The 57,671-nt window shown below is 71.8% G+C and carries 49 protein-coding genes (2 of these 49 running past the window's edge); 34 read left to right on the forward strand and 15 right to left on the reverse strand.

Annotated elements, in window-relative coordinates; translation table 11 throughout:
• The 3 genes from thiE to ACIQZN_RS12735 all read left to right on the forward strand — a co-directional run.
• A protein-coding gene (thiE, locus tag ACIQZN_RS12725; RefSeq protein ID WP_403991492.1) for a thiamine phosphate synthase crosses the window boundary here: on the forward strand, positions 1-485 show its 3' portion. 169 nt of this gene lie to the left of the window's left edge; the window shows 485 of its 654 coding nt (coding positions 170-654); its start codon lies off the left edge, out of view; the stop codon is at positions 483-485.
• 151 nt (positions 486-636) lie between these two features.
• A complete protein-coding gene (metF, locus tag ACIQZN_RS12730; protein WP_403991495.1) occupies positions 637-1,554 on the forward strand; it encodes a methylenetetrahydrofolate reductase [NAD(P)H] in 918 nt (305 codons plus the stop codon).
• A 50-nt stretch (positions 1,555-1,604) separates the two neighbouring features.
• Positions 1,605-2,474 (forward strand): hypothetical protein, encoded by an 870-nt coding sequence (locus ACIQZN_RS12735; protein WP_403991497.1) that lies wholly within the window; start codon positions 1,605-1,607, stop codon positions 2,472-2,474.
• A gap of 22 nt (positions 2,475-2,496) precedes the next feature.
• Here ACIQZN_RS12735 and ACIQZN_RS12740 read toward each other — a convergent pair whose 3' ends face one another.
• The 5 genes from ACIQZN_RS12740 to ACIQZN_RS12760 form a co-directional block, all read right to left on the reverse strand.
• Positions 2,497-4,005 carry a phytoene desaturase family protein gene (locus ACIQZN_RS12740; RefSeq protein WP_403991500.1) on the reverse strand — a complete coding sequence of 503 codons (1,509 nt, stop codon included), beginning with the start codon at positions 4,003-4,005 and terminating at the stop codon, positions 2,497-2,499.
• A 38-nt stretch (positions 4,006-4,043) separates the two neighbouring features.
• On the reverse strand, positions 4,044-4,673 hold the full coding sequence (locus ACIQZN_RS12745; protein ID WP_403991503.1) for a DUF4126 domain-containing protein: 630 nt from the start codon (positions 4,671-4,673) through the stop codon (positions 4,044-4,046).
• 346 nt (positions 4,674-5,019) lie between these two features.
• Positions 5,020-5,631: a TetR/AcrR family transcriptional regulator gene (locus ACIQZN_RS12750; protein WP_403991506.1), complete on the reverse strand. Its 612-nt coding sequence runs from the start codon at positions 5,629-5,631 to the stop codon at positions 5,020-5,022.
• A gap of 29 nt (positions 5,632-5,660) precedes the next feature.
• Positions 5,661-7,748 carry a YhgE/Pip family protein gene (locus ACIQZN_RS12755; RefSeq protein ID WP_403991508.1) on the reverse strand — a complete coding sequence of 696 codons (2,088 nt, stop codon included), beginning with the start codon at positions 7,746-7,748 and terminating at the stop codon, positions 5,661-5,663.
• Positions 7,720-8,484 (reverse strand): ATP-binding cassette domain-containing protein, encoded by a 765-nt coding sequence (locus tag ACIQZN_RS12760; RefSeq protein WP_403991510.1) that lies wholly within the window; start codon positions 8,482-8,484, stop codon positions 7,720-7,722. Before ACIQZN_RS12760 ends, ACIQZN_RS12755 begins: the two co-directional genes overlap by 29 nt.
• A 166-nt stretch (positions 8,485-8,650) precedes the next feature.
• Between ACIQZN_RS12760 and ACIQZN_RS12765 the strand changes: the two genes are divergently transcribed.
• The 3 genes from ACIQZN_RS12765 (at position 8,651) to ACIQZN_RS12775 (ending at position 10,714) form a co-directional block, all read left to right on the forward strand.
• The gene (locus ACIQZN_RS12765) at positions 8,651-9,178 is read left to right on the forward strand and encodes an SAV_6107 family HEPN domain-containing protein (protein WP_403991513.1); all 528 of its coding nucleotides are present in this window, start codon (positions 8,651-8,653) and stop codon (positions 9,176-9,178) included.
• 97 nt (positions 9,179-9,275) lie between these two features.
• Positions 9,276-10,034: a bifunctional 2-polyprenyl-6-hydroxyphenol methylase/3-demethylubiquinol 3-O-methyltransferase UbiG gene (locus tag ACIQZN_RS12770; RefSeq protein WP_265544812.1), complete on the forward strand. Its 759-nt coding sequence runs from the start codon at positions 9,276-9,278 to the stop codon at positions 10,032-10,034.
• A gap of 281 nt (positions 10,035-10,315) precedes the next feature.
• A complete protein-coding gene (locus ACIQZN_RS12775) occupies positions 10,316-10,714 on the forward strand; it encodes a DUF3040 domain-containing protein (RefSeq protein ID WP_018104441.1) in 399 nt (132 codons plus the stop codon).
• A gap of 138 nt (positions 10,715-10,852) precedes the next feature.
• On the opposite strand, the gene ACIQZN_RS12780 is transcribed toward ACIQZN_RS12775, so the two are convergent.
• From ACIQZN_RS12780 to ACIQZN_RS12795, 4 genes are all read right to left on the reverse strand, one after another.
• Positions 10,853-13,264 (reverse strand): DUF3488 and DUF4129 domain-containing transglutaminase family protein, encoded by a 2,412-nt coding sequence (locus tag ACIQZN_RS12780; RefSeq protein WP_403991516.1) that lies wholly within the window; start codon positions 13,262-13,264, stop codon positions 10,853-10,855.
• 10 nt (positions 13,265-13,274) lie between these two features.
• Positions 13,275-14,642, reverse strand: a complete 1,368-nt coding sequence (locus ACIQZN_RS12785; protein WP_403991519.1) for a DUF58 domain-containing protein — start codon at positions 14,640-14,642, stop codon at positions 13,275-13,277.
• Positions 14,642-15,691 (reverse strand): AAA family ATPase, encoded by a 1,050-nt coding sequence (locus ACIQZN_RS12790; RefSeq protein WP_403991521.1) that lies wholly within the window; start codon positions 15,689-15,691, stop codon positions 14,642-14,644. The genes ACIQZN_RS12785 and ACIQZN_RS12790 overlap by 1 nt, the downstream gene beginning before the upstream one ends.
• Positions 15,692-15,971: 280 nt before the next feature.
• Positions 15,972-16,502, reverse strand: coding sequence for a carbonic anhydrase (locus tag ACIQZN_RS12795; RefSeq protein ID WP_018104445.1), 531 nt, complete (start codon positions 16,500-16,502; stop codon positions 15,972-15,974).
• A gap of 392 nt (positions 16,503-16,894) precedes the next feature.
• Here ACIQZN_RS12795 and rsmH point away from each other — a divergent pair, with 392 nt between their 5' ends.
• From rsmH to ACIQZN_RS12875, 16 genes are all read left to right on the forward strand, one after another.
• A complete protein-coding gene (rsmH, locus tag ACIQZN_RS12800) occupies positions 16,895-17,860 on the forward strand; it encodes a 16S rRNA (cytosine(1402)-N(4))-methyltransferase RsmH (protein WP_403991524.1) in 966 nt (321 codons plus the stop codon).
• A 40-nt stretch (positions 17,861-17,900) separates the two neighbouring features.
• Entirely contained in the window at positions 17,901-18,428 is a 528-nt protein-coding gene (locus ACIQZN_RS12805) for a septum formation initiator family protein (RefSeq protein ID WP_403991527.1), read from the forward strand.
• 4 nt (positions 18,429-18,432) lie between these two features.
• The gene (locus ACIQZN_RS12810) at positions 18,433-20,406 is read left to right on the forward strand and encodes a peptidoglycan D,D-transpeptidase FtsI family protein (protein ID WP_403991530.1); all 1,974 of its coding nucleotides are present in this window, start codon (positions 18,433-18,435) and stop codon (positions 20,404-20,406) included.
• Positions 20,407-20,423: 17 nt separating this feature from the next.
• A complete protein-coding gene (locus ACIQZN_RS12815; protein ID WP_403991533.1) occupies positions 20,424-22,142 on the forward strand; it encodes a UDP-N-acetylmuramoyl-L-alanyl-D-glutamate--2,6-diaminopimelate ligase in 1,719 nt (572 codons plus the stop codon).
• A 4-nt stretch (positions 22,143-22,146) separates the two neighbouring features.
• A complete protein-coding gene (murF, locus tag ACIQZN_RS12820) occupies positions 22,147-23,553 on the forward strand; it encodes a UDP-N-acetylmuramoyl-tripeptide--D-alanyl-D-alanine ligase (protein WP_403991535.1) in 1,407 nt (468 codons plus the stop codon).
• Complete coding sequence (mraY, locus tag ACIQZN_RS12825) at positions 23,550-24,620, forward strand: phospho-N-acetylmuramoyl-pentapeptide-transferase (protein ID WP_403991538.1); 1,071 nt, start codon at positions 23,550-23,552, stop codon at positions 24,618-24,620. The genes murF and mraY overlap by 4 nt, the downstream gene beginning before the upstream one ends.
• Positions 24,617-26,044 (forward strand): UDP-N-acetylmuramoyl-L-alanine--D-glutamate ligase, encoded by a 1,428-nt coding sequence (gene murD / locus ACIQZN_RS12830; protein ID WP_403991645.1) that lies wholly within the window; start codon positions 24,617-24,619, stop codon positions 26,042-26,044. Before mraY ends, murD begins: the two co-directional genes overlap by 4 nt.
• A 49-nt stretch (positions 26,045-26,093) precedes the next feature.
• Positions 26,094-27,428, forward strand: coding sequence for a putative lipid II flippase FtsW (gene ftsW, locus ACIQZN_RS12835; protein ID WP_403991541.1), 1,335 nt, complete (start codon positions 26,094-26,096; stop codon positions 27,426-27,428).
• A 6-nt stretch (positions 27,429-27,434) separates the two neighbouring features.
• Positions 27,435-28,529: an undecaprenyldiphospho-muramoylpentapeptide beta-N-acetylglucosaminyltransferase gene (gene murG / locus ACIQZN_RS12840; RefSeq protein ID WP_403991543.1), complete on the forward strand. Its 1,095-nt coding sequence runs from the start codon at positions 27,435-27,437 to the stop codon at positions 28,527-28,529.
• Between the two features lie 51 nt (positions 28,530-28,580).
• Complete coding sequence (locus ACIQZN_RS12845) at positions 28,581-29,375, forward strand: cell division protein FtsQ/DivIB (RefSeq protein ID WP_403991546.1); 795 nt, start codon at positions 28,581-28,583, stop codon at positions 29,373-29,375.
• Positions 29,376-29,651: 276 nt separating this feature from the next.
• Positions 29,652-30,878 (forward strand): cell division protein FtsZ, encoded by a 1,227-nt coding sequence (gene ftsZ, locus ACIQZN_RS12850; protein WP_403991548.1) that lies wholly within the window; start codon positions 29,652-29,654, stop codon positions 30,876-30,878.
• Positions 30,875-31,633, forward strand: a complete 759-nt coding sequence (gene pgeF, locus ACIQZN_RS12855; RefSeq protein WP_403991549.1) for a peptidoglycan editing factor PgeF — start codon at positions 30,875-30,877, stop codon at positions 31,631-31,633. The genes ftsZ and pgeF overlap by 4 nt, the downstream gene beginning before the upstream one ends.
• Positions 31,634-31,639: 6 nt before the next feature.
• Positions 31,640-32,359, forward strand: coding sequence for a YggS family pyridoxal phosphate-dependent enzyme (locus ACIQZN_RS12860; RefSeq protein ID WP_403991551.1), 720 nt, complete (start codon positions 31,640-31,642; stop codon positions 32,357-32,359).
• Between the two features lie 124 nt (positions 32,360-32,483).
• Positions 32,484-33,101 (forward strand): cell division protein SepF, encoded by a 618-nt coding sequence (locus ACIQZN_RS12865; protein ID WP_018104459.1) that lies wholly within the window; start codon positions 32,484-32,486, stop codon positions 33,099-33,101.
• 72 nt (positions 33,102-33,173) lie between these two features.
• Positions 33,174-33,458 carry a YggT family protein gene (locus tag ACIQZN_RS12870; RefSeq protein WP_018104460.1) on the forward strand — a complete coding sequence of 95 codons (285 nt, stop codon included), beginning with the start codon at positions 33,174-33,176 and terminating at the stop codon, positions 33,456-33,458.
• Positions 33,459-33,507: 49 nt separating this feature from the next.
• Complete coding sequence (locus ACIQZN_RS12875) at positions 33,508-34,635, forward strand: DivIVA domain-containing protein (protein WP_132902200.1); 1,128 nt, start codon at positions 33,508-33,510, stop codon at positions 34,633-34,635.
• Positions 34,636-34,861: 226 nt separating this feature from the next.
• Here the strand turns inward: ACIQZN_RS12875 and ileS are convergent, their stop codons facing one another.
• A complete protein-coding gene (gene ileS / locus ACIQZN_RS12880) occupies positions 34,862-38,005 on the reverse strand; it encodes an isoleucine--tRNA ligase (RefSeq protein ID WP_403991554.1) in 3,144 nt (1,047 codons plus the stop codon).
• A 550-nt stretch (positions 38,006-38,555) separates the two neighbouring features.
• On the opposite strand from ileS, the gene ACIQZN_RS12885 reads away from it, so the two are divergent.
• The 5 genes from ACIQZN_RS12885 (at position 38,556) to ACIQZN_RS12905 (ending at position 43,097) form a co-directional block, all read left to right on the forward strand.
• Positions 38,556-39,212, forward strand: a complete 657-nt coding sequence (locus ACIQZN_RS12885; RefSeq protein ID WP_403991556.1) for a TraR/DksA family transcriptional regulator — start codon at positions 38,556-38,558, stop codon at positions 39,210-39,212.
• Between the two features lie 57 nt (positions 39,213-39,269).
• Entirely contained in the window at positions 39,270-39,923 is a 654-nt protein-coding gene (lspA, locus tag ACIQZN_RS12890) for a signal peptidase II (RefSeq protein WP_403991559.1), read from the forward strand.
• A gap of 64 nt (positions 39,924-39,987) precedes the next feature.
• A complete protein-coding gene (locus ACIQZN_RS12895) occupies positions 39,988-40,929 on the forward strand; it encodes an RluA family pseudouridine synthase (RefSeq protein WP_403991562.1) in 942 nt (313 codons plus the stop codon).
• The gene (locus ACIQZN_RS12900; RefSeq protein ID WP_403991565.1) at positions 40,929-41,402 is read left to right on the forward strand and encodes a GNAT family N-acetyltransferase; all 474 of its coding nucleotides are present in this window, start codon (positions 40,929-40,931) and stop codon (positions 41,400-41,402) included. Before ACIQZN_RS12895 ends, ACIQZN_RS12900 begins: the two co-directional genes overlap by 1 nt.
• A gap of 108 nt (positions 41,403-41,510) precedes the next feature.
• A complete protein-coding gene (locus ACIQZN_RS12905; protein WP_403991568.1) occupies positions 41,511-43,097 on the forward strand; it encodes a Na+/H+ antiporter in 1,587 nt (528 codons plus the stop codon).
• 2 nt (positions 43,098-43,099) lie between these two features.
• Here the strand turns inward: ACIQZN_RS12905 and ACIQZN_RS12910 are convergent, their stop codons facing one another.
• Positions 43,100-44,233 carry a mechanosensitive ion channel family protein gene (locus ACIQZN_RS12910; protein WP_403991571.1) on the reverse strand — a complete coding sequence of 378 codons (1,134 nt, stop codon included), beginning with the start codon at positions 44,231-44,233 and terminating at the stop codon, positions 43,100-43,102.
• 37 nt (positions 44,234-44,270) lie between these two features.
• On the opposite strand from ACIQZN_RS12910, the gene ACIQZN_RS12915 reads away from it, so the two are divergent.
• Positions 44,271-44,849: a dienelactone hydrolase family protein gene (locus ACIQZN_RS12915; protein WP_391260981.1), complete on the forward strand. Its 579-nt coding sequence runs from the start codon at positions 44,271-44,273 to the stop codon at positions 44,847-44,849.
• Positions 44,850-44,901: 52 nt separating this feature from the next.
• Here ACIQZN_RS12915 and ACIQZN_RS12920 read toward each other — a convergent pair whose 3' ends face one another.
• Genes ACIQZN_RS12920 through ACIQZN_RS12930 form a run of 3 tightly spaced genes read right to left on the reverse strand, consistent with a single transcriptional unit; the run spans position 44,902 to position 47,912 of the window.
• Entirely contained in the window at positions 44,902-45,753 is an 852-nt protein-coding gene (locus ACIQZN_RS12920; RefSeq protein ID WP_403991574.1) for a thioredoxin domain-containing protein, read from the reverse strand.
• A 50-nt stretch (positions 45,754-45,803) separates the two neighbouring features.
• Positions 45,804-46,523 (reverse strand): hypothetical protein, encoded by a 720-nt coding sequence (locus ACIQZN_RS12925; protein ID WP_403991577.1) that lies wholly within the window; start codon positions 46,521-46,523, stop codon positions 45,804-45,806.
• 60 nt (positions 46,524-46,583) lie between these two features.
• Positions 46,584-47,912, reverse strand: coding sequence for a DUF2252 domain-containing protein (locus ACIQZN_RS12930; protein ID WP_403991579.1), 1,329 nt, complete (start codon positions 47,910-47,912; stop codon positions 46,584-46,586).
• 197 nt (positions 47,913-48,109) lie between these two features.
• Between ACIQZN_RS12930 and ACIQZN_RS12935 the strand changes: the two genes are divergently transcribed.
• Both ACIQZN_RS12935 and dnaE read left to right on the forward strand, forming a co-directional pair.
• Positions 48,110-49,582, forward strand: a complete 1,473-nt coding sequence (locus tag ACIQZN_RS12935; protein ID WP_403991582.1) for a recombinase family protein — start codon at positions 48,110-48,112, stop codon at positions 49,580-49,582.
• Positions 49,583-49,661: 79 nt separating this feature from the next.
• Positions 49,662-53,201, forward strand: a complete 3,540-nt coding sequence (dnaE, locus tag ACIQZN_RS12940; RefSeq protein ID WP_403991585.1) for a DNA polymerase III subunit alpha — start codon at positions 49,662-49,664, stop codon at positions 53,199-53,201.
• A 72-nt stretch (positions 53,202-53,273) separates the two neighbouring features.
• Here the strand turns inward: dnaE and ACIQZN_RS12945 are convergent, their stop codons facing one another.
• Entirely contained in the window at positions 53,274-53,453 is a 180-nt protein-coding gene (locus tag ACIQZN_RS12945) for a hypothetical protein (RefSeq protein ID WP_403991588.1), read from the reverse strand.
• Positions 53,454-53,675: 222 nt separating this feature from the next.
• Between ACIQZN_RS12945 and ACIQZN_RS12950 the strand changes: the two genes are divergently transcribed.
• The 4 genes from ACIQZN_RS12950 to ACIQZN_RS12965 all read left to right on the forward strand — a co-directional run.
• Complete coding sequence (locus tag ACIQZN_RS12950) at positions 53,676-54,998, forward strand: NYN domain-containing protein (protein WP_403991591.1); 1,323 nt, start codon at positions 53,676-53,678, stop codon at positions 54,996-54,998.
• A gap of 154 nt (positions 54,999-55,152) precedes the next feature.
• Positions 55,153-56,127, forward strand: coding sequence for an ABC transporter ATP-binding protein (locus tag ACIQZN_RS12955; RefSeq protein WP_403991647.1), 975 nt, complete (start codon positions 55,153-55,155; stop codon positions 56,125-56,127).
• Entirely contained in the window at positions 56,124-56,909 is a 786-nt protein-coding gene (locus ACIQZN_RS12960) for an ABC transporter permease (RefSeq protein WP_073968213.1), read from the forward strand. The genes ACIQZN_RS12955 and ACIQZN_RS12960 overlap by 4 nt, the downstream gene beginning before the upstream one ends.
• A 34-nt stretch (positions 56,910-56,943) precedes the next feature.
• Positions 56,944-57,671 carry the 5' portion of an ABC transporter permease gene (locus ACIQZN_RS12965; protein ID WP_403991594.1) on the forward strand. It continues 4 nt past the right edge of the window, so 728 of the gene's 732 nt are visible here — the first part of the coding sequence; the start codon lies at positions 56,944-56,946; its stop codon lies off the right edge, out of view.

The raw sequence follows: 57,671 nt of genomic DNA on the forward strand, positions 1-57,671 counted from the left end.
TCGCCGTCCTCGCGGACGCCTGCAAGCGGCACGGCAAGCTCCTCGCCGTCAACGACCGGGCGGACGTGGCCCACGCCATCGGCTCCGACGTGCTGCACCTGGGCCAGGGCGACCTGCCGGTGCCGGCGGCCCGCGCGATCATCGGCGCCGAGCCGGTCATCGGCCGCTCCACGCACGCCGAGGCGGAGGTCGACGCCGCCGTCGCTGAGCCCGGCGTGGACTACTTCTGCACCGGCCCCTGCTGGCCCACCCCCACCAAGCCCGGCCGCCACGCGCCCGGCCTGGACCTCGTCCGCTACGCCGCCTCGCTCGCCCCCGCCCGCCCCTGGTTCGCCATCGGGGGCATCGACGCGGACAACCTCGACCAGGTGCTGGACGCCGGTGCCCGGCGGGTCGTGGTCGTACGGGCCCTCACCGAGGCGTCCGACCCGGGTGCCGCCGCCGCTGAGCTGGCACGACGGGTCCGCGAGCGCGCCGGAGCCTGAGGGGGGACGGCCGCTGCCGGTGAGGCGGTCGGGGACCCGTCCGGTACGGAGCTGGGACGAATCTGTCCGAAGGATGGACAAGAATCAGTCAATTCCGGCAAATGACTCCGGTTCGGTTGGGGCCCCGCCCCGCCCTGGTTAACCTGCCCGTATGGCCCTTGGCACACCTTCCACCAGGACAGATCACGCGCGCACCGTGCGTGAGATGCTCGCGACCGGCGCGACCTCGTACTCGTTCGAGTTCTGGGCGCCCAAGACCGAGAAGGGCGAGCGCAACCTGTGGAACGCGCTGCGCCGGGTCGAGGCCGTCGCCCCGAGCTTCGTCTCGGTGACGTACGGAGCCGGCGGCTCCACCCGCGCCGGCACGGTGAAGGCCACCCAGGACATCGCCGCCGAGTCCACGCTCACCCCGGTCGCGCACCTCACGGCGGTCAACCACTCGATCGCCGAACTGCGCAACATGGTCGGCCAGTACGCGGACGCCGGCATCCGGAACATCCTCGCCGTGCGCGGAGACCCGCCGGGCGACCCGATGGGCCCCTGGGTCGAGCACCCGCAGGGCGTGAAGTACGCGGCGGACCTGGTCCGGCTGATCAAGGAGGCCGGCGACTTCTGCGTGGGCGTCGCGGCGTTCCCCGAGCGGCACCCGCGCTCCGACGACTGGGACACCGACGTCCGCCACTTCGTGGACAAGTGCCGGGCCGGCGCCGACTACGCGATCACGCAGATGTTCTTCGATCCCGAGGCGTATCTCCGGATGCGTGACCGAGTGGTCGCCGCCGGTTGCGACACGCCGATCATCCCCGAGATCATGCCGGTCACCAATGTCCGCCAGTTGGAGCGGCTCTCCCAGCTCAGCGACGCAGTGCTGCCCGACGACCTGAAAGAGCGCATCCTCGCTGCCAAGGACGACGCCGCCGCTGTACGCTCCATTGGCATCGACTTCGCAACGCGGTTCAGCGCGAAGCTGCTCTCCGAGGGCGTGCCCGGACTGCACTTCATCACGCTGAACAACTCGACTGCGACGCTCGAGATCTACGAGAATCTCGGACTGCACAAGCAGTCGTGACCGGCCGTACCCGCCACCAACCGGGGCGGTGGCCGTAGAAGGGGGCGGGCATGGGCTGGACGGTCCTCTACATCGCGTTCGGTGTCGTCGCGCTGTGGCTGCTCGGCGAGGTGCTGCTGCAGTACAAGGCGCGGCTGCGCTGGCGCCTCCTCGCCTTCACCGGCTTCCTCGGTGTGGTGATCGGCGTCCTCATGCCGTCCGTGCCCGTCATCGCCCTCGGCGCGGTCGCGTTCGCCACCGGCCAGACCTATGTCACGCTCTCGTTCCGCAAGGGCTTCTCCACCGGCTGGGCGATAGGGGGCAAGCCCGGCGAGAGCCGCCGCCGGCGCGGCGCCGCCGAACGCAAGCCCACCCTGGAGGTCTCGGACCTGGAGGTGGAGTACGAGGGCGGCGCCCCCGACGCCCCGGCCGCCCCGCCGTCCGCCCCTGCGCCCGCCGCCGTCTACGCGACCGAACCGATGCCCGAGGACACCGGCCAGTACGGCATTTACACCGACCCGGTCCCGCCCCGCCCGGCCCAGGAGCCCCAGGCCGCGCAGAGCCACGAGGCGTTCGACCCCTACGGCTACCCGGCCCAGCAGCCCCAGGGCCAGGACACCTACGCCGGAGCCGGGCAGTACGACTACGGCACCGATCAGCAGAGCTACGCCGCCTACTCCGACCCGTACATCGGCACCACCGCGAGCACCCCGCAGTACGGCACGTACGACGGCTACGGCAACTACGACGGCTACGGCGGTCAGCAGCAGTACGCCGACCCGTACGCGCAGGGCGACGGCTACGGCTCGGAGACCCCGCCCGGCGGCGTCTGGGTGCCGCAGCAGCGCGAGGGCGAGCAGTATCCCCAGGAGCCCGCCGCCCAGCCGGCCCCGTACCCGAACGGCTACGACACCGGCTACAACGAGCAGTACCGCTACTGAGGCGTCCCGGCCCCCGCCCCGCTCACCGCGAGCCGCGGAAGTCCTCCCCCTCCACCACGGTCCCCGCGACCAGCGCCCCGGACATGCCCGCGTGCGCCAGTCCACCGCCCGGATGCGACCAGCCGCCGGCCAGCAACAGCCCCGGCAGCCGGGTCCGGTTGGCGGGGTGCAGGAACGCGCCCCCGGCACCGCCCAGCGCCGGCGGTGGCACCGCACCGCCCTCGGCACCCGTGTCCGCGGCGGTCTCGGCGGGCGTCCGCACCCTCGTCCGCAGCACCCGCTCCCGCAGCCCCGGCACCGCCGCGCCCGCCGCCCCGGTCAGCGTCTCCACGAACCGGGCCCGCAGCGCCTCGTCCGTCCAGTCCACCGGGCCGTGCGGGGCCACCGTCGCCACCAGCGTCACCGCCTCGTGCTCCGCGTCGGGGCGGGTCGACGGATCGTCGGGGCGCAGCACGGTCACCGTCGGGTGCGCGGCGAGCCGGCCCCCGAACACCGCCTCGCGCTCGGCCGCCCCGTCCGCCGGGTGCACCACGGTCCGGTGCACGGCGTCCGCGGGCCGCCCGCCGCGCAGCGACAGCATCACCACGAACCGGCCGGCCCCCGCCCCGTCCGCACGCACCGTCACATCCCCGTCCGCCCACAGCTCCTGACCCGGCACCAGACCGGGCCACGGCCGGACCCCCAGCACCACATGAGCGGCCTCCGCTACCGTCCCGTCAGCCAGCTCCACGCCCGCCGCCCGGCCGTCCTTCTCCACGACCCGGGCCACCTCGGCGCCGAAGACGAACTCCACCTTCCGGGCCAGGCACCGCTCGTACACCGCCCGGGCCAGCGCCCGCATGCCGCCGCTCACGTACCAGGTGCCGAACGTCTCCTCCATGTACGGCAGGAGGGCCGCGCCCGCCGGGGCGCGCGAGGGGTCCAGGCCGTACCCGAGGGCGTATCCGTCGAGGAGGGCCGCGAGCCGGGGGTCCGCCAGCTCCCAGGCGCCGACCTCCGCCACCGTCCCGGCCCGCCGCGCCGGGCGCAGCAGCCGCCGGCGCTCCTCGGCCGGATACGGATCACGGCCCAGGACCTGCCAGTCGGGGCGCAGGGGCTCCTCCAGGAGCGGCCGCCGCGAGCGGTCCCAGGCGTCCCTGGCCCGGTCGAGGAACGCCCCCCACGTCGCTCCGGCGCCACCGCCGAGCGCGGTGTCCAGGGCGGCGACGGTCCCGGCGCGCGAGGCGTTCGGCAGGGACACGGAGGTGCCGTCCGCGAAGAGGTGCCGGCTCGCCGGATCCACCTGCGTCAGCGTGACGCGCCGCTCCAGCGGCTCCTTGCCGGTCTTCACGAACAGGTCGCGGTAGACCGCGGGAAGGTGGAGGAGCCCGGGGCCGGTGTCGAACGTGAAGCCGTCCTCCGCGTACTGCCCGAGCGAGCCGCCGTACGTCCGGGACCGCTCGTACACCGTCACCCGGTGGCCTGCCACGGCCAGCCGGGCCGCCGCCGCCATCGCGCCCATCCCGGCGCCGATCACCGCAATTCGTGCCATGCAGGCGACCTTAACGGCCGCCACCGACAGCCCCGCCGTCAGCCCCAGGGAGGGTTGGGCGAGGGGAGGACGGGCTGCTGCCCGCGGCGCTTCTCCTCGCGGCGCTGAGCCCTGCGGCGCCAGAACCGGCGGATGCGGGAGGCCAGGAAGATCACGAGGGCGAGACCCACCACCAGGAGCGTCCCGGCGAGGGTGGCGGCGATCCACGGATGGAAGATCGCGAAGGTGACGACCCCCGCGACGCCCAGGTCCTCGGCGGCGCTCAGCGCGATGTTGCTGAACGGCTCGGGGGAGGTGTTGACCGCCATCCGCGTCCCGGCCTTCACCAGATGGCTCACCAGGGCGGTCGAGCCCCCGATGGCACCGGCCGCGATCTCCGGGAGCGAACCGCTCTCGCCGGCCAGCAGCGCCGCGACCACCGCGCCCGCCACCGGCCTGACGACCGTGTGCACCGCGTCCCACGCGGTATCGACATAGGGGACCTTGTCGGCGATTGCCTCGCAGAGGAAGAGGACCGCGACGACGACGAGCACGTCGGTGCGCTGCAACGAGGCGGGCACCTCGTCGCTGACACCGGTCGCGCCGAATATGCCGAGCAGGAGGACCACCGCGTACGCGTTGATCCCGCTCGCCCAGCCGCTTGTGAACACCAGAGGGAGTACCGACACGCAGGCGATCGTAGCCAGCGGGTCCGGCCCTCCGGCAGGGCGCGGGAAACCCGGCTCTGAGTACGCGTACTCAGAGCGCGGGATGAGTAGCCGCACGGATGGGCCGTGACCTGCCGGAACGGCAGAGTGGGTGACCACGGAAGGGGCGCCGCCCCGCCACCGCCGGCACGGGGCGGCGGGGCGGGGTGGCAGCTCCCTTCCGAACGGGGGTGCGCGGCGGAGGACTTCGGGACCACGGGGGACACGGGGTCACGGGGGACGGTCCTCCGGCAGCACGGAAGGCGCCGGTCGGGCGGGCTCGGGGGACGGGCCACGCGCGACCGGCGCCTTCGTGCGTACGGGGTGTTCAGTGCCCGCTGACGCGGCCGCGCAGCAGCAGGGACAGCGCCGAGTGCACATCGTCGATCGAGCGCTCCGGCTGGAACGCCTGCCAGTCCAGCGCCGCCACCAGCACCATTCCGACGAGCGCCGCCGCCGTCAGCGGCACGTCGATCTCCTCGCTCAGCTCGCCGCGCGCCACGCCCTCCGCGATGACGCCCTCCACCACGGCGACCGCCTCCTGGCGCACCACCAGCAGCGTGGACTGCCAGGCGCGGTTGGTGCGCCAGAGCTCGGCCACGTACAGCTGGGTGAAGGCCGGATAGCGGTCGATGAAGACCAGACCGGCCCGGATCATGGCGTCCAGCGCCTCGACCCGGCTGCCGCCTCGGGCGCCGGTCGCCTCGGCCGCCGCGCGCAGCGAGGAGGTGAGGAGCCCGACGCCGTGGCGCAGCAGCTCCTCGAAGAGCTCGGTCTTGCTCTTGAAGTTGTAGTAGACCGTGCCCTTGGCGACCCCGGCCCGGTCGGCGATCTCGTCCACCGTGGTCGCCGAGAAGCCCTTCTCGGCGATGAGGGTGACGGCTGCTTCGTAGAGCCTCTGCCGGGTGGCCTGGCGGCGCGCGCTGCTACTGCTTTCCATGGACCTGATTCTCACAGGTCCCGGCACGGTCACAGGCTCAGCTCCGGATGCAGCCGCTCCAGTGTCCACATCTGCTTGCGGCGGGCCGACAGGGCGGTCAGCGCGAGCGCCCCGGCGGTGAAGGCCACGAGCACCGCGCAGCCCTGCCAGACCGGGCCGAGCCCGCCGCCCGTGATGAGCCGGCGCAGCCCCTCCACGACGTAGCTCATCGGCAGGTACGGGTGGATGGCGTTGAAGAAGCCGGGACTGGTCTGTACGGGGTAGGTGCCGCCGGCCGAGGTCAGCTGGAGCATCAGCAGTGCGAGGACGAGGATGCGCCCGGCCGCGCCGAAGCAGGCGTTCAGCCACTGCACGATCGCCGCGAAGCAGCAGGTGACCAGTGCCAGGAAGCCGAGTGTCCCGGCGGTGTGCGCCATGTCCAGGCCGGGGCCCCAGTGCAGGACGGACATCAGCGCGGCCGTCTGGAGCAGCCCGATCCCGGCCACCGGCAGCCAGCCCGCGAGGGCGATCCGCCGGGCCGGTGCCCCGGCGGCCAGGGCACGCCGGCTGAGCGGCTGGATCAGCATGTACGCCACCATCGCGCCGACCCAGAGGGAGAGCGGGATGAAGTAGGGCGCGAAGCCCGTGCCGTAGTTCGGGGCGGCGTGCAGCGACTGCGAGGCCAGCCGTACGGGGTCGGCCATGACCTCCGTACGGGCGTCGCGGTCCTTCTTCCCGTAGTCGGGGATCTTGTCGACGCCGTCGCCGAGCCCCTGGGCGAGCGTGGTGGACCCGTCCTTCAGACGGACCAGCCCCTGGTCGAGACTGGTGGCGCCCTTCTTGAGCTTGCCGACGCCCGTGTCCAGGTCGGACGAGCCGGTCTTCGCGGTGCCCAGCCCGGTGTGCAGCCGGTCCGCGCCGGTGGCGACCTTGTGCGCGCCGGTGTTCAGCGCGTTGATCTTCTTGACCGCGGCTTCCAGGTCCTCGTCCAGGTGCGGGGAGCGCGCGGCGAGTTCCTTCGCCTGTTTCTCCAGCGTGGTCAGCTGGGTGCGGAGTTTCTTCAGGTCCCCGTTCTGGTTCTTGACCAGGGCGTTCACATCGTCGGCCACGGCGGCGACGTCGTCCGCCGCCGTCACGGCCCGCTTGAGCGGCGGGCAGACGGTGGGGTCGGGGACCGGCTGCTCGGTGCAGCGGGTGCGGTGGATCGCGGTGAGGTCGTCGGCGGCGGTGTGCGCGGCGGTGGCGGCGGTGGGCGCCGCCTTCACGAGCAGGTCCAGATTGTCCCGTACGGTCTTCGACGAGTCGGCGACCAGCCGGGCGGTGTCGCCGATGGTCCTGCCGTTGTCCTTCAGGAACGGGCGCACGTCGGCGGCGACCCCGTTGACCTTGTCGGCGAGGAGCTGGGTGCCGTCGGCGACCTGGCGCGAACCGGTCTCCAGGTCGCCCGCGCCCTTGTCGAGCTTCACGATCCCGCCGGCCAGCTTGCCGCTGCCCTTCTTGGCGTCCTTCAGCCCGTCCGCGAGGTCCTTCGAGCCCTTCTTCGCCTTGCCGGTCCCGTCCCTGAGGTCGGCCGCGCCCTTGGCCGCCTTCGCCGTCTCGTCGTGCAGATCGGAGAAGCTGATGAAGATCCGGTCGAGGAACCCGCGCGAGGCGTTGGCGGACGCGGCCGTGCGGACCTCGGAGAACACCGTCCGGGATATCTGCCCGACGATGTAGTTGTTCGCGTCGTTGGTACGCACCTGGAGCGCGCCGGTCTCGGGGGAGTCACCGGCGCTGGAGGCGATGCGCGCGCTGAAGTCGGCGGGCATGCGCAGCGAGAGGTAGTACCTGCCGTCCTCGACGCCCCGGTCCGCCTCCTCGGCGCTCACCTCGTGCCAGTCGAAGGTCTTCGAGTCGAGGAGCTTGCCGGTGATCTGGTCCCCGGCAGCCAGGCGCTTGCCGTCGGCGGTGGCGCCCTTGTCGTCGTTGACCAGGGCGACCGGGATGCGGTCCAGGCGTCCGTACGGGTCCCAGAAGGACCACAGGTACAGGGCGCCGTAGAGCAGGGGGAGCAGCAGGAGTGCGGCGAGGGCGGCGCGCGGCAGCCGGCCCCTTCCGAAGCGCCTCAGCTCAAGCGCGGCCAGTCTCGGCGAACGCATCGGCCGGTTCCTCCTCGTGCGTGGTGGCGTGGGTTTCCGGGGCGGTGCCCGTGCGTACGGTGACGGCGCCCTCGGGGGCCTCGCTGCAGACGGCCAGGACGGTGGTGCCGGCGGCGGCCACGGAGCGCAGCAGTTCCCAGACCTCGGCCCGCTCGTCGTCGGACAGCTTCAGATCGGTGTCGTCCACCGCGAGCAGCCGGGGCCGGCCCATGAGCGCGAGGGCCACGGACAGCCGCAGCGCCTCGGTCCGCTCCAGGTCCCGTACGGCGGTGCGCTCGGCCTTGGGCAGCGTGGCGGGGTCGAGCCCGGCGGCTTCCAGGGCGGCGTCGATCCGGGCGCGGGCGGCGGCGGCCCGCTCACGGGGCCGGCGCAGCAGGGCGCGCGGGGAGCCGTCGTAGCGGCGCAGGAGCAGGGCCCGTTCGCGCAGGTGCTCGGCGACCGTGAACGCCGGGTCCAGCTCGCTGACCCCGGGCACCGGGCCCAGGGCCGCGAGGCGGCGGACGGCGGCGGCCCGGCGCGGCAGGGCGAGACCGGCGGTCGCGGCCTCGCCCTCGGTGGGGCGCATGCGGCCGGTGAGAGCGAGCAGAAGGCAGGTGCGGCCGGAGCCGGACGGGCCCTCGACGGCGATCAGGGCGCCGGGCTCCGCGCGGAAGCTCACGCCCCTGAAGGCCCAGCCGCGCGGCCCTTCCAGGCCCAGGTCCTCGGCGGTGACGGCCGCCCCGTGCGGACTCTCCACGCACCCCACCCCTCATTTGAACTGACTGGTCAGTTCAAAAAGTAGCCCGAACTTGCGATCGAAGCAAAAGGCCAGGTCAGGGCGGCGCAGAGGTTAATTGTCAGTGGGGGCGGTCACGATGGATACAGACGGCCACAGAGTCGTCACCGAGACAGGAGGTTCTGTCATGGCCCACTCGTCCGCAGCCGCCGCCCCGCGACGCCGCGCAGACGGCCCTGCTCCCTCACCGACCGGCCCGGCCCGCGATGTCCACCCCGTCGTCCGGCGCACCACCGCACCGCCCGCCGCCCTCGATCTCCTCACCCAGGCCCGCGCCGGCCTGGACGAGGCAGCTGTCCTCTCCGTGCCCAACGAGCGGTACGCCACCGCCCACCTCGCCGCCCTGCGCACCGCGGCCGCCGTCCTCGCCGCCCGGGCCCGCCCCGAGCCCCCGCGCCGGCGCCGGGAGCCGATCCGCAGCGCCTGGGAGATCCTTCCGGAGCTGGCACCCGAACTCGCCGAGTGGAGCGCCCTCTTCGCCTCCGGCGCCGCCCGGCGGGCCCGCGCCGAGGCGGGCATACCCGGGGCGGCCAGCCGGCGGCAGGCCGACGATCTGCTGCGCGACGCCGCCATGTTCCTGCGCCTCGTGGAGCGGCTGCTCGCGCTCCATCCGGTGCTGCCGCAGCCGCGCGGGGAGCGGCCCGACGCGGGGTGACCGCGTGGGCGGCTCCAGGCAATAGGGTGGGCGGTACCTGTTACCTGCGCTGTTCACGCTCCGCCCCCGGGCGGCCCGTGCCGAGGAGTCAACTGCCGTGTCGGACCCGCTGCGCCCCCGTGCCTCCCTCCGTACCGCCGTGGTCTGGGAGGTCCTGAAGGACGCCCTCGACCGCCGGGTCAAGGCGACCGGCCGGGACGCCCTGGACGTGCTGGACACCGGCGGCGGCACGGGCAACTTCGCGGTGCCCGCCGCCCGGCTCGGCCACCGGGTCACCGTCGTCGACCCCAGCCCCAACGCGCTCTTCGCGCTGGAGCGCCGCGCCGCCGAGGCCGGGGTCGCCGACCGGGTGCACGGGGTGCAGGGCGACATCCTCGGCCTGTTCGACGTGGTCGAGCGCGGGGGCTACGACGCGGTGCTCTGCCACGGCGTCCTGGAGTACGTGGACGATCCCGCCGAGGGCGTCCGGCACGCGGTGGAGGCCCTCCGTCCGGCCGGGGCGCTGAGCCTCCTCGCCGCCGGTCTCGGCGGCGCCGTCCTGGCCCGCGCCCTGGCCGGCCACTTCAACGAGGCGCGGCACGCGCTGGGCGACCCGGAGGGCCGGTGGGGCGACGGGGACCCGATGCCCCGGCGGTACACCGCGGAGCAGCTGACCGAGCTGGTCACGGCCGCCGATGTCGAGGTGGGCGCCGTGCACGGGGTCCGGGTCTTCGCCGACCTCGTCCCCGGGGTCCTGGTGGACACCGAGCCGGGCGCGATGGAGGCCCTGCTCCGGCTGGAGGCCGCCGCCGCCGAACTGCCCGCCTTCCACTCCGTGGCCACCCAGCTGCACGTCCTCGGCACCAAGCGGGGCTGAACCCCCGGGGGGTTACCGGCGGGAGCGCGGCTGATCAGCGACGCAGCGGCAGACGGAGTACGCACCGACCGCCCCGTTCGGCGCTCCGGCCCCGTATGATCGGGGGACACCATCCGGCATGACGGATCGGAGGTTGGGGAATCAACTCAACAACCGAGCCGCCGTGGCGGCCCGGACTGGCTGTTTGGCAATGAGGGCGGGTTTCACCGGGGCGATTCCCTGCCTATCCTGGAAGGGCCGCATACCGGCCGCCCCCCGCGGCCGACGACGAGGAGGACTCCGTGCCGCTCTCGGAGCACGAGCAGCGAATGCTCGAGCAAATGGAGCGAGCGCTGTACGCCGAAGATCCCAAGTTCGCGACAGCGCTCGAGGGAAGTGGGCTGCGTACGTACACCCGGCGACGGGTCTACCAGGCGATCGCTGGCTTTCTGGTGGGTATCGCGCTCCTCATGGCCGGAATGGTCGCTCAGCAGATCTGGATCAGCGTGGTGGGCTTCCTCGTCATGCTGGGCTGCGCGGTGCTCGCGGTCACGGGATGGCGCAAGGCGCCCAAGCCGGGCGAACAGCAGTCGGTGCGCACGGGTGGCGCGGGTGACCGCAGGCAGTCCCGCCAGCGCCGGTCCGTGATGAACCGGATCGAACAGCGGTGGCAGCGCCGCCGCGACGAGCAGGGCCAGTAGACGACGAGCAGGGCCAGTAGACACAGAACGCTTCAGCTGAAGGGGCGGCCGCCAGGTGGGCGGCCGCCCCTTCACGCGTAGGAACGGGGCGCCCGCAGGCCCCGGGCCCCGAAAGACCCCACGCCGCCCGCGGCCCCCTCAGCTCTCCTGGCGGGACGGGCGGCGGGTCCACGCCGGGCGGGGTGGCAGGCGGAAGCGGGCGGACAGGGCCGCCCGGCGCCTGGACAGGGCCCAGGCCACCCGGACGGACGAGCGGGGGGCGAGGAGCGCGCGGAGGCGGACCGGGCGGCCGGCCGACAGGCCCAGACCGGTCCGTACCGCCCGCGCGTCCTCGGCGAGGCCCGACGCCGGGCGCGGCTCGGGGGCGTAGAGCACCTGCTCCACCGCTCCCGCGACCCGGTGCACCGCGTCCGCCGCCTCCGTGTCCAGCCGGCCCAGACGTACCAGCCGCTCGGCGGCCCGGCGCGGGGTCAGCGCCTCGTCCGGCGGAATGCCGTGGTCCCACGCCGTGTCGGTGACCTCCCGCCACACCGCCAGGGTCCGCGCGGTCGCGTCGGCGGGGGTGCGGCCGCCCGAGGAACCCAGGCGGCGGGCCCGCGCCCGCAGCCGCCAGAACATCGGCAGCAGGGGCAGCAACAGGACGAGCAGCACCGCGGCGGCCACGCCCAGCACGGTCCCCGTCGGCGTCCCCGGGTCCGTCGGCGCGGCGGCACCGGGCGCGGCCGACTGCCCGCACTCACCCTGCTTGCGCATCTGCGCGGGGCAGCTCTCCGACGCGGACGGCGTGGCCGCGACCGGCGCCGAGGCGTCCGCCTCCGGCCGGGCCGGGTCCGCCGTGTCACCGGTCGGCGCGTCGGGCAGGGTGTACGACGGGACGGAGCCCCGCGTCGGCGTCGGCTCGAAGCGCGTCCAGCCGATCCCCTCGAAGTACAGCTCGGGCCAGGCGTGCGCGTCGCGCAGACCCACCGAGTACGAACCGTCCGCCTGCGCGCTGCCCGGTGTGAAGCCCACCGCGACCCGGGCCGGGATGCCCAGCGTCCGGGCCATCGCCGCCATCGTGAACGAGAAGTGGACGCAGAAGCCCTGCTTGTCCTTCAGGAAACGGGCGATCGCCGCGCTGCCCGTACCGGAGTCGACCGAGGTGTCGTACCTGAACCCGCCGTCGGTGGAGAAGTAGTCCTGGAGCTTCACCGCCCGCTCGTACGAGTTGGCGGCCCCCTTCGTGACCTCGTCGGCCGTCCGCGCGACCACCTTCGGCAGCGAATCGGGCACCTGCGTGTACTCGCGCAGGAGGTCCGGCGGCACCGCGCCCGCGCGGGCGAGCTGATCGGACGTCGGCTGCACATCGAGGCTGGTCACCGTGTACTGCGCGCCGCCGGTGGTCTCCCCGTCGTCACCGACGAGGGTGCGTCCCTCCGGCTCGAAGCGCCACCGGCCGCCGACCCGCACCTCGGACGCCGGATAGGGCAGCGGCAGATACGTCTGCTTGTAGGAGGCCGACGCCGAGACGGTCGACCTGATCTCCGCGACCGCGACGGACGAGGAGAGACCGGCCGGGGTCGGCAGCCGCTTCGGCACGTCCTGGAGCCCGCGCGTCGAGGCACGCCACTCGTTCCCGTTGAACTGGTCCAGGGCCAGGATGCGCAGATAGAAGTCGCTCGGACTGCTCGCGTCGGTGCGGTACGACAGCACCTGCCGGTTCTCCGGCTGGTTCAGGTTGTCCTGGAGCGAGACCAGCGGGTTCACCGCGGAGATCGTGCCGCCCCCGCGCCCCTTGCCGCCCCCGCCGCCCGCACCGGCCAGCAGGCCGCCGTCGAGCGCCGGCAGCGCCGCGGGCACGACGAGCGCGATCCCGAGGGCCACCGCCCCGATCCGGCGCCCCGTGCGCACCGGGGCCAGCGCCCGGCCGCCGCCCGTGGTGTCGAGCCCGGCGGACGAACCCCGGGGCCGCGCGGCCCCCGCGAAGACCCGGCCCCACTGGGAGAGCCGGTCGCGCCCCTCGGCCAGCAGGAGCAGCAGATAGCCGCAGGCGGCCAGGAGGAACCACAGCCAGCCCGCGCCGCCCTCCGTCAGCCCGGCGGCCACCGAATACAGCGCCAGCAGCGGCAACCCGGCGGGCGCGGCGCTGCGGAACGTCACCGCCAGCGTGTCCACCAGAAGACCGACCAGCAGGACACCGCCCACCAGCATCAGCCGGATGCCCGGGGTCGCCGGCGCCGGGATCGCGTACCGCCCGACGTCCTCCCCGCCGACCGTCAGCAGGTCCACGAGCTGTCGCACGGCCTGCGGTCCGGGCAGCACGCCCGCCACCGCCTGCTCCCGGGCGAACGCCACGGTCAGCAGCACCACCATGACCAGCGCCTGCGCGGCGGCCGTCAGCAGCCGGGGCAACGGCACCCGGCGGCCCAGCACCCCCACCCCGCACTGCACGGCCAGCAGGAACGCCGCCTGCACGATCCAGCTCACCGGGTCCACCAGCGGCAGCATCGAACAGGACGCCATCAGCGTCGCCGCGAAGGCGGCCAGCGCCAGCCTCCCCCGACCGCTCATGTCCGCCCCCTCATGACCGACTCCCGAATCCCGCCGGACCGGCCGCGGCGCCGGAGCCGGCCACCGCACCCTGCCGGCCCGCCAGCCGCCACAGCTCGGCCAGCCGTGCGCCGGGCTCCACCGGCACCACCGTCCACCCCGACTCGCGCAGCTGCCGCAGCCGCCGCTCCGCCGCCTCCCGGCCGGCGGGCGTCTCGCCGTTCACCCAGGCGGCGCTGTCCAGGACGAAGGCCACGGCCCCGCCGCTGCGCTGCCGCATCCGGGCGGCCATACCCGTCTGCTCCTCGTCCAGATCGCCGAGGAAGGCGATCAGCAGGCCCTCGCCGCCCCCGCGCAGCACGTCGTGGGCGCGGGAGAGGCCCCCGCCGTCGGAGTGCCCGATCTCCGCGAGGGTGTCCATCATCAGCCCCGCCGCGTCCGCGGTGGCCTGCGTGGCACCGGCGAAACCGCCCTCGCCCTCGCCCGGCACCGCGTTCCCCGCGTCGGTCAGCAGCCGGACCGCGAAGCCGCGCTCCAGCATGTGCACCAGCGCGGACGCCGCCCCGGAGACGGCCCACTCGAACGCGGAGTCCGGCCCCGTCCCCCGGTAGGCGGTCCGGCGGGTGTCCAGCAGGACCGTGCACCGGGCGCGCTGCGGCTGCTCCTCGCGGCGCACCATCAGCTCCCCGTAGCGCGCGGTGGAACGCCAGTGGACCCGGCGCAGATCGTCCCCGTAGCGGTAACCGCGCGGGATCACGTCGTCGTCACCGGCCAGCGCCAGGGACCGCTGGCGACCCTCGCCGTATCCGGAGGACTCGCCGGCCAGCGGCACGGGGGGCAGCGGTTCGGTGCGGGGGACCACGACCAGGGTGTCGTAGGCGCTGAACGAGCGGGTCAGCTCGCACATGCCGAAGGGGTCGCTCAGCCGCAGTTGCAGCGGGCCGAGCGGATAGCGCCCGCGCAGGTCGGACCGGACCCGGTAGGACACCTCGCGGCGGCCGCCCGCCTCCACCCGGTCCAGCACGAAGCGGGGCCGCGGCCCGAGCACGTACGGCACCCGGTCCTGGAGCATCAGCAGCCCCGTGGGCAGCCGCGAGACGTTGTCCATGCGCAGGTGGACGCGGGCCTCGGAGCCGGCCGGGACGCGCGAGGGGGAGAGCCTGCGGGTGCCCGTGACCCGGTAGCGGGTCCGGTGGAGCACCGACACGGAGACCAGCGGCAGCACGGCGAGCAGCAGCCCGACCCGCAGCAGGTCGCCCTGGCCCAGCACATAGGCGCAGACCGCCGCCGCGATCCCGGCCGCGAGGAAGGACCGGCCACGGGTCGTCAGGCCGCTGAACGCGGCCCGCAGCCCGCCCTTCGCGTCGCCGTCCACCGCGACGGGCCCCGACGCGGCCATCACGGACGCCGCGCGCCGGGCTGCTGCGGGCCGCCGTACGCCGGGCCCGCCGGATACGCGGGAGCCTGGGGGCCGGAGCCGCCCGAGGCCGTGGGCACCGGGGTCTGCTGAAGGATCTCCAGCACCACCTGCTCGGCGGTGCGGCGGTTGAGCTGGGCCTGGGCGGTGGGCAGCAGCCGGTGGGCGAGCACCGCGACGGCCAGGGCCTGCACGTCGTCCGGCAGGCAGTAGTCGCGGCCGGCCAGCGCGGCGGACGCCTTGGCGGCGCGCAGCAGGTGCAGCGTGGCGCGCGGCGAGGCGCCGAGCCGGAGGTCGGGGTGGCCGCGGGTGGCCGAGACGAGCTGGACCGCGTATCTGCGGACGGCCTCGGCGACGTGGACCGCGCGCACCGTTTCGATCAGCTTCACGATCTCGTGCGCGTGCGCCACGGGCTGGAGGTCGTCGAGCGGCGAGAGCCCGCCGTGCACATCGAGCATCCGCAGCTCGGCCTCCGCGCTGGGATAGCCGATCGACACCCGGGCCATGAACCGGTCGCGCTGGGCCTCGGGCAGCGGATACGTGCCCTCCATCTCCACCGGGTTCTGCGTCGCCACGACCATGAAGGGGTCGGGCAGCTCGTAGGTGTGCCCGTCGATGGTGACCTGTCGCTCCTCCATCGACTCCAGCAGCGCGGACTGGGTCTTCGGGGAGGCGCGGTTGATCTCGTCGCCGATCACGACCTGCGCGAAGATCGCGCCGGGCTTGAACTCGAAGTCCCGGCGCTGCTGGTCGTATATGGACACACCGGTGATGTCCGAGGGCAGCAGGTCGGGCGTGAACTGGATGCGCCGCACCGAGCAGTCGACGGACCGGGCCAGCGCCTTGGCCAGCATGGTCTTGCCCACGCCCGGCACGTCCTCGATCAGGAGGTGCCCCTCCGCGAGCAGCACGGTCAGCGAGAGCCGCACGACCTCGGGCTTGCCCTCGATCACGGCCTCCATCGACCTGCGCACCCGATCAACGGTGGTGGTCAGATCTGTGAGGCTCGCTCGATCGTCATAGGTCGTCACCCCGGCCCTCCTCGGCCCCGCCCCACGCTCACCAGGAGCAGGGGATTCCCCAGTCACGGGCCGGCGCCCTCGTGCGGCCCGGCCCACCCCGAATTGCGGACACCGCGCCGGACGGCGTCCTGCGGGGTGTCACTCACGCATTCTTGTTGCCGTTACCGCTTCGTGTCACTCGCCTGTGGACAACAGGGGGCGATATGTCGGATTGGGTGATGATTTCGTCACCGGAACGTGGTGGTCCGGTGTCGGTCGGACCTTCGGTCAGGACCACTCGGACCTTCGGTCAGGAGGCGGGCAGGACCTCGCGCAGCTTGCCGGTGGTCACGTCGAAGACAAAACCGCGCACGTCGTCGGTGTGCTTGAGGAACGGCGAGGTGCGGGCCCGCTGCATCGACTGCCGCACATCCTGGTCGGCGTCGGTGTACGCCTCGACGGCCCAGGACGGCCGCTGCCCGACCTCGTGCTCCAGCTCCTGGCGGAAGTCCTCCGTGATCGACTCCATGCCGCAGCCCGTGTGGTGGATCAGGACGATGCTGCGGGTGCCGAGCGCCCGCTGACTGATCGCCAGCGACCGGATGACGTCGTCGGTGACCACACCGCCCGCGTTGCGGATGGTATGGCAGTCGCCCAGCGAGAGGCCGAGGGCCTTGTGCAGGTCGAGGCGGGCGTCCATGCAGGCGACCACGGCGACCTGGAGCACCGGCTTGGCGTCCATGCCGGGGTCCTTGAAGTCTGCTGCGTAACGGCCGTTCGCCTCGACCAGGCGGTCGGTGACGGTGGGGCTGGAGGCGGGGGAGTGCGCGGAAGTCGACATACTCAAGACGTTAGCCCGCACCACCCGCCCCCGGGCGAGAGGGAAGCGGACAAAAAACGTCAACAGTGCTTGTTGTGAGGTAATCCACAAGCCCGTCTCCACGAGCCCGCCTCCGGCCACCCGTGCGGGTGAACGCGCGACGGCCGACGCGCTGTCGGGTTGATTGATCGGGAATCGATCGAGTGGCAGGGTGGACTAAAGTGACGGGAAGTTACCGACACCCTGCACATTTCGAACTTTTACCCGTGTGCGCGGCGTACGTACGGCCCGGCCCTCTCCCGCTCGCCGGTCGGCTGACGCCCCTTCCCCGGCGCCGGCGGACCTCCCCTTCGCGAGCGGGCGGGGACCAGGCCGTACGTCCCGCCACCCGGGAGCTGAGCCTGAGAGGGCGCATGAGCCAGACCCGACACGTCCCGGTGATGCTCCAGCGATGCCTGGACCTGTTGGCACCGGCTCTGGAGACCCCCGGCCCGCAGCCCCCCGTGGTGGTCGACTGCACCCTCGGCCTCGGCGGCCACAGCGAGGCGCTGCTCTCCGCCTTCCCCACCGCCCGGCTGATCGCCCTCGACCGGGACAAGGAGGCCCTGCGCCTCTCCGGCGAACGGCTCGCCCCCTACGGCGACCGCGCGACCCTGGTGCACGCCGTCTACGACGAACTGCCCGAGGTGCTCGACCGGCTCGGCATCCCCAAGGTGCAGGGCATCCTGTTCGACCTCGGCGTCTCCTCGATGCAGCTGGACGAGTCCGACCGGGGCTTCGCCTACGCCCGCGACGCACCGCTCGACATGCGCATGGACCAGACGACCGGCGTGAGCGCCGCCGAGGTCCTCAACACCTACCCCCCGGGCGAACTGGTGCGCATCCTGCGCGCGTACGGCGAGGAGAAGCAGGCCAAGCGCATCGTCTCCGCCGTCGTGCGCGAGCGCGAGAAGGAGCCGTTCACCAACAGCGCCCGGCTGGTCGAGCTCATCCGCGAGGCCCTGCCGCAGGCCGCCATGCGCACCGGAGGCAACCCGGCCAAGCGCACCTTCCAGGCCCTGCGCATCGAGGTCAACGGGGAGCTCACCGTCCTGGAGCGCGCCATTCCGGCCGCCGTCGCCGCCCTCGCCGTCGGCGGGCGCATCGCGGTCCTCTCGTACCAGTCCCTGGAGGACCGGCTCGTGAAGCAGGTCCTCGCGGCGGGCGCCGCCAACACCGCCCCGCCCGGCCTGCCCGTCGTCCCCGAGCGCTACCAGCCCCGGCTGAAGCTCCTCACCCGGGGCGCCGAACTCCCCACCGAGGAGGAGGTCGCCGAGAACCGGCGCGCCGCCCCCGCCCGGCTGCGCGGCGCCCAGCGCATCCGCGAGGAAGAGCGGTGAGCCGGCGGACCGCCGCGCGCGCCGGGGACGGAGCGGCGCGGTGAGCAAACCGGCCGGGCAGCGGCAAGGACGCGTCGCACGGCTCACCCGGCTGATGCCCGCCGGGCCGAGCTCCGCCGCCCGGACCCCGTTCGTCCTGCTGGTCGTGGTGCTCCTCGGCGGCGGCCTGATCACGCTGCTGCTGCTCAACTCCGCGCTCAACGAAGGCTCCTTCGAGCTGAGCGAGCTGAAGAAGCGGACCACCGAACTCACCGACGAGCAGCAGGCCCTCCAGCACGACGTCGACGCCTCCTTCGAGCCCGACGCCCTGGCCCGCCGCGCCCGTGAGCTGGGCATGGTCCCCGGCGGCAGCCCCGCCTTCCTCGACCCGGACGGCAAGGTCCGGGGCGTCCCGTCCAAGGCCGCTCCGGCCCCGGTCGTCGCGCCCCCGCCGAGCACGCCGACGCCGACACCCACGCCGACGCCCACCCCCGCCGCCCCGGCCGCCGTCACTCCGGCGCCCGGGCCCACCGGGCCCACGCCCTCCGGCACACCGGCAGCCCAGCCCTCCACGAGCCCCGGCAGGTGACGCAGTGCCCCCCAAGGAACCGCCGCGCCGCCGGGTACCCGGCCCCGCGCGTCCCCGTAACGCCTCCCCGGCGCCCGCCCGCCCCCGCCCCCCGCAGCGCCGGCGGCCGTCGCCCGCCGCGCAGCGCGCCCGCTCCCGGCGGCCGCTGCGGCTGGGCAGCCCCCGCCCCCGGCTGCGGCTGGTCAGCCTCGCCCTGACGCTCGTCATGATCGCGTTCGTCGTACGGCTCCTCCAGGTCCAGGCCGTCGACGCGCACGCGTACGCCGCGAAGGCCGAGACCAACCGCTACCTGAGCTACACGGTCGCCGCCGAGCGCGGGGAGATCACCGACCGCAGCGGCATCGCGCTGGCCACCAGCGTGGACGCGTACGACATCACGGCCGACCCGAAGATGTTCACGCCGGCCGACAGCAAGGCGCCCGACGCCCCCCAGCAGGCCGCCGCCCTGCTCGCGCCGATCCTCGGCGTCGACGCGGACGGTCTGGTCAAGAAGCTCTCCAAGCCCAGGAGCCGGTACGCGGTCCTGGCGCGCAGGCAGACCCCGCAGGTCTGGAAGCAGATCAAGGACCTCAAGTCCGCCTTCGCCGAGAAGGCCGCCAAGGACAAGGCGGCCGGCGGGCCCGGCGCCAACGTACTGGCGGGCGTCTTCCAGGAGGCCACCACCAAGCGGGTCTACCCCAACGGCACCCTGGCCGCCGGGATACTGGGTTACGTCAACGCCGAGGGCAAGGGCGCAGGCGGCCTCGAATCCCAGCTGAACAAGGAGCTCGCGGGCGAGGACGGCACCATCAAGTACGCCCAGTCCGGCGGCCGCAGGGTGCCCACCGCGGGCACCAAGGAGGTCCCCGCGGTCCCCGGCTCCGACATCGAGCTGACCATCGACCGCGACATCCAGTGGGCCGCCCAGAAGGCCATCTCCGAGCAGGTGTCGAAGTCCAAGGCCGACCGCGGTTACGTCATCGTGCAGAACACCCGCACCGGCGAGGTCCTCGCCATGGCCAACGCCCCCGGCTTCGACCCCAACGACCTCTCGCAGGCCGACGCCGCCTCGCTCGGCAACGCGGCCCTCCAGGACGTCTACGAGCCCGGCTCCACCAGCAAGGTGATGTCCATGGCCGCCGTTCTCGAAGAGGGCGCCGCCACACCCCTCACGCACGTCACGGTCCCCAACCGGCTGCACCGGGGCGACCGCCTCTTCAAGGACGACGTCGACCACGCCACCTGGCAGCTCACGCTCAACGGCGTGCTCGCCAAGTCCAGCAACATCGGCACCATCATGGCCACCGGCCAGCTGGGCAAGACGCAGGCCCAGGCGAACAAGGTGCTGTACTCCTATCTGAGGAAATTCGGCATCGGATCGCCCACCGGGCTCGACTACCCCGGCGAGACGCCCGGCCTCCTCGCCAAGCCGCAGGACTGGTCCACCTCGCAGCAGTACACGATCCCGTTCGGCCAGGGACTCTCCCTCAACGCCATGCAGGCCGCCTCGATCTACTCGACCATCGCCAACGGCGGCGTACGGATCCAGCCGACGCTCGTACGCGGCACCAGGGGCCCGGACGGCCGCTTCGCCCCGGCCGAGGCGCCCGAGCAGACGCGCGTGGTCAGCGAGAAGACCGCGAAGACGCTCGCCGGCATGCTCGAATCGGTGGTCTCCGACCAGGAGGGCACCGGCACCAAGGCCCAGATCCCCGGCTACCGGGTCGCGGGCAAGACCGGCACCGCCAACCGCGTCGACCCGGTGCGCGGCGGCTACCACGGCTACACCGCGTCCTTCGCCGGTTTCGCGCCCGCCGACGACCCCCAGGTCACCGTCTACTGCGCGATCCAGAACCCCACCAAGGGCAGCCACTTCGGCGGCCAGACCTGCGGGCCCATCTACAAGCAGGTCATGGAATTCGCCCTCAAGACGCTCCAGACACCCCCGTCCGGCCGTGAGCCGGCCAAGCTGCCGGTGTTCTTCGGAACCGGCGAGTGAACGCGCGGAGACCACCAGTGACCACCATCACCCCCGATCCCGGGAACCGGAGCGAGAACCTCCGCTCGCCGGGCCCCTCACTTCGCGAGAGGCCGGGTGAGCCCGGTACGCTCACCGCCGTGCCCCACGCCGAACAGTCCCGAACGACCCAGAAGGACGCGCCTGTGAACTACCCGGGAGCGCCTCGCCCGGACCGCCTGCGGCCCACCTCCCTGGTCACGCTGGCAGAGCGGCTCGGACTTGAACCGCCGGGCACCGGCGACATCACCGGCATCACCCACGACTCCCGTGCGGTGCGCCCCGGAGACCTGTACGCGGCCCTGCCCGGCGCCCGCCTGCACGGCGCCGACTTCGCCACCCAGGCGGCCGGCCTCGGCGCCGCGGCGATCCTCACCGACCCCTCCGGCGCCGACCGCGCCCGGGCCACCGGCGTGCCGGTCCTGGTCACCGAGAACCCGCGCGCCCGGATGGGCGAACTCGCCGCCGAGATCTACGGCCACCCCGGCACCGGCCTCCTCCAGATCGGCATCACCGGCACCTCCGGGAAGACCACCACCGCCTACCTGGTCGAGGGCGGCTTCCGCGGCGCCGGACGCGCCACCGGGCTCATCGGCACGGTGGAGATGCGGATCGGCGACGAGCGCATCAAGTCCGAACGCACCACGCCCGAAGCCACCGATCTCCAGGCCCTGTTCGCCGTCATGCGCGAACGCGGCGCCGACGCCGTCACCATGGAGGTCTCCAGCCACGCGCTGGTCCTCGGCCGGGTCGACGGTTGCGTGTTCGACGTCGCCGTCTTCAACAACCTCAGCCCGGAGCACATGGAGTTCCACTCCGGCATGGAGGACTATTTCCAGGCCAAGGCCCAGCTCTTCACCCCGCGCCGCAGCAAGTGCGGCGTCGTCAACTACGACGACGAGTACGGCCGCAGGCTCGTCACCGAGGCGACGGTGCCCATCACGACCTTCTCCGCCGAGGGCCACCCGGACGCCGACTGGCGCGCCGAGGACGTCGTCGTCGGCCAGCTCGGCTCCGGCTTCACCGTCGTCGGGCCGAACGGCGAACGGGCCACCGCCAAGGCCCCGCTGCCCGGCCCGTTCAACGTCGCCAACACACTGGCCGCGATCGTCGCCCTCGCCGTCGCCGGCATCGACCCGCAGACCGCGGCGGACGGCATCGCTACCGTCCCCGGGGTGCCCGGCCGGCTGGAGCGGATCGACGCCGGACAGCCCTACCTCGCCCTGGTCGACTACGCGCACAAGACCGACGCCGTCGAGTCCGTGCTGCGGTCCCTGCGCAAGGTCACCAAGGGCAGGGTGCACATCGTCCTCGGCTGCGGCGGCGACCGCGACACCACCAAGCGCGGCCCGATGGGCGCGGCGGCGGCCCGGCTCGCCGACACCGCCGTACTGACCTCCGACAACCCCCGCTCCGAGGACCCCCTCGGCATCCTCGCCGCCATGCTCGCGGGCGCCGCCGAAGTGCCCGTCCACGAGCGCGGCGACGTCCTGGTCGACGCCGACCGCGCCGCGGCCGTCGCCGCCGCGGTGGCCCGGGCCGAGCCCGGCGACACCGTGCTCGTCGCCGGCAAGGGCCACGAGCAGGGCCAGGACGTCCACGGCGTCGTCCGCCCCTTCGACGACCGGATCGTCCTGCGCGAGGCCATCGAGCGCTCCCTGGGGCACGAAGGCGCCGGACCCCGTGCCTCCCACCACGAGAACAACAGTCAGGGATGACCAAGTGATCGCCCTTTCCCTCGCCGAGATCGCCGAAATCGTCGGCGGGCAGACGCACGACATACCGGATCCGTCAGTAACCGTCAGCGGGCCCGTCGTCATCGACTCCCGCAAGGTGACCCCCGGCAGCCTCTTCGTCGCCTTCGCCGGCGAACGGGCCGACGGCCACGACTACGCCGAGCGCGCCGTCGAGGCGGGCGCGGCCCTCGTCCTGGCCACCCGCCCCGTCGGCGTGCCCGCGATCGTCGTGGACGACGTCGTGGCCGCCCTCGGGGCGCTCTCCCGCGCCGTCGTGGGCCGCCTCGGCGCCACCGTCGTCGCCCTCACCGGCTCCGCGGGCAAGACCTCCACCAAGGACCTCATCGCCCAACTCCTGGAGCGCAAGGGGCCCACCGTCTACCCGGAGGGCAACCTCAACAACGAGATCGGCCTGCCGCTCACCGCGCTGCGCGCCACCGACGAGACCAAGCACCTCGTCCTCGAAATGGGCGCCCGTTACATCGGGGACATCCGCTACCTCACCGGACTCGTCCCGCCGCGCATCGGCCTCGTGCTCAACGTCGGCAGCGCGCACATCGGCGAGTTCGGCGGCAAGGAGCAGATCGCCCAGGCCAAGGGCGAGATGGTCGAGTCGCTCCCCGAGGACGGCATCGCCGTGCTCAACGCCGACGACCCTCTCGTGCGCGCCATGTCCTCCCGTACCAAGGCCCGCGTCGTCCTCTTCGGCGAGGGCGCGGATGCGGACGTACGGGGCGAAGACGTGCACCTCACCGACGACGGACGCCCCGCGTTCCGCCTCCGAACACCCACCGGGTGCAGCGAGGTGACCATGCGCCTGTACGGTGAGCACCACGTGTCGAACGCGCTCGCCGCGGCCGCCGTCGCCCATGAGCTGGGCCTGTCCGCAGACGAGATCGCCGAAGGGCTCTCCGAGGCGGGCACCCTCTCCCGCTGGCGCATGGAGGTCACCGAGCGTCCGGACGGCGTGACGTTCGTCAATGACGCCTACAACGCCAACCCCGAATCCATGAAGGCAGCGCTCCGCGCGCTGGCCGCCATGGGGAAGGGGCGTCGTACGTGGGCGGTGCTCGGCCTGATGGCCGAGCTCGGCGACGCCTCGCTCGCCGAGCACGACGCGGTCGGACGGCTCGCCGTCCGACTCAACGTCAGCAAGCTCGTCGCGGTCGGGGGCAGAGAAGCCTCCTGGCTGCAACTGGGCGCATACAACGAGGGTTCGTGGGGTGAGGAGTCGGTGCACGTGTCCGACGCACAGGCTGCCGTCGACCTGTTGCGCAGGGAACTGCGCCCGGGAGACGTGGTGCTGGTGAAGGCGTCCCGGTCGGTCGGCCTCGAACAGGTCGTCACAGCACTGCTGGAGAACGCGACCGAGGGCGAGGTCGCGGGCCGATGAGGCAGATCCTCTTCGCGGGAGCCATCGGGCTCTTCCTGACCCTGGTCGGCACGCCGCTGCTGATCAAGCTCCTGGCCCGAAAGGGATACGGGCAGTTCATCCGCGACGACGGCCCGCGTACCCACGGGTCCAAGAAGGGCACGCCCACGATGGGCGGCATCGCCTTCATCCTGGCGACGCTCATCGCGTACGTCCTGGCGAAGGTGATCACCGGCGAGGAGATGCGCTTCTCCGGTGTGCTGGTCCTCTTCCTGATGGCCGGCATGGGACTCGTCGGCTTCCTCGACGACTACATCAAGATCGTCAAGCAGCGCTCGCTCGGTCTGCGCGCCAAGGCGAAGATGGCCGGCCAGCTGATAGTCGGGATCGCCTTCGCGGTGCTCTCGCTCCAGTTCGCCGACGCCCGCGGCAACACCCCGGCGTCCGACAAGCTCTCCTTCGTCGAGGACTTCGGCTGGTCGATCGGCCCGGTGCTCTTCGTCGTCTGGGCGCTGTTCATGATCCTCGCCATGTCCAACGGCGTGAACCTGACGGACGGTCTGGACGGCCTGGCCACCGGCGCGTCGGTGATGGTCTTCGGCGCGTACACCTTCATCGGGCTCTGGCAGTTCCAGGAGTCCTGCGCCAACGCCGGCACCCTCACGAACCCGAGCGCCTGTTTCGAAGTGCGCGACCCACTCGACCTCGCGGTCGTGGCCTCCGCGCTGATGGGCTCGTGCTTCGGCTTCCTGTGGTGGAACACCTCGCCGGCCAAGATCTTCATGGGGGACACCGGCTCGCTCGCCCTCGGCGGCGCGCTCGCCGGCCTCGCGATCTGCTCCCGCACCGAATTCCTGATGGCCGTCCTCGGTGGCCTCTTCGTGATGATCACGATGTCCGTCGTCATCCAGGTCGGCTCGTTCAAGATGACCGGCAAGCGCGTCTTCCGCATGGCCCCGCTCCAGCACCACTTCGAACTCAAGGGGTGGTCCGAAGTCCTTGTGGTGGTCCGCTTCTGGATCATCCAGGGCATGTGCGTGATCGTCGGACTCGGCCTCTTCTACGCAGGATGGGCAGCCAAGAAGTGAGCAACGTGGACTGGCAGGGCAAGCACGTCACGGTCGCCGGCCTCGGGGTCTCCGGGATCCCGGCGGCCCGGGTCCTGCACGGCCTCGGCGCCGTCGTCACCGTGGTCAACGACGGCGACGACGAGCGCTCCCGCGCCCAGGCCGCCGAGCTGGAGGCGCAGGGCATCGCCGTGCGCCTCGGCGACGGCGACACCCTGCCCGAGTCCACCGAGCTGATCGTCACCGCCCCCGGCTGGAAGCCCGGCAAGCCGCTGTTCGCCGCGGCCGCCGAGGCGGGCGTCCCGGTCTGGGGCGACGTCGAACTCGCCTGGCGGCTGCGGGGTCAGGACGGCCGGGAGCCGGCGCCCTGGCTCGCGGTCACCGGTACCAACGGCAAGACCACGACGGTACGGATGCTCGCCTCCATCCTGGAGGCGGCCGGGCTGCGCACCGCCGCCGTCGGCAACATCGGCGTCTCCCTGCTGGACGCCGTCCTCGGCGAGGAGACGTACGACGTACTCGCCGTCGAACTCTCCAGCTACCAGCTGCACTGGGCGCCCTCGCTGCGCGCCCACTCCGCCGCCGTGCTCAACCTGGCCCCCGACCACCTCGACTGGCACGGCTCCATGGAGGCGTACGCCGCCGACAAGGGCCGGATCTACGAGGGCAACCGCGTCGCCTGCGTGTACAACGCGGCCGACCCGGCCACCGAGGACCTGGTGCGCGAGGCCGACGTCGAGGAGGGCTGCCGCGCCATCGGCTTCACCATCGGTACGCCGGGGCCCTCGCAACTCGGCGTGGTGGACGGCATCCTGGTCGACCGGGCGTTCGTGCAGAACCGCCAGAAGCAGGCCCAGGAGCTGGCCGAGGTCGCGGACGTCAACCCGCCGGCCCCGCACAACATCGCGAACGCCCTGGCCGCAGCGGCGCTGGCCCGGGCCTACGGCGTCGAGCCCGCCGCCGTGCGGGACGGGCTGCGGAACTTCCGCCCCGACCCGCACCGCATCGAGCACGTCGCGGACGTGGCCGGGGTCGCGTACGTGGACGATTCCAAGGCCACCAACACGCACGCCGCCGAAGCCTCGCTCGCCGCCTACGACTCCATCGTCTGGATCGCCGGCGGCCTCGCCAAGGGCGCCACCTTCGACGAGCTGGTGACCGGCTGCGCCAAGCGGCTGCGGGGCGTCGTGCTCATGGGCGCGGACCGGGCGCTGATCCGCGAAGCCCTCGCGCGACACGCCCCCGAGGTACCGGTGGTCGACCTCGACCGGACCGACACTGGGGCGATGTCCGAGGCGGTCCGCGAAGCCGCACGGCTCGCCCGGCCGGGAGACACCGTACTGATGGCCCCGGCCTGCGCCTCCATGGACATGTTCGTCAACTACAACAAGCGGGGCGAGGCATTCGCGGACGCCGTCCGCGCACGCGCCGCCGAGAGCGTCTGACGGGCCCGGCCGCCGCGCCCCGGGCACGAGCAGTGGAGGGGACAGGGACATGCCGGCCGAAGAGAGCGTGCGGGTAAGGCCCGCTGCCAAGGCCCGGCGGCCCGCGTCGGTGCGGGCCCGGAGCACCGGCAGCCCCCGCAGCCCGCGCGGCGGCGGAGTACGGCGGGTGTACGAGCGGGCCCGGCGGGCCTGGGACCGCCCGCTGACGGCGTACTACGTGATCCTGGGCGCCGGACTGCTGATCACCGTGCTCGGCCTGGTGATGGTCTACTCCGCCTCGATGATCAAGGCGCTGGAGCTCGGCAAGCCCGGCACCTACTTCTTCCGCAAGCAGTTCCTGGCCGCCGTGATCGGGGCCGGGCTGATGGCGGCCGCCGCCCGGATGCCGGTGAAACTGCACCGCGCGCTGTCCTACCCGCTGCTCATGGGCGCCGTCTTCCTGATGGTCCTGGTCCAGGTGCCGGGGATAGGGATGTCGGTGAACGGCAACCGCAACTGGCTCTATCTGGGCGGGCCCTTCCAGCTCCAGCCCAGCGAGTTCGGCAAGCTGGCGCTCGTGCTGTGGGGGGCCGATCTGCTCGCCCGTAAACAGGACAAGCGGCTGCTGACCCAGTGGAAGCACATGCTGGTCCCGCTGGTGCCGGTCGCCTTCATGCTGCTCGGGCTCATCATGCTCGGCGGCGACATGGGCACTGCGATCATTCTCACGGCCATCCTGTTCGGCCTGCTCTGGCTGGCCGGGGCGCCCACCCGGCTGTTCGCCGGCGTGCTCGCCACCGCCGGGCTCATCGGATTCCTGCTGATCAAGACCAGCCCCAACCGCATGTCCAGGCTGGACTGCATGGGGGCCAGCGAGCCGGGGCCCGGAGGCTCCTGCTGGCAGGCCGTGCACGGCATCTATGCTCTGGCGTCAGGCGGATGGTTCGGTTCCGGCCTCGGTGCGAGTGTGGAAAAATGGGGCCAACTTCCCGAACCCCACACCGACTTCATCTTCGCCATCACCGGGGAGGAACTGGGGCTGGCGGGGACGCTGTCGGTGCTCGCCCTCTTCGCGGCTCTAGGCTATGCGGGTATCCGCGTGGCCGGACGCACGGAGGACCCCTTCGTGAGGTACGCAGCGGGAGGTGTGACCACCTGGATCACGGCGCAGGCCGTGATCAACATCGGTGCGGTGCTCGGCCTGCTGCCGATCGCCGGTGTCCCGCTCCCGCTGTTCTCCTACGGGGGGTCGGCCCTGCTGCCGACCATGTTCGCCGTCGGGCTGCTGATCGCGTTCGCGCGGGACGAGCCCGCCGCGAAGGCGGCCCTGGCCGTGCGGAGGCCCGGGGTGAGATGGAAGACGATGAGACGGCGCGTCAAGAAGCGTCCGTCCGGAGAGCGGTGAAATTCGGTGCATGTCGTACTCGCCGGCGGGGGGACCGCCGGCCACATCGAGCCCGCGCTCGCCCTCGCGGACGCCCTGCGCAGGCAGGACCCGAGCGTGGGGATCACCGCTCTCGGCACGGAGCGCGGACTCGAGACCAGACTCGTACCCGAACGGGGATACGAGCTGGCGCTGATCCCGGCCGTACCGCTGCCGCGCAAGCCCACCCCCGAACTCATCACCGTCCCGGGCCGACTGCGCGGCACCATCAAGGCCGCCGAGCAGATCCTGGAACGCACCAGGGCCGACTGCGTGGTCGGCTTCGGCGGTTACGTGGCCCTGCCGGGCTATCTCGCCGCCAAGCGCGCGGGCGTCCCGATCGTGGTCCACGAGGCCAACGCCCGCCCCGGTCTGGCCAACAAGATCGGCTCGCGGTACGCGCACGGCGTGGCGGTCTCCACGCCCGACAGCAAGCTGCGCGGCGCCCGCTACATCGGTATCCCGCTCCGCCGCACCATCGCCACCCTCGACCGGGCCCGGGTCCGCCCCGAGGCGCGCGCGGCGTTCGGCCTCGACCCCAACCTTCCGACGCTGCTGGTCTCCGGCGGCTCGCAGGGCGCCCGCCACCTCAACGAGGTGGTGCAGCGCGTCGCTCCGCTGCTCCAGCGCTCCGGAATCCAGATCCTGCACGTGGTCGGCCCGAAGAACGAATTGCCGCGCGTGGACAACATGCCCGGGATGCCCCCCTACATCCCGGTACCGTACGTGGACCGGATGGATCTCGCGTACGCCGCGGCCGACATGATGCTCTGCCGCGCGGGCGCGATGACCGTCGCCGAACTCTCCGCCGTCGGACTGCCCGCCGCCTACGTCCCGTTGCCCATCGGCAACGGCGAACAGCGGCTCAACGCCCAGCCGGTGGTCAACGCCGGCGGCGGTCTGCTGGTGGACGACGCCGCGCTCACCCCCGAGTGGGTGCAGGGCAACGTCCTCCCGGTGCTGTCCGATCCGCACCGGTTGTATGAAATGTCCCGGTCCGCCGCCGAGTTCGGCCGCCGGGACGCCGACGATCTGCTGGTCGGCATGGTGTACGAGGCGATTGCCGCACGCCGTAACGCGTGAGGCGGACGGGTCCGGGGGCGGTGGCCCCCGGGCCCGGCATAAGGAGCGAGCGTGGCCGGACCGACGACCGCCCAGCGTGGTGCAGGGAAGCAGGAGGACGCCCCGGACCGGCCGCCGCGCCCACGCCCCGAGGGGCGCCGCGTCTCCCGGCGCCGGCTGCTGCTCCTGATCGCCGGAGCCGTGCTGCTGCTCGGCTCCGGCGTCGTCTGGGCGCTGTACGGCTCCTCCTGGCTGCGGGTCGAACAGGTCAGGATCACCGGCGTCCGGGTGCTGACACCGGCCGAGGTGGAACGTGCCGCGGCGGCGCCGATGGGCGCCCCGCTCGTCTCCGTGGACACCGGCGCCATCGAGAAAAGGTTGCGCCAGAAGTTGCCTCGTATCGACGAGGTGGATGTCGTTCGGTCATGGCCGCACGGCATCGGACTTAAGGTGACCGAACGAAAGCCGGTCCTGTTGGTGAAAAAGGGCGGAAAGTTCATCGAAGTGGACGACGAGGGCGTGCACTTCGCGACGGTGGACAAGTCGCCCGGGCATGTGCCTCTGCTGGAAATGGCCACGGGCCGTTCCGCGAGTCTGCGCCGATTCGGCAGTGACCGGCTGGTGCGGGAAGCGGTCCGGGTCGCGGGTGACCTCCCGGACGGCGTCGCCGAGGACACCCGGGTCATCCGGGTCGACTCGTACGACGCCATCTCCCTGGAACTCGGCGGGGATCGCACGGTGATGTGGGGAAGCAGCGGAGCGGGCGCGGCGAAGGCGAAAGTCCTCACCGCTCTCCTGAAGGCCGCCCCCAAAGCGGGACACTTCGACGTGAGTGCCCCCACCGCCCCCGCGGTGTCGGGTGGTTGACGTGCATTTGGCCTGGCCAGCACCCTGGTTGGTCAGCGCTACGGGTGATCACATAGGGTGAAAAGAAAAACGGGAGGTTCGGCGTGTTCGTTGAACGTGCGCCACTTGTCGACTTAGTGTCCTGTTCGGAAGAGTCCATGAAGCAGACACACTGGTAACCCTAAACTTGAACGTTAGGGTTTGGGTCGGCGTTCGGACCGTCCCAATCGGCATCCGTCGTCGCAGCGGGATCACCGCGAAGCGACGACACGTAACTCGAGGCGAGAGGCCTTCGACGTGGCAGCACCGCAGAACTACCTCGCAGTCATCAAGGTCATCGGTGTCGGCGGCGGTGGTGTCAATGCCATCAACCGAATGATCGAGGTCGGTCTCAAGGGCGTCGAGTTCATCGCGATCAACACGGATGCGCAAGCCCTGTTGATGAGCGACGCCGACGTCAAGCTCGACGTCGGCCGCGAACTCACCCGCGGCCTCGGCGCCGGGGCGAACCCGGCCGTCGGTCGTAAGGCGGCAGAGGACCACCGTGAGGAGATCGAGGAGGTCCTCAAGGGGGCCGACATGGTCTTCGTCACCGCAGGCGAAGGCGGTGGCACCGGCACCGGTGGCGCACCCGTCGTCGCCAACATCGCGCGCTCGCTCGGCGCCCTGACGATCGGCGTGGTCACCCGCCCGTTCACCTTCGAGGGCCGGCGTCGCGCCAATCAGGCGGAGGACGGCATCGCCGAACTCCGCGAAGAGGTCGACACCCTCATCGTCATCCCCAACGACCGGCTGCTGTCCATCTCGGACCGCCAGGTCAGCGTGCTCGACGCGTTCAAGTCGGCGGACCAGGTCCTGCTCTCGGGTGTCCAGGGCATCACCGACCTCATCACCACGCCGGGCCTGATCAACCTCGACTTCGCCGACGTCAAGTCGGTCATGTCCGAGGCCGGTTCCGCGCTCATGGGCATCGGCTCCGCCCGCGGCGACGACCGCGCGGTGGCCGCCGCGGAGATGGCGATCTCCTCGCCGCTCCTGGAGGCGTCCATCGACGGCGCCCGCGGTGTCCTGCTCTCCATCTCCGGCGGCAGCGACCTCGGTCTCTTCGAGATCAACGAGGCCGCCCAGCTGGTGAGCGAGGCGGCCCACCCGGAGGCGAACATCATCTTCGGCGCGGTCATCGACGACGCCCTCGGCGACGAGGTGCGGGTCACCGTCATCGCGGCGGGCTTCGACGGCGGACAGCCGCCGGCCCGGCGGGAGAACGTCCTCGGTGCGAACAGCGCCAAGCGCGAGGAGCCGGCCCCGACGCCGGTCCGGTCCGCGCCCGAGCCGGTGCGCCAGTCGTCCGGCGGACTCGGGTCCGTGCCGCCGCGCGAGGAGCCGCCGGTGCAGTCCGAGCCGGTTCCGGTGTCGGGTGAGACCCACCTTCCGCCGGTCGTCTCGCCGCCGCACGTCCCGCCGGCCCGTCCCTACTCGGACTCCCAGGCCGAAGAGCTGGACGTACCGGACTTCTTGAAGTGATAGGTCCGCATGACGCAGTGAGCCCGACGGTCTCTGTCTTTTCGCGGGGCGGCGCTCATTTCTCCTTCACCGACAGGTGGGGCGGAGTGAGCGCCGCCCCGTACGCGGAGCTGAACCTTGGCGGCGCGGTCGGCGACGACCCCGCCGCCGTGCTCGCCAACCGCGAACGGGCCGCGCGCGCCCGGGGGCTCGATCCGGCGCGGGTCGTCTGGATGAACCAGGTCCACGGCCGGGACGTGGCCGTGGTCGAAGGACCCTGGGGCGAAGCGGCGGAGATCCCCGCCGTGGACGCGGTGGTCACCGCGCGGCGCGGACTCGCGCTCGCCGTGCTGACCGCCGACTGCACGCCCGTCCTGCTCGCCGACCCGGAGGCCGGCGTCGTCGCGGCGGCGCACGCCGGGCGGCCGGGGCTGGTCGCCGGGGTCGTGCCGGCCGCGGTCGAGGCCATGGTCCGGCTGGGCGCGGAGGTCTCCCGGATCACCGCCCGGACCGGGCCGGCCGTCTGCGGGCGGTGCTACGAGGTGCCGGCCGCGATGCGGGACGAGGTCGCCGCGAGCGTGCCAGGCTCATGGTCCGAGACCAGCTGGGGCACCCCCGCGGTGGACGTCACCGGCGGGGTGCACGCCCAGCTCGCGGAGCTCGGCGTCACCGACCGGCAGGCGTCGCCCTTCTGCACCCTGGAATCGGGCGACCACTTCTCGTACCGACGCGACCGCACCACCGGGCGGCTCGCCGGATATGTCTGGCTGGACTGATAGGGCATGACGGAACGCAAGGAACAACTCGCCGCGAATCTGGCGCGGGTGGAGGAACGGATCGCTGCGGCCTGCGTCGCGGCCGGCCGTAAGCGGGAGGAGGTGACCCTGATCGTGGTCACCAAGACCTATCCCGCGAGCGATGTGCGGATTCTGCACGGACTCGGTGTGCGCCAGGTCGCGGAGAACCGCGACCAGGACGCCGCCCCCAAGGCTGCGGAATGCGCAGACCTGTCCCTCTCCTGGCACTTTGTCGGTCAGTTGCAGACCAACAAGGTCCGTTCCGTGGCCGGTTATGCCGATGTCGTGCAGTCCGTGGACCGTACGAAGCTGGTGACCGCCCTCTCGACGGCGGCCGGGCGGCGCGAGCGCGAACTCGGCTGTCTGATCCAGGTCGCGCTCGACGCGGAGAGCGGTGAGCGGGGCGCCCGCGGGGGCGTCGCGCCCGACGGGATCGAGGAGTTGGCGGACGCGGTCGCCGCCGCGCCCGGGCTCCGGCTCGACGGACTGATGACCGTCGCACCGCTCGCCGGCCCCTTCGCGGGGCGGCAACGGGCCGCGTTCGACCGGCTGATGGAATTCTCATCCCGGCTGCGCGGGAACCATCCGGCTGCGAACATGGTCTCTGCAGGGATGAGTGCGGACCTCGAGGACGCCATTGCGGCCGGAGCGACACATGTGCGCGTCGGTACTGCGGTACTCGGAGTCCGACCCGGGCTCGGGTAACGTCGCCAAGAAGTCGGACCACAGCAGAAAATATGGTCATTACCGCCCAGCGCGGGAGGGCCGGAGTGGATCGCGGGCACTTGGTGACAGATGCCGATCCACCACAGAGCGGAGGACTCAGAGCATGGCCGGCGCGATGCGCAAGATGGCGGTCTACCTCGGCCTCGTGGAGGACGATGGGTACGACGGCCCGGGGTTCGACCCCGACGACGAATTCGAACCCGAGCCGGAGCCCGAGCGCGACCGGCGCCGGCACCAACCCGCGCATCAGGTGGAGCGGGACCGGGAGCGCGACGAACCGGTACGCGCGGTCCAGCCGCCGGCGCAGCGGGAGCCGGTCCAGATCCCCGCGGAGCGTGAGCGACCCGCCCGGATCGCACCCGTGGCATCCATCACACCTGAACGTCCGAACATGGAGAAGAACGCACCGGTGATCATGCCCAAGGTCGTGTCCGAGCGCGAGCCCTACCGGATCACGACGCTGCACCCCAGGACGTACAACGAGGCCCGTACCATCGGGGAACACTTCCGTGAGGGCACTCCGGTGATCATGAATCTCACGGAGATGGACGATACGGACGCAAAGCGACTTGTCGACTTTGCCGCGGGACTCGTCTTCGGTCTCCATGGCAGCATTGAGCGAGTGACACAGAAGGTGTTCCTGTTGTCGCCTGCTAACGTCGATGTCACGGCGGAGGACAAGGCCCGCATCGCAGAGGGCGGATTCTTCAACCAGAGCTGAGAACACGACACCGGGAACAACCCGGCCGAGAGGCCGGTGCTACGAGAGCCAGGGGAGAGGGAAGCGCGAGAGATGGGCGTCGCACAAAGTGTTGTCTACATCGCGTTGATGTGTTTCCTCATCGTGCTGATCTTCCGGCTCGTCATGGACTACGTCTTCCAGTTCGCACGTTCATGGCAGCCGGGGAAGCCGATGGTGGTCGTCCTGGAGACGACCTACACGGTCACCGATCCACCGCTCAAGCTCCTGCGGCGGTTCATCCCGCCGCTGCGTCTCGGGGGCGTGGCACTCGACCTGTCCTTCTTCGTTCTGATGATCATCGTTTCCATCCTGATCAGCATCGTGGTCAGGCTGTGAGCGATACGGTCTTGCCGACTGCCGACGACTACGTAGAGGTGAAGAAGAGATGCCGCTGACTCCCGAGGATGTGCGGAACAAGCAGTTCACGACGGTCCGCCTCCGAGAGGGCTACGACGAGGACGAGGTCGATGCGTTCCTCGACGAGGTCGAGTCGGAGCTGACCCGCCTGCTCCGTGAGAACGAGGACCTGCGTGCCAAGCTGGCCGCCGCCACGCGTGCCGCTGCGCAGAACCAGCAGCAGGGTATGCGCAAGCCGCCGGAGCAGCAGGACCGGCCGGGTGCCCCGGTGCCCGCCGCCATATCGGGCCCGCCGGTCCAGCAGCAGCCCCCGCAGATGGGTCCCCCCCAGCTGCCCGGTGGCGCTCCGCAGCTGCCCGCCGGTCCCAGCGGTCACGGCCCCCAGGGCCCGCACGGCCCCGGTCCGCAGGGCCCGCACGGCCCCGGCCCGATGCAGGGTGGTCCCATGGGCGGCCCGATGGGCGGTCCCATGGGCGGTCACAACCCGCAGCAGCAGATGCAGCAGATGCAGCCGCCGCCGCAGATGCAGCAGCAGGGCCCCGGTGGCGACAGCGCCGCCCGTGTCCTGTCCCTGGCCCAGCAGACCGCCGACCAGGCGATCGCGGAGGCCCGTTCCGAGGCCAACAAGATCGTCGGCGAGGCGCGCAGCCGCGCCGAGGGCCTGGAGCGGGATGCCCGCGCCAAGGCGGACGCGCTGGAGCGGGACGCGCAGGAGAAGCACCGCGTGGCGATGGGCTCGCTGGAGTCGGCCCGCGCGACGCTGGAGCGCAAGGTCGAGGACCTGCGGGGCTTCGAGCGCGAGTACCGGACGCGTCTGAAGTCCTACCTGGAGAGCCAGCTGCGTCAGCTGGAGACCCAGGCGGACGACTCGCTGGCTCCGCCGCGCACGCCGGCCGCCGCGTCGCTGCCGCCGTCGCCCTCGCTGGCTCCGGCCGGTGCGGGTGCCATGGGGCACACGATGGGCGGCAACCACGGCGGTCAGCCGATGGGTGGGGGCAACCCGTCCATGGGCGGTGGCCCGTCGTACGGCGGTCAGCAGCAGATGTCGCCGGCGATGACGCAGCCGATGGCGCCGGTGCGGCCGCAGGCGCCGCAGCCGATGCAGCAGGCGCCGTCGCCGATGCGTGGGTTTCTGATCGACGAGGACGACAACTGACCGGCTTGCGCGCGGTGAGCGCGTAGCCGTCGGCAGGCTGAGGGCCGGGCCCCGGGGTTTTCCCCGGGGCCCGGCCCTTTTGCGTACGCGGCCCGCCTCGGCGCCGATTCGGGGGCTCTGCCCCCGGACCCCCGCTCCTCAACCGCCGGAGGGGCTTGATTTCTACGGCGGGGGACGGGAAGGGGCCCGGCCGGAATGTTCTCCGGCCGGGCCCCTCGGGTTACGGCTACGCCTTGCGGAGGTGGAACGTCAGGGACAGGCCCTCGTCCTCGAAGGGGGGGCCGTACGTGGTGTCCGGCTCGGACTCCGCGTAGTCCAGGGCCAGGACCTCGTCCGCGATGAGCGGCGCGTGCTCCGTGAGGGCCTCCGTCGTCGCGGGGGACGTGGAGGTCCAGCGGACGGCGATGCGGTCCGCGACGTCCAGGCCGCTGTTCTTGCGGGCCTCCTGGATCAGGCGGATCGCGTCACGGGCCAGGCCCGCCCGCCGCAGTTCCGGGGTGATCTCCAGGTCCAGGGCCACCGTCGCGCCCGAGTCCGAGGCGACGGACCAGCCCTCGCGCGGGGTCTCCGTGACGATCACCTCGTCCGGCGCGAGGGTGACCGTCTCGCCGTCCACCTCCACCGACGCCGTGCCCTCGCGCAGCGCCAGCGACAGGGCCGCCGCGTCCGCGTTCGCGACCGCCTTGGCCACCGCCTGGACGCCCTTGCCGAAGCGCTTGCCGAGCGCCCGGAAGTTCGCCTTGGCCGTGGTGTCGACCAGCGAGCCGCCCACCTCGGAGAGGGAGGCGAGCGAGGAGACGTTCAGCTCCTCCGTGATCTGGGCGCGCAGCTCCGCGGACAGGGCCTCGAAGCCCGAGGCCGCGACCAGCGCCCGGGACAGCGGCTGGCGGGTCTTGACGCCCGACTCCGCACGCGTGGCCCGGCCCAGCTCGACCAGGCGCCGCACCAGCGCCATCTGCGTCGAGAGCGCGGGGTCGGTCGCCGCCGGGTCCGCCTTCGGCCAGGACGACAGGTGGACCGACTCCGGCGCGTCCGGGGCGACCGGCACGATCAGGTCCTGCCAGACCCGCTCGGTGATGAACGGGGTCAGCGGGGCCATCAGCCGCGTGACGGTCTCCACCACCTCGTGCAGCGTGCGCAGCGCGGCCTTGTCGCCCTGCCAGAAGCGGCGCCGGGAGCGGCGCACGTACCAGTTGGACAGGTCGTCCACGAACGCGGAGAGCAGTTTGCCGGCGCGCTGGGTGTCGTAGCCCTCCAGCGCCTGCGTGACCTGGTCGACGAGCGTGTTCAGCTCGCCGAGCAGCCAGCGGTCCAGGACCGTGCGGTCGGCGGGCGCCGGGTCCGCGGCCGAGGGCGCCCAGTTCGACGTACGGGCGTACAGGGCCTGGAAGGCCACCGTGTTCCAGTACGTGAGGAGCGTCTTGCGGACGACCTCCTGGATCGTGCCGTGGCCGACGCGCCGGGCCGCCCAGGGGGAGCCGCCCGCCGCCATGAACCAGCGCACCGCGTCCGCGCCGTGCTGGTCCATGAGCGGGATGGGCTGGAGGATGTTGCCCAGGTGCTTGGACATCTTCCGGCCGTCCTCGGCGAGGATGTGGCCCAGGCAGACGACGTTCTCGTACGACGACTTGTCGAAGACGAGCGTGCCGACCGCCATCAGCGTGTAGAACCAGCCGCGGGTCTGGTCGATGGCCTCCGAGATGAACTGCGCCGGGTAGCGGCTCTCGAAGATCTCCTTGTTCTTGTACGGGTAGCCCCACTGCGCGAACGGCATCGAGCCCGAGTCGTACCAGGCGTCGATGACCTCGGGGACGCGGCGCGCCTCCAGGCCGCAGCCCTCGTGCGTACAGGCGAAGGTGACGTCGTCGATGAACGGGCGGTGCGGGTCCAGGCCGGAGAGGTCCGTGCCGGACAGCTCGCCCAGCTCGGCGCGCGAGCCGACGCAGGTGAGGTGGCCCTCCTCGCAGCGCCAGATGGGCAGCGGGGTGCCCCAGTAGCGGTTGCGGGAGAGCGCCCAGTCGACGTTGTTGGTGAGCCAGTCGCCGAAGCGGCCGTGCTTGACGGAGTCCGGGAACCAGTTGGTCTTCTCGTTCTCCTGGAGCAGCCGCTCCTTGACCGCCGTGGTGCGGATGTACCAGGACGGCTGCGCGTAGTACAGCAGCGCGGTGTGGCAGCGCCAGCAGTGCGGGTAGCTGTGCTCGTACGGGACGTGGCGGAAGAGCAGGCCGCGGTCGTCGAGGTCCTCGGTGAGGGCCTCGTCGGCCTTCTTGAAGAAGACCCCGCCGACCAGCGGCAGGTCCTCCTCGAAGGTGCCGTCGGGGCGGACCGGGTTGACCACCGGCAGGCCGTACGCCTTGCAGACCAGGAGGTCGTCGGCGCCGAAGGCGGGGGACTGGTGGACCAGACCCGTACCGTCCTCGGTCGTCACGTACTCGGCGTTGACGACGTAGTGCGCGGGCGCCGGGAAGTCGAGCAGGGCGAACGGGCGCTCGTACGTCCAGCGCTCCATCTCGCGGCCGGTGAACGACTGGCCGGTGAGCTCCCAGCCCTCGCCGAGCGCCTTCTCCACCAGCGGCCGGGCGACGACGAGCTTCTCCTCGCCGTTCGTCGCGACGACGTAGGTGACGTCCGGGTGCGCGGCGACGGCGGTGTTCGAGACCAGGGTCCACGGGGTCGTCGTCCAGACCAGGAGTGCCGCCTCGCCGGCCAGCGGTCCCGAGGTGAGCGGGAAGCGCACGAAGACCGAGGGGTCGACGACCGTCTCGTAGCCCTGTGCCAGCTCGTGGTCGGACAGGCCGGTGCCGCAGCGCGGGCACCAGGGGGCGACGCGGTGGTCCTGGACCAGCAGGCCCTTGTTGAAGATCTCCTTCAGCGACCACCACACGGACTCGACGTACTCGGGGTCCATCGTGCGGTACGCGTCGTCCAGGTCGACCCAGTAGCCCATGCGGGTCGTGAGCTCGGCGAAGGCGTCGGTGTGCCGGGTCACGGACTCGCGGCACTTGGCGTTGAACTCGGCGATGCCGTACGCCTCGATGTCCTTCTTGCCGTTGAAGCCCAGCTCCTTCTCGACCGCCAGCTCGACCGGCAGGCCGTGGCAGTCCCAGCCGGCCTTGCGGCCCACGTGGTAGCCCTGCATGGTCCGGAAGCGGGGGAAGACGTCCTTGAAGACGCGGGCCTCGATGTGGTGGGCGCCGGGCATGCCGTTGGCGGTCGGCGGGCCCTCGTAGAACACCCACTCGGGGCGGCCCTCGGACTGGTCGAGGCTCTTGTTGAAGACCTTGTTCTCGCGCCAGAAGTCGAGCACGGCGTGCTCAAGGGCGGGCAGGTCGACCTGGGCGGGTACCTGGCGGTACTGCGGCGATGTCATGTGCGGGCTTCCTCCGGCGGACGTCTTCCACTTCCGTCGGAGGGACGAGAACCGAGCCGGTCCCCGCGGTACCACCCTCCTTGGCCCCGGGCGTGCGCCCCGGGCCCCCTCATTGGGGTGCGATGCCGGTTCTACTGGCCCCTCGGGGCGTTCTTCCGGCGGCTCCGGGGTGATCTTCACGACGCGCTCGCCCCCGGGCTCCCACCGTCCCCGGGTCGCTGCTGGCTGCGTACGACGCTACTCGTCCCATCCACGCCTCTCGCTGAGGCCAGTGTACGGGCCCTGGGGCACGGCGTCCGACCGGTTTACGGAGGGGCCGGGCGTGACCCGAATGGCCATACGGGACGTACGCGTCCGGAGCGCGGCCCGGAGCGCGGCGGAAAGCCGGATTACCCGGCGGGGAGCTGGGCACAACGGATGCAGGCACACGGTGATCCGGACACGGGGAGGCGGGATGCGGCGGCGTGCCCCGTTGCCGCGGGCCGGGGGTCGACTTATCGTCCCAGCACGACTCGCGAGCAAGATCACAGTGTGTGAAGGGGCCGCGGCCATGGTGGAGAAGAAGGCGCCCGGCAAGAAGACCTCCGCCAAGAAGGCGGCGGCCCGGAAGACCGCGTCGAAGAAGACCGCGTCGAAGAAGACCACGCCGAAGAAGACCGGGGCCACCGCGGCCTCGGCGACCACGGGGGCGGCCGAGGCCGCCGATCAGACGGGAGCCCACACGGTGGTAGCCAAGAAGAGCGCGGCCGGTACCCGGACCGCGGGCGAGGACGCGGCACCCGTGCCGCCCGCCCGGGTCGCCACGGCGCCGGGAGACCTGGCCGTACGGCCGGGCGAGGACCCCTGGACGCCGGAGGAGGTCGCCGCCGCGCGGGACGGGCTGACCGGCGAGGCCACCCGGCTCCGCAACGAGCTGGAGGCGTCCGGTCTCGCGCTGGCCGGGCTGATGCGGGACTCCGGCGACGGGGCGGGCGACGACGAGGCCGACACCGGCACCAAGAACATCACCCGCGAGCACGAGATGCAGCTCGCCGCCAACGCCCAGGAGATGCTGGACCAGACCGAGCGCGCCCTGGCCCGTCTGGAGGCCGGCACGTACGGGCTGTGCGAGGTCTGCGGCAAGCCGATCGGCAAGGCGCGGATGCAGGCGTTCCCCCGGGCCACGCTGTGTGTCGAGGACAAACAGAAGCAGGAGCGACGCGGCTGATTCGCACGGGCGTGCCGTACCCTCGTCCTCAATCGGGAACTAGGCTGAGGGACTCACGTGGCAGAGGCGGAGCGCATCATCGGTACGCCGGACATCACCGGGGCTGAGGGAAGCGGAGAGAGCGGGCCGGACGGCTCGGCCGCTTCCCCGGACCCGGGTGCGCCGGAGGCCCAGGACTCCGGGGCCACCGCGGCGGACGCGGCCGTCGACCGCTCGCCGGCCACCCGCCGGCGCCGGGTCATCCTGCTGTTCTGCGTCGCCGTCGTCGCGTATCTGCTGGACCTCGGCAGCAAGATGCTCGTCGTGGCGAAGCTGGAGCACCAGGAGCCGATCGAGCTCATCGGCGACTGGCTGAAGCTGGACGCCCTGCGGAACTCGGGGGCCGCGTTCGGCTTCGGCGAGGCGTTCACGATCATCTTCACGATCATCGCGGCGACCGTCATCGTGGTGATCGCGCGGCTGGCCCGCAAGCTGTACAGCCTGCCGTGGGCCATCGCGCTCGGCCTGCTGCTCGGCGGGGCCCTGGGCAATCTCACCGACCGCATCTTCCGCGCGCCGGGCGTCTTCGAGGGCGCGGTGGTGGACTTCATCGCCCCCGCCCACTTCGCCGTCTTCAACCTGGCCGACTCCGCGATCGTCTGCGGCGGCATCCTGATCGTGCTCCTCTCCTTCAAGGGCCTGGACCCCGACGGGACCGTGCACAAGGACTAGGTCCTTTCCCAGGGCCTTTCGGACCGCGGGACGAGGACCGGCGGGGGCAAGGCATACTCGACTGGTGAGTACGCAACCCGAGGTCCGCACCCTGCCCGTCCCCGATGGCCTGGAGGGCGAGCGCGTCGACGCCGCCATCTCCCGGATGTTCGGCTTCTCCCGCACCAAGGCCGCCGATCTGGCCGCCGCAGGCAAGGTGCAGGTGGACGGCTCGGTGGTCGGGAAGTCCGAGCGGGTGCACGGCGGTGCCTGGCTCGAAGTGGAGATGCCGCAGGCGCCCGCGCCGGTCCAGATCGTCGCCGAGCCCGTCGAGGGCATGGAGATCGTCCACGACGACGACGACATCGTGGTGATCGTGAAGCCCGTCGGCGTCGCCGCCCACCCCAGCCCCGGCTGGACCGGCACCACCGTCATCGGCGGTCTCGCCGCCGCCGGGTACCGGATCTCGACCTCCGGCGCCGCCGAGCGCCAGGGCATCGTGCACCGCCTCGACGTCGGCACCTCCGGGCTCATGGTCGTCGCCAAGTCCGAGCGCGCCTACACCCTCCTGAAGGCCCAGTTCCGCGACCGGGTCGTGGAGAAGAAGTACCACGCGCTGGTCCAGGGCCACCCGGACCCCATGAGCGGCACCATCGACGCACCCATCGGCCGCCACCCGAACCACGACTACAAGTGGGCGGTCGTCGCGGACGGCAAGCCCTCGGTGACGCACTACGACCTCATCGAGGCGTACCGGGCGGCCAGCCTCCTCGACATCAAGCTGGAGACCGGGCGCACCCACCAGATCCGGGTGCACATGTCCGCCCACCGCCACCCCTGCGTCGGCGACCTCACCTACGGCGCCGACCCCACCATGGCCAAGCGCCTCGGCCTCACCCGGCAGTGGCTGCACGCGGTCAAGCTGGGCTTCGAGCACCCCGCCGACGGGAGCTGGGTCGAGTTCACCAGCACCTATCCCGACGACCTCCAGCAGGCGCTGGACCGCATCGCGGCGGAGAGCCAGTGATGACCGGGCCCCTCGCGTACACCACCCGGACCGTCGCCGACGAGCAGGACCGCGCCGCCTGCTTCCAGGTGCGCAAGGAGGTCTTCGTCGGTGAGCAGAACGTGCCCGAGGAGATCGAGTACGACGCCCACGACGCGGACGCGCTGCACGTCATAGCCGTCGCCGCCGACGGCACCGCGCTCGGGACCGGGCGGCTGCTGAGCGGCCCCGCCGCCGCCTCGCACACCGGCGGGGACCCGGCCGTCGGCTCGCTCGGCCGGCTCGCGGTGAGCAAGGAGGCACGCGGGCTCGGCGTCGGCGCCGCGCTCGTGCGGGCCATCGAGGACGCGGCCCGGAGCCACGGCCTCACCGCCGTCGACCTGCACGCCCAGACGCACGCCCTGTGCTTCTACGAGCGCCTCGGCTACGAGCCGTACGGCCCCGAGTTCATGGACGCGGGCATCCCGCACCGGGCGATGCGCCGGACGATCTGACGCCCCGCCGCGCCCCCTGAGCCCGGGCGGCGGGGGGCGCATGGCAGGGTGAGGGGCATCGGCCGGGCGTGGGACCGGGCCCGGCCGGAGCGCTTCGGAAGGCACCCCGTGGACCAGATGTCACTGCTGCTCCTGCTGCTGCTCGGGGCCGTGGTCACGGTCCCGCTGGGGGACCGGCTGAAGCTGCCGGCGCCGGTGCTGATGACGCTCTTCGGTGTCGTGCTGGCCTTCCTCAGCTTCGTGCCGAACGTGGACATCCCGCCGGAGATCATCCTCCCGGCGCTGCTGCCACCGCTGCTCTACGCCTCGGTGCAGCGCACCTCCTGGCGGCAGTTCGCCGCGAACAAGCGGCCCATCTTCCTGCTGGCCGTCGCCCTCGTCTTCCTCACGACCGCCGCCGTCGCCGCGGTCGCCGACGCGATCGTGCCGGGGCTGCCGCTCGCCGCCGCCGTCGCCCTCGGCGCGCTCGTCGCCCCGCCCGACCCGGTCGCCGCCACCGCCGTCGCCGGGTCCGTCGGGCTGCCCCGGCGGCTCATCTCGATCCTGGAGGGCGAGGGGCTGTTCAACGACGTCACCGCGATCGTGCTGTACCACGTGGCCATCGCGGCGGCCGTCAGCGGGACCTTCTCCTGGCCCGAGGCGTTCGGGCTGCTGGTGCTGTCAGCGGTGGTCGCCGTCGCGGTGGGCGTCGCGCTCGGCTGGCTCACCATCAAGCTGATGGGGCTGCTCGGCGACGCCACCCTCCAGGTCGGGCTGACCCTGCTGGTGCCGTTCGTCAGCTACGTGCTCGCCGAGGAGCTGATGGGCTCCGGTGTCCTCGCCGTCCTGATGACCGCGATGTTCCTCGCGGAGCACACCGCGGACGCCGACGACGTCCTCGGCCGGCTCACCGGACGCACCTTCTGGGAGATCGTCGACACCCTCGTCACCGGGATCGCCTTCGGGCTCATCGGCCTCGAACTGCACAACGTGTTCGGCACGGCCGACGGGCGCCTGCTGGAGACGGCCGGCTGGGGCCTCGCGGTCGTCGCCGTCGTCGTCGGCGTACGGCTGCTGTACCTGCTGCCGGCCACCTGGCTCGCCAAGCGGCTGCACACCCGGCGGGACGTCAGCGAGGAGATCCCCACCAGCTGGCGGGAGACCGTGATCATGTGGTGGGCCGGGATGCGCGGGGTGGCCTCCGTCGCGCTGGCCCTCGCGATCCCGCTGGAGACGGACGACGGCAAGCCGTTCCCCGGCCGCGACGAGATCGTCTTCATCGCGTTCTCCGTGATCATGGTGACCCTGGTCTTCCAGGGGCTGACGCTGCCCTGGCTGGTGCGGCGGCTCGGGGTGCGCGCGGACACCGACGCCGAGGCGGCCCTGGAGAAGGACCTCGCGATCCGGGCGGCCAAGGCGGCCCGGCAGCGGCTCAAGGAGATCGAGGCGACCGAGGACTTCCCCGAGGAGGTCACCGAGCGGCTGCACCGGCTCGCCTACGACGTGGGGGCGCGGATCAGCCCGGAGATGGTGGACGACGAACGGCGCGACGCCTACGCCAAGCGCGTCGAACGGTTCCAGGCGGTCAGCCGGATCCAGCGCGAGATGATGTCCGCCGCCCGCCACGCCGTGCTCGCCGCCCGCAGCGAGCCCGGATCGGACCCGGAGGTCGTGGACCGGGTGCTGCGGCAGCTGGACGTACGCAGCCTGCGCTGAGCTCAGCCCCGGCCGGTGCGCGGGGTCCGGTTCCAGCTGCTCGCGGGCTTCTCGTCCTTGCCGTTCATGTTCACCGAGGGCCAGGCGTCGCCGGGCGGGAGCGCCGCGGGGGCCGTCGCGACCCGCGGCAGCGCGTACGGGTGGTGGTCGCGCAGCCAGCCGATCAGCTGCTCCCGGACCGCGCAGCGCGCCGTCCAGATGTCGTCCGCGTCCTTCGCCGTGACCACCGCGCGCACCTGGATCGTCGTCGGGGTGGTGTCCGTGACCGCCAGGGACCAGTTCCGGCCGTCCCAGGCGGCGCACTCGCCGAGGATGTCCCGCAGCTTGTCGCGCATCGCCTCGATCGGCGCCGAGTGGTCGAGGTGGAAGAAGACCGAGCCGGTCATCTGCGCCCCGCCGCGCGACCAGTTCTCGAACGGCTTGCCCGTGAAGTACGAGACCGGCATCGTGATCCGCCGCTCGTCCCACGTACGCACCGCGAGGAAGGTCAGCGTGATCTCCTCGATCGTGCCCCACTCGCCGTCCACCACCACGGTGTCGCCGATGCGGACCATGTCGCCGAACGCGATCTGGAGGCCCGCGAAGAGGTTGCCCAGCGTGGACTGGGCGGCGACACCGGCGACGATGCCGACGAGACCGGCCGACGCCAGCATCGAGGTGCCCACCGCCTGCATCTCGGGGAACGTCAGCAGCATCGCCCCGACGGCCAGGATCGTCACAACGGCGATGACCACGCGCTGGATCAGCGTCACCTGAGTCCGCACCCGACGCACCCGCGCCGGGTCCCGGTTGTGGGCCGCCGCGTACCGCGCGTACACGGAGTCCACGATCGCGATGGCGATCCGTACCACCAGCCAGGCCGACGCGCCGATCAGCACCAGCGTCAGCAGCCGGCCGATGCCCACACGGTGGTCCTGGACCGGGCCGAGGCCGGTCCTGGCATACGTACCGCGCAGCAGCGCCGCGCACATGACCAGCTGGAACGGGATCCGGCACTGCCGCAGCAGGCCCCACAGCGGGGTCTCGTGGTGCCGGGCGTCGGCGCGCCTCAGCAGGAAGTCGAACAGCCAGCCCGCCGCCAGGGTGATCACCACCGAACCGCCTAGGACGATCAGCGGCCGCAGAACACTCTCCATGCTGTCGCTCTCCATCCCTTCGAACGCAACTGGCACCATGGGCGTCATGAACATCATGCTTTTCCACTCGATGTACGGTCTGCGCCCCGCCGTGCACGCCGCAGCCGACCGGCTGCGCGCCGCGGGGCACGAGGTGCGCGTGCCCGATCTGTTCGCGGGGCACACCTTTGATTCGGTGGAGGAAGCGGAGGCGTTCCGCGAGGAGACCGGCAAGGAGGAGCTGCTCAAGCGGGCCGTGCTCGCCGCCGCGCCCTACTCCGACCAGGGCCTGGTCTACGCCGGTTTCTCGCTCGGCGCCTCGGTCGCCCAGACGCTGGCGCTCGGCGACGAGAAGGCGCGCGGGCTGCTGCTCCTGCACGGCACCTCGGACATCGCCGAGAACGCCTCGGTGGACGAGCTGCCCGTACAGCTGCACGTCGCCGACCCCGACCCGTACGAGACGGCCGACTGGCTGAACTCCTGGTACCTGGACATGCAGCGGACCGGGGCGGACGTGGAGGTCTACCGCTACCCGGGCGCCGGGCACCTGTTCACCGACCCGGAGCTGCCGGACTTCGACCGGGAGGCGGCGGAGCTGGCCTGGAAGGTCGCGATCGGGTTCCTGGCCACGCTGTGAAGCGCGAAGGGCTCCGCGCGGTGGCCGCGCGGAGCCCTTCGAAGGGTGCGGGTCAGCCCTTCAGCGCGGCGGTCATCGCCGTGTTGAAGTCCTCGACCGTCATCGGCGCGTTCTTGCCGTCGCTGCCGGTGATCTTCTTGCCGTCCATGACGAGGGTCGGCGTGCCGGTCACGTCGTCCTTGTTCTCGTCGAAGCTCTTGGACATCTTCAGGGCCCAGGCGTCGTACGTGCCGTCCTTGACGGCCTTCTGGAACGCCTTGTTCCCCTTGAGGTCCTTCACCGAGTCGGCGACCTTGATCAGGTAGCTGTCGTCCTTGAACTTGTCGTCCGCCTCGTCCGGGTGGAACTCGGCCGAGTACAGCGCGCTCTTGTACTCCAGGAAGGCGTCGGTGCTCACGTTCAGGGCGGCGCCGAGCGCGCTCAGGGCATTCTTGGAGCCCTCGCCGCGGGTGCCGACCGACGGTTTGTCGCCGCCGAGGCTGTCGCCGTCGATGAACGACGCGCCTATGTACTGGATCTTGTACTTGCCGTCCGCGACGTCCTTGGTGACGGTCGAGCCGACGGTCTGCTCGAACGAGGCGCAGATCGGGCAGCGGGAGTCCTCGTACAGCTTCAGGGTCTTCTTCGCGCTGTCCTTGCCGATGACGACGGTGGTGCCGTTCTTGCCCGAGGTGTTCTTGGGCGCGACGACCGTCTTCTCGTCCTTGAGGGAGTCCCAGTGGGACGGCTTGTTCAGCTGCATCACCGCGTAGCTGATACCCGCGACGACGGCGAGGCCGGCGACGACCGAGACGCCGACGACGACCTGCCGGCGGGCCTTGTCCTTCTTCGCCTGGCGCTCGCGCTCCTCGCGCAGCCGCTCGCGGGCGGCGGACTTGTTGGCCTGGCTGTTGCGCTTGCTCATGGTGGTGTTCTCCGTGGAGTGGGGGTCGTACGGTGCGGGGCTCGCGTTGCTCAGAGGGCACAGGCCCCGAGCGGCGGACCCCTCCGTCCCACGGAGTGCACGAGGAGGCGGGCGCGGCCCGGCAGCAGCGGCCCGGAGGCGGCAGGGCGGGCCCCGGTCCGCCGGGAGTGGCCCGCCGTGCGCACCACGGCCACCGCGATCAGCAGCGGCCGGAACGCCAGCAGCGCGCCCGCCCGGAGCAGCCCGGCGAGCGCCAGCTCCCCGCGGTGCAGCCAGGCGGCGGCGAGCAGCCCGACCGTGACATGGGCGGCCAGCAGCAGCCAGGGGACCAGCGGGCCGGGGGAGGCGAGCAGTGCGGCGGCGCCCTGGCCGCCCGCGGTCACCGAGGCGAGCGGGGTGCCGACGTCGCCCAGCTGTGCGGTGCCGGGGCCGAGGTCGCCGCCGCCGCACAGGACGTCGACGCCCACCGAGCGCAGGGGGCCCGCTATCGGGCCGCCCGCCGCCCCGTAACAGAGGTGCTGGCCGGTGGTGAAGAAGGTGTCGGCGGCCAGCTCCAGGGGGACGAGCAGCCCGGCGATGGCCCCGAAGCCGCGCTGGCGGCCGGCCAGGGCGTAGGCCGCCGCGAAGACGGCCCCGGCCAGCACGGCGACGGGGACCAGGGGCAGAGCGACCTGGGAGAGCAGGACGTGGGACGCGGCGGAGAGCGTCACGACGAGCGCTGTGAAAAGCGCCGCGCGTGCCGCTCTGAGCTGCGTCCCGGATATGTCCATCGCCCAGGAGTGTCGCATGCGAACCTGTAAGCGACCCCTAAAGGTTCCGTTTCGCAGGCCCTACAGGCCCGGGATGCGGCCGTTGCGGAACAGGTCCACGAAGATCTGGTGGTCCGCGCGGGCCCGGGCGCCGTAGCTGTGGGCGAAGTCCACGAGGAGGTCCCCGAAGCCCTCCTCGTCGGCCGCGATGGCGGCGTCGATCGCCCGCTCCGTGGAGAACGGCACCAGGGAGTGGCCGCTCTCGTCGTCCGCCGCCGCGTGCATCGTGGCCGTGGCCCGGCCGAGGTCGGCGACGACCGCCGCGATCTCGTCGGGCTCGTCGATGTCGGACCAGTCCAGGTCCACCGCGTACGGCGACACCTCGGCGACGAGCTGGCCGGCCCCGTCGAGCTCGGTCCAGCCGAGCCACGGGTCGGCGTGGGCCTGGAGGGCGCGCTGCGAGATCACCGTGCGGTGTCCCTCGTGCTGGAAGTAGCCGCGCACGGCCGGGTCCGTGATGTGCCGGGAGACGGCCGGGGTCTGGGCCTGCTTGAGGTAGATCACGACGTCGTTCTCCAGGGCGTCGCTGTTGCCCTCCAGGAGGATGTTGTACGAGGGCAGGCCCGCCGAGCCGATGCCGATGCCGCGCCGGCCCACGACGTCCTTGACCCGGTAGGAGTCCGGGCGGGTCAGGCTCGCCTCCGGCAGCGTCTCCAGATAGCCGTCGAACGCGGCCAGCACCTTGTACCGCGTGGCCGCGTCCAGGTCGATCGCGCCGCCGCCCTCGGCGAACCGGCGCTCGAAGTCGCGGATCTCGGTCATCGAGTCCAGCAGCGAGAACCGGGTCAGCGAGCGGGCGGTGCGCAGCGCGCCGAGCAGCGGCCCCTCGGCGGTGTCCAGCGTGAACGGAGGCACCTCGTCGTTCTTGGCGCCCGTGGCCAGGGCGCGGATGCGCTCGCGGTAGGCCGCCGCGTAGATCCGTACCAGCTCGGTGATCTGCTCGTCGCCCAGCGCCTTCGCGTACCCCAGCAGGGCGACGGAGGCGGCGAAACGCTTGAGGTCCCAGGTGAAGGGAGCTACGAAAGCTTCATCGAAGTCGTTCACATTGAAGACCAGACGGCCGTTGGCGTCCATGTACGTGCCGAAGTTCTCGGCGTGCAGATCGCCGTGTACCCACACCCGACTGGTCCGCTCGTCCAGGAACAGGTCCCGGGCCCTTGACGAAGCCAGGTCTTCGTAGAACAGGCAGGCCGTGCCCCGGTAGAACGCGAAGGCCGATGCGGCCATCTTGCGGAACTTGAGACGGAAGGCCGCCGGATCGGCGGCGAGAAGCGCACCGAAGGCGGTGTCGAAGACGGAGAGGATCTGCTCTTCGCGCTCTGCGGTCGCGACTTCGAAGGTACTGCCCATGGGTGCCTGCTTCCTGCGGTGGTGCCGGGATCTTCGTGTCTGCCAATTCTGAGAACGTCGAACGTGCCGGATCCGTGCCCTGTCCGACACCGACGGGCATCACTGGATCGGGTGAAGCGGCGGCGTCACCTCCATGAATGCACCGACCTTCGACCAAGCTCGTAGGCCGGTGCACCAGGCGGTCCAAGGAGCATGCCGTGAATGTTTTGCGTGCAGTGGTCTACGTCAGGCTGTCGCGCTCAACGGAGTCGAGCACGTCCCTGGCCAGGCAGGAAGCGTCCTGCAGGGCGTACGCGGAGCGGCAGGGATGGGTGGTGCTGCGGGTCCATCAGGACTGTGGCGTGTCCGGTGGCGAGGCACCAGGAGAGCGTCCCGCGCTGGGCGAGCTCTGCGCGTCCCTGTCCGATTACGACATCCTGCTGACCTGGAGGGCCGACCGCATCGCGCGATCGCTGCTCCACTTCTCGTCCGTGGTGGACGCCTGTGACAACGCCGGAGTGCGCCTGGTGACAGTCGAGGACGGCTGGGACATGTCGACGTCGCACGGGCGGTTCGCAGCCAATGTTCTGGCCTCGTTCGCCCAGTTCGAAAGGGAGCTCGGGCGTGAGAGGACGCTGTCGTCGCAGGGGCATCTCAGAAAGTCCGGACGCTGGACGGGCGGGCGGGTACCGTACGGGCTACGACCGGCGCAGAACCCGGAAGGAAGCGGGAAGGTTCTGGTCCGGGACGAACGGGCTGAGCCTGTGATCCGCGAGATGGCCGAACGCATCCTCATGGGAGAAGCTCCCACGCGTATCGCCGCCGATCTTCAGGCCCGGGGAATCCCCGCGCCCAGGGTGCACAATTCCGCGCAGATCGACCCTGTGCCGTCAGCCTGGACACACAAGTCCATCAAGATCGTCATGACGTCCCAGACTCTGCTGGGCCGAAGGATCGAGCACCGCACCGGAAAGGTGATCTGCGCGGAAGACGGGCCGGTGGAATTCTGGCCGCCGTTGGTGTCCGCTGAGGAGTTCGCACGCATCACGGACGCGATCGAGGTCAGGTACCGGCCACGGCGACCGAATAGGCCTTCACACTGGCTCCATGGCGTCGTCACCTGCGGAATGTGCGGTCGAAACATGAAGCGGTCGGAGTCCTCCGGATCCGAGACGTTCAGGTGCTTGGGGCCGCTCGCCGAACCGCATCGGGGAGTGAGTGTCAAGGGCGACATCCTGGAGAGCTGGCTTGTTGCCGAGCTCCGAGAGCGCCTGCGGCAGGCCCCCGTGGTCGAGCACACATACCGTCCGGATGTGTCTCACGTGGACGAGATCACGCGTCTGCGGAGCTACCTGGCCGAACTGCTGGATGATCGCCGGTCGGGTGTGTTCAGTACTCCCGATGCGGTGAACATCTTCCGCCATGAGTACCGCATGGCTTCGTCCCGGCTCGCGGAGTGCGAGCGACAGCCCCGGGTGCCCGGCGGCTGGGAGGTTCGGGCAGCGGCCCAGCCGATGTGGGAGGCATGGGACCGCTGGTCGCCGGAGGAACGCGGAAGCTATCTGATCGGATGCCGCGTGCGCGCTGTCGTGAGCGCGCCGCCACGCCCGCGTGCTCGGGTCGACGCGTCCGAACGCTGTGTTTGTGACCTTGGCGACCTTGCAGATTTTGACCGGCCCTTACCTGGATGAGCCGCGTCGCCGACAGTCGCTCGCGACGTAGACTCCGACGTTGCCCCATCAGCCGTGCCCGCTCGGAGGTCAGAAAACTGTGTCGACCAAGCCGCCCTTCACGCACCTTCACGTCCACACCCAGTACTCGCTGCTGGACGGTGCCGCGCGGCTCAAGGACATGTTCAACGCGTGCAACGAGATGGGCATGACCCATATCGCCATGACGGACCACGGCAACCTGCACGGGGCGTACGACTTCTTCCACTCGGCGCAGAAGGCGGGTGTGACGCCGATCATCGGGATCGAGGCGTACGTCGCGCCCGAGTCGCGCAAGCACAAGCGGAAGATCCAGTGGGGGCAGCCGCACCAGAAGCGCGACGACGTCTCCGGTTCGGGTGGTTACACCCACAAGACGATCTGGGCGGCCAACAGCACCGGTCTGCACAACCTCTTCAAGCTGTCGTCGGACGCCTACGCGGAGGGCTGGCTCCAGAAGTGGCCGCGTATGGACAAGGAGACCATCTCCCAGTGGTCCGAGGGTCTGATCGCGTCCACCGGCTGCCCCTCCGGCGAGGTCCAGACGCGGCTGCGGCTCGGCCAGTTCGACGAGGCGGTCAAGGCGGCCTCCGACTACAAGGACATCTTCGGCGAGGGGCGCTACTTCCTGGAGCTGATGGACCACGGCATCGAGATCGAGCGCCGGGTCCGCGACGGGCTCCTGGAGATCGGCAAGAAGCTCGGCATCCCGCCGCTCGTGACGAACGACTCGCACTACACGTACGCCTCCGAGGCGACCGCGCACGACGCCCTGCTCTGCATCCAGACCGGCAAGAACCTCTCCGACCCGGACCGCTTCCGCTTCGACGGCACCGGCTACTACCTCAAGACCACGGACGAGATGTACGGCGTCGACTCCTCCGACGCCTGGCAGGAGGGGTGCGCCAACACCCTCCTGGTCGCCGAGCAGATCGACACCTCCGGGATGTTCGAGAAGCGCGACCTGATGCCGAAGTTCGAGATCCCCGAGGGCTACACGGAGATCACCTGGTTCCAGGAGGAGGTCCGGGTCGGGATGAACCGCCGTTTCCCGAACGGCGTCCCCGACGACCGGCAGAAGCAGGTCGAGTACGAGATGGACATCATCATCCAGATGGGGTTCCCGGGGTACTTCCTGGTCGTCGCCGACTTCATCATGTGGGCCAAGAACAACGGCATCGCGGTCGGCCCCGGCCGAGGCTCCGCGGCCGGCTCGATCGTCTCGTACGCCATGGGCATCACCGACCTCGACCCGATCGAGCACGGGCTGATCTTCGAGCGGTTCCTCAACCCCGAGCGCGTCTCCATGCCCGACGTCGACATCGACTTCGACGAGCGCAGGCGCGTCGAGGTCATCCGGTACGTGACGGAGAAGTACGGGGCCGACAAGGTCGCCATGATCGGCACCTACGGCAAGATCAAGGCCAAGAACGCGATCAAGGACTCCGCCCGCGTCCTCGGCTATCCGTACGCCATGGGCGACCGGCTCACCAAGGCCATGCCCGCCGACGTCCTCGGCAAGGGCATCGACCTCAACGGCATCACCGACCCCAGCCACCCGCGCTACAGCGAGGCGGGCGAGATCCGGGGGATGTACGAGAACGAGCCGGACGTCAAGAAGGTCATCGACACCGCCAAGGGCGTCGAGGGCCTGGTCCGGCAGATGGGCGTGCACGCCGCCGGCGTCATCATGTCCAGCGAGCCGATCGTGGACCACGCCCCGGTCTGGGTGCGGCACACCGACGGCGTCACCATCACGCAGTGGGACTACCCGCAGTGCGAATCGCTCGGCCTCCTCAAGATGGACTTCCTGGGGCTGCGCAACCTGACGATCATGGACGACGCCATCAAGATGGTGAAGTCCAACAAGGGCATCGACCTGGAGATGCTCGCCCTCCCGCTGGACGACCCCAAGACCTACGAGCTGCTGTGCCGCGGTGACACGCTCGGCGTGTTCCAGTTCGACGGCGGGCCGATGCGCTCGCTGCTGCGCCAGATGCAGCCCGACAACTTCGAGGACATCTCCGCCGTCTCGGCCCTCTACCGGCCGGGCCCGATGGGCATGAACTCGCACACGAACTACGCCGAGCGCAAGAACGGCCGCCAGGAGATCACCCCGATCCACCCTGAGCTGGAGGAGCCGCTCAAGGAGGTCCTGGGCCTCACCTACGGCCTGATCGTGTACCAGGAGCAGGTGCAGAAGGCCGCCCAGATCGTCGCCGGGTACTCGCTCGGCGAGGCCGACATCCTGCGCCGCGTGATGGGCAAGAAGAAGCCCGAGGAGCTGGCGAAGAACTTCGTCCTCTTCGAGGCCGGCGCCAAGAAGAAGGGCTTCTCGGACGCGGCGATCAAGGCGCTCTGGGACGTCCTGGTCCCGTTCGCCGGGTACGCGTTCAACAAGGCGCACTCCTCCGCGTACGGGCTCGTCACCTACTGGACCGCGTACCTCAAGGCGAACTACCCCGCCGAGTACATGGCCGCCCTGCTGACCTCGGTCAAGGACGACAAGGACAAGTCCGCGGTCTACCTCAACGAGTGCCGGCGCATGGGCATCAAGGTGCTCCCGCCGAACGTCAACGAGTCGGAGTCCAACTTCGCCGCCCAGGGCGACGACGTGATCCTCTTCGGGCTCACGGCCGTCCGCAACGTCGGCCAGAACGTCGTGGACTCGATCATCCGGTGCCGCAAGGCGAAGGGGAAGTACAGCACCTTCCCCGACTTCCTGGACAAGGTCGAGGCCGTCGTCTGCAACAAGCGGACCGTGGAATCCCTCATCAAGGCCGGCGCCTTCGACGAGATGGGCCACACCCGCAAGGGGCTCGTCGCCCACCACGAGCCCATGATCGACAACGTGGTGCAGGTCAAGCGCAAGGAGGCCGAGGGGCAGTTCGACCTCTTCGGCGGCGGTGAGGAGGACAGCGACGAGCCGGGCTTCGGGCTCGACGTGGAGTTCTCCGACATCGAGTGGGAGAAGTCCTATCTGCTGGCCCAGGAGCGCGAGATGCTCGGGCTGTACGTCTCCGACCACCCGCTGTTCGGCATCGAGCACGTGCTGAGCGACAAGGCCGACGCCGCGATCGCGCAGCTCATGGGCGGCGAGCACAGCGACGGCGCGATCGTCACCGTGGGCGGCATCATCTCCGGCCTCCAGCGCAAGATGACCAAGCAGGGCAACGCCTGGGCCATCGCCACCGTGGAGGACCTGGCCGGCTCCATCGAATGCATGTTCTTCCCCGCGACCTATCAGCTGGTCTCCACCCAGCTCGTCGAGGACACCGTCGTCTTCGTCAAGGGGCGCCTCGACAAGCGCGAGGACGTGCCGCGCCTGGTCGCCATGGAGATGCAGGTCCCCGACATCTCCAACGCGGGGACCAACGCGCCCGTCGTCCTGACCATCCCGACCGTCCGGGTCACCCCGCCCATGGTCAGCCGGCTCGGCGAGGTGCTGAACAGCCATCGGGGCGACACCGAGGTGCGCATCCGGCTCCAGGGCCCCCGCAAGACCACGGTGCTCCGGCTCGACCGGCACCGGGTGAAGCCGGACCCGGCGCTCTTCGGTGACCTGAAGGTGCTGCTCGGGCCGTCCTGCCTGGCCGGCTGAGGTCTCGTACGCGTACGAGAGGGGCGGCTCCGCTTGCGCGGGGTCGCCCCTCTCGGTGTGCCGGGAGTCCGGTCAGTTGTGGCCGAAGCGCCGCTGATGCTTGCGCGCAACATCGGCAGGGCTGCCCTGAGCCTGCGACTCCATCGAGTTCCGCGCCTCGGCGGCCGCCGCGCGCGCCTCCTCGGCACCGCGCTCCGCCTGCGAAGCGCGGTCCTGCTGGCTGCCCTGCTTGCGGTTCTTGTTCTTGGCCATGGTGTTCCTCCTATAAGGACTCTCGGGGCCAGGACCACCGTCAGATTCACATAATCGGATAAACATCGCATGTCGGATCATTACCGTGCGTAGTGGCGGGGTATGATGCGCGCTTTTCGTGATCCGCCACGCCGATGATCGAGTTCCGGCCGTTAACCCCGGCGCGGTCGGGCAGACTCGAAGGAACCCTGAGAAAACCCGATCCCGAATGCCTGGAAGAGGGTGGAACGCGTGGACCGTTGCGTCGTCCTGGTGGACGCCGGCTACTTGCTGGGCGCAGCCGCGAGTCTGCTGGCAGGAGAGCCCGCCCGGTCCCGCATCACCGTCGACCACGCGGCCCTCATCCAGCAGCTGCGCGAACGCGCCGAGGCCGACACCGCACAGCCCCTGCTGCGGATCTACTGGTTCGACGGAGCCCCCGACCGCGTCCCGCAGCCCGAGCACCGCAGGCTGCGCGTGATGCCCCGGGTCACCGTGCGGCTGGGCGCCCTCACCCGCAGTGACGGGCGCTGGGCGCAGAAGGGTGTCGACGCGGCGATGCACGCCGAGCTCACCGAGCTTGCCCGCAACCGCGCCTGCTCTGACGTGGTCCTGGTGACCGGCGACGGCGACCTGCTCCCCGGCCTGATGTCCGCCAAGGAGCACGGCGTCGCCGTCCACCTCTGGGCCGTCCAGGCCGCCGACGGCGACTACAACCAGTCCGAGGACCTGGTCGCCGAGGCCGACGAGCGCCGCGTCCTCGACCGGGCCTGGATCACCCAGGCCGTCCGCGCCAAGGAGACCGGCGGACTCTGCGCCCCGCCGCCCGTCCCGCGCCCCGAGATCGCCGCGATCCTCTCCGCCCCGCTGCCCGAATCGGCCCTCGCCGCCTCCGCCGAGCGGGCGTCCAGGGCCGCCGCGCAGGCCGACGCGGCCCGCGACGACGAGGAGGCGGCCCCCCGGCCCGGTGACGCCCCCACCCCGCCCGCGCCGGGGCACGGGCACGGCCACGGCACCAAGGGCGTGCCCACCCCGAAGGACCTCGCCGGCACCCTGCGAGGGCCCGCCGGACCGCCCGAACGGCAGCCGGCCCCGCAGCCCGCGGCGACCCTGCGCTGGTCGTCGGACCGGGGCTGGGTGGAGCGCGGCGGTCCGCTGGGCGAACCCCCGGAGACCGCGTCCCTGCCGACGCTCGCCCAGCTCACCAGCGCCGAACAGCGCTGGGCCGACCGCGAGGAGGACATCACCACGGTGGGCGGCGACCCCTTCGAGGTGGGCCAGGTCTTCGCCCGGCGCTGGATGGAACGGCTCCCGGAGGCCGGCCACCTGCCGAAGCTCTCCACCCTCTACCCGCGCATCCCGCACCGCATCGACGGCGAACTCCTGCGGTACGCGGCCCGCTTCGGCCTCCTCGCCCACAAGGACGACCAGATCGACGAGCACGACCGGTACGCGATCCGGGCGGGCTTCTGGCGCGAGATCGACGTGCGGACCGCCGCCGACCACGCCCCGCCGACCGAGCGGGCCGCGGAGAAGGCCGCGAAATCCGGGCCCGGTGGAGACTGAGTCCACATCGGCCCGAGGTCCGCTCAACCCGGCCGCCATCGATGGCGTTGATGTCCGATCGGTGCGGCCCCGGGCGTAATGCCGGTCCCCGGACCCCGTACCCTCGTACCTCGTGAGTACGGGGACAGTACAGGCGCCGACGGCGAGCGGCACCGTGTGCGCGGTGCGCGATCTGGTGAAGACCTATCCCCCGGCCCGGGGCCGCCGAGGCACGCCCGCGATCCCCGAAGTACGCGCCACCGACGGCGTCAGCCTCGACGTCCGGCGCGGTGAGATCTTCGGACTGCTCGGGCCCAACGGAGCCGGCAAGTCCACCCTCGTACGCCAGCTCACCGGGCTGATGCGGCCCGACTCCGGCAGCGTCGACATCCTCGGCCACGACCTCGTGCGCCACCCCGAGCGGGCCTCCCGGCTGATCGGCTACCTCGGGCAGGAGTCCACCGCCCTGGACGAGCTGACCGTCTCCCTGGCCGCCGAGACCACCGGGCGGCTGCGCGGGCTCCCGGTGCGCGAGGCCCGGGCCGAGCGCGACGCCGTCCTGGACGAGCTCGGCCTCACCGACATCGCGGGCCGGCCGCTGAAGAAGCTCTCCGGCGGCCAGCGGCGCCTCGCCTGCTTCGCCGCCGCGCTCGTCGGGGAGCGCCCCGTGCTCGTCCTGGACGAGCCCACGACCGGCATGGACCCGGTGGCCCGGCGCGCCGTCTGGGCCGCCGTCGACCGTCGGCGCGCCGAGCGCGGTGCGACGGTCCTGCTCGTCACCCACAACGTCATCGAGGCCGAGACCGTCCTCGACCGGGTGGCCGTCATCGAACGCGGCAAGGTCATCGCCTGCGACACCCCGGCCGGGCTCAAGGAGCGCGTCGCCGGGGAGGTCCGGGTCGAGCTGGTGTGGCGCGAGCGCGCCCCGCTGGACATCCCCGAGGTCGCGGCCCTGCGCGCGATCGCCCAGGAGTCCGGGCGGCGCTGGTCGCTGCGGCTCGCGCCCGACGAGGCGCGGGCAGCGGTCGCCGCGGTGACCGGGGGCGGGGCCTTCGCGGCGCTCGACGACTTCAGCCTGGCGACGCCGAGCCTGGAGGACGTCTACCTCGCGCTCGGCGGCGGCGCGACCAAGGGACTGGTGAAGGCATGAGCGGAATCGGTGCGGTGGCCGGGGCGGCCGCGACGCTCGCCCCCCGGGCCCGGCTGTTCCCCTCCCTCGCGGCCGTCTACCGCGCCCAGCTCTCCCGGGCCCGGGTGGCCCGTATCCCGCTGCTCTTCGTGGCGACCTTCCAGTCCGTCGGGATCATGATCCTCATGCGCGGGGTGGTGGACGGCGGCTCCGAGGCGCGGGCCGTCGTCGCCGGGTCCAGCGTCCTGGTCGTCGCCTTCGTCGCGCTGAACCTCCTCGCCCAGTACTTCGGGCAGCTCCGGGCGGGCGGCGGGCTCGACCACTACGCCACCCTGCCCGTGCCGCCCGCCGCGGTCGTGCTCGGTGCGGCGGGGGCGTACGCCTCCTTCACCGTGCCCGGGACCGTCGTCACCGCGGTGACCGGCAGCGTGCTGTTCGGGCTGCCGATGGCGCATCTGTGGGTGCTCGTGGCCGTTGTGCCGCTGTCCGGCGCGGCGCTCTCGGGCCTCGGTGCCGCGCTGGGTCTCCTCGCGCCGCGCCAGGAGCTCGCCACGCTGCTCGGGCAGCTCGGCATGTCCGCCGCGCTCCTGCTGGGCGTCCTGCCGGCCGACCGGCTGCCGGAGCCGGTGGACTGGGCGCGCGATCTGCTGCCGTCCACGTACGGGGTCGAGGCGCTGGCCCGGTCCTTCGGCGCCCATCCCGACTGGGCGGTCGTCGCGCTCGACCTCGCGGTCTGCGCCGTCGTCGGGGTCGTCTCGCTCGCCGTCGCGACCTGGGCGTACCGCAGGGCGGCGGTCCGGTGAGGCGCGGCTCGCGGGCGCCTGGCACGATGGCACGGTGACCGCACCTCTGACGCCGCCGAACCGGCCCTCGCCCGACGACCACCAGGACTGGCAGAAGCCGGCTGCGGGGGGTGAGCCGGGCGGTCCCGCCGTTGTGCACGGCTCCCACCTGGCGCCCTCGCCGGGGGTGGACCGGGAGGAGCTGCGGGCGGATCTGCGGCGGGCGGGTGTCGTGGCCGCCGCGGTGACCGTCGCCGGCGTTCTGATGGGGCTGCTGTGGCTGTGGCTGGCGCCCCGGGTGCCGCTGATCTCCGACAACACCGCGGTGTTCCTCAACGACAGCGAGGGCGAGGAGGCGATCGGGGCCGACGGCACGTTCGCCCTGCTCGGGCTGGCGTTCGGGGCGGTCTCGGCGGGGCTCGTCTTCTGGTTCCACCGGCGCGGCGGGATCTGGCTGACGGTGGGGCTCGCGGTGGGCAGCGTGCTCGGGTCGGTGCTGGCGTGGCAGCTCGGGACGCGGCTCGGGCCGACGTCCGATGTGGTCGCGCATGCGCGGGAGGTCGGCAGGGGGGTCGTGTTCGACGCGCCCTTGGAGATGCACGCGCATGGGGTGCTGCTGGCTTGGGGGCTGGCGGCGATGGTGGTGCATCTGGGGTTGACGGCGGCTTGGGGGCCGCGGGAGTTCGAGGGGGAGTGGGCGTCTTACGGGGGGTGGGGGCCCGGGGCGCCAGGGGCGCCTTCGGCGCCGTCGTCCGGGGCGCCGTCTTCCGGGTCCGACGGGGC

This window comes from Streptomyces sp. NPDC097595, assembly GCF_044761525.1.
GTDB lineage: Bacteria > Actinomycetota > Actinomycetes > Streptomycetales > Streptomycetaceae > Streptomyces > Streptomyces drozdowiczii_A.

What these genes read in the sequence shown, in the direction of transcription:
- ftsW (WP_403991541.1), top strand. Translation starts at nt 26,094, where the DNA reads ATGCCGGCCGAAGAGAGCGTGCGGGTAAGGCCCGCTGCCAAGGCCCGG.
- ACIQZN_RS12945 (WP_403991588.1), bottom strand. Translation starts at nt 53,453, where the DNA reads ATGGCCAAGAACAAGAACCGCAAGCAGGGCAGCCAGCAGGACCGCGCT.
- ACIQZN_RS12915 (WP_391260981.1), top strand. Translation starts at nt 44,271, where the DNA reads ATGGGCGTCATGAACATCATGCTTTTCCACTCGATGTACGGTCTGCGC.
- ACIQZN_RS12860 (WP_403991551.1), top strand. Translation starts at nt 31,640, where the DNA reads ATGACGGAACGCAAGGAACAACTCGCCGCGAATCTGGCGCGGGTGGAG.
- rsmH (WP_403991524.1), top strand. Translation starts at nt 16,895, where the DNA reads ATGAGCCAGACCCGACACGTCCCGGTGATGCTCCAGCGATGCCTGGAC.
- ACIQZN_RS12870 (WP_018104460.1), top strand. Translation starts at nt 33,174, where the DNA reads ATGGGCGTCGCACAAAGTGTTGTCTACATCGCGTTGATGTGTTTCCTC.
- ACIQZN_RS12765 (WP_403991513.1), top strand. Translation starts at nt 8,651, where the DNA reads ATGGCCCACTCGTCCGCAGCCGCCGCCCCGCGACGCCGCGCAGACGGC.
- ACIQZN_RS12740 (WP_403991500.1), bottom strand. Translation starts at nt 4,005, where the DNA reads ATGGCACGAATTGCGGTGATCGGCGCCGGGATGGGCGCGATGGCGGCG.
- ACIQZN_RS12785 (WP_403991519.1), bottom strand. Translation starts at nt 14,642, where the DNA reads ATGGCCGCGTCGGGGCCCGTCGCGGTGGACGGCGACGCGAAGGGCGGG.
- ACIQZN_RS12885 (WP_403991556.1), top strand. Translation starts at nt 38,556, where the DNA reads ATGGTGGAGAAGAAGGCGCCCGGCAAGAAGACCTCCGCCAAGAAGGCG.
- ACIQZN_RS12900 (WP_403991565.1), top strand. Translation starts at nt 40,929, where the DNA reads ATGACCGGGCCCCTCGCGTACACCACCCGGACCGTCGCCGACGAGCAG.
- ACIQZN_RS12920 (WP_403991574.1), bottom strand. Translation starts at nt 45,753, where the DNA reads ATGAGCAAGCGCAACAGCCAGGCCAACAAGTCCGCCGCCCGCGAGCGG.
- ileS (WP_403991554.1), bottom strand. Translation starts at nt 38,005, where the DNA reads ATGACATCGCCGCAGTACCGCCAGGTACCCGCCCAGGTCGACCTGCCC.
- ACIQZN_RS12960 (WP_073968213.1), top strand. Translation starts at nt 56,124, where the DNA reads ATGAGCGGAATCGGTGCGGTGGCCGGGGCGGCCGCGACGCTCGCCCCC.
- ACIQZN_RS12865 (WP_018104459.1), top strand. Translation starts at nt 32,484, where the DNA reads ATGGCCGGCGCGATGCGCAAGATGGCGGTCTACCTCGGCCTCGTGGAG.
- metF (WP_403991495.1), top strand. Translation starts at nt 637, where the DNA reads ATGGCCCTTGGCACACCTTCCACCAGGACAGATCACGCGCGCACCGTG.
- mraY (WP_403991538.1), top strand. Translation starts at nt 23,550, where the DNA reads ATGAGGCAGATCCTCTTCGCGGGAGCCATCGGGCTCTTCCTGACCCTG.
- ACIQZN_RS12930 (WP_403991579.1), bottom strand. Translation starts at nt 47,912, where the DNA reads ATGGGCAGTACCTTCGAAGTCGCGACCGCAGAGCGCGAAGAGCAGATC.
- ACIQZN_RS12925 (WP_403991577.1), bottom strand. Translation starts at nt 46,523, where the DNA reads ATGGACATATCCGGGACGCAGCTCAGAGCGGCACGCGCGGCGCTTTTC.
- ACIQZN_RS12875 (WP_132902200.1), top strand. Translation starts at nt 33,508, where the DNA reads ATGCCGCTGACTCCCGAGGATGTGCGGAACAAGCAGTTCACGACGGTC.
- ACIQZN_RS12735 (WP_403991497.1), top strand. Translation starts at nt 1,605, where the DNA reads ATGGGCTGGACGGTCCTCTACATCGCGTTCGGTGTCGTCGCGCTGTGG.
- ACIQZN_RS12780 (WP_403991516.1), bottom strand. Translation starts at nt 13,264, where the DNA reads ATGAGCGGTCGGGGGAGGCTGGCGCTGGCCGCCTTCGCGGCGACGCTG.
- ACIQZN_RS12750 (WP_403991506.1), bottom strand. Translation starts at nt 5,631, where the DNA reads ATGGAAAGCAGTAGCAGCGCGCGCCGCCAGGCCACCCGGCAGAGGCTC.
- ACIQZN_RS12795 (WP_018104445.1), bottom strand. Translation starts at nt 16,502, where the DNA reads ATGTCGACTTCCGCGCACTCCCCCGCCTCCAGCCCCACCGTCACCGAC.
- ACIQZN_RS12755 (WP_403991508.1), bottom strand. Translation starts at nt 7,748, where the DNA reads ATGCGTTCGCCGAGACTGGCCGCGCTTGAGCTGAGGCGCTTCGGAAGG.
- ACIQZN_RS12910 (WP_403991571.1), bottom strand. Translation starts at nt 44,233, where the DNA reads ATGGAGAGTGTTCTGCGGCCGCTGATCGTCCTAGGCGGTTCGGTGGTG.